The 57,406-nt window shown below is 57.3% G+C and carries 50 protein-coding genes, 1 tRNA gene, 1 pseudogene and 1 other annotated feature (2 of these 53 running past the window's edge); of the genes and pseudogenes, 27 read left to right on the top strand and 25 right to left on the bottom strand.

What is annotated here, in order from left to right; translation table 11 throughout:
- Positions 1-658, top strand: partial view of a tyrosine-type recombinase/integrase gene (locus F8562_RS29535; RefSeq protein ID WP_224256554.1) — the 3' portion only. It extends 482 nt beyond the left edge of the window; 658 of the gene's 1,140 nt are visible here — the last part of the coding sequence; its start codon lies off the left edge, out of view; its stop codon occupies positions 656-658.
- Between the two features lie 15 nt (positions 659-673).
- On the opposite strand, the gene F8562_RS20545 is transcribed toward F8562_RS29535, so the two are convergent.
- Positions 674-750: transfer RNA gene (locus F8562_RS20545), tRNA-Arg, on the bottom strand.
- A gap of 340 nt (positions 751-1,090) precedes the next feature.
- On the opposite strand from F8562_RS20545, the gene folD reads away from it, so the two are divergent.
- Both folD and ybcJ read left to right on the top strand, forming a co-directional pair.
- Entirely contained in the window at positions 1,091-1,957 is an 867-nt protein-coding gene (gene folD, locus F8562_RS20540) for a bifunctional methylenetetrahydrofolate dehydrogenase/methenyltetrahydrofolate cyclohydrolase FolD (protein ID WP_004099791.1), read from the top strand.
- A gap of 1 nt (position 1,958) precedes the next feature.
- Complete coding sequence (gene ybcJ, locus F8562_RS20535) at positions 1,959-2,171, top strand: ribosome-associated protein YbcJ (protein WP_004099787.1); 213 nt, start codon at positions 1,959-1,961, stop codon at positions 2,169-2,171.
- Between the two features lie 294 nt (positions 2,172-2,465).
- Here ybcJ and cysS read toward each other — a convergent pair whose 3' ends face one another.
- A complete protein-coding gene (gene cysS / locus F8562_RS20530) occupies positions 2,466-3,851 on the bottom strand; it encodes a cysteine--tRNA ligase (protein ID WP_004848430.1) in 1,386 nt (461 codons plus the stop codon).
- 173 nt (positions 3,852-4,024) lie between these two features.
- Between cysS and ppiB the strand changes: the two genes are divergently transcribed.
- The 5 genes from ppiB to mnmH all read left to right on the top strand — a co-directional run bounded on the left by ppiB (position 4,025) and on the right by mnmH (position 8,386).
- Positions 4,025-4,519: a peptidylprolyl isomerase B gene (gene ppiB, locus F8562_RS20525; protein WP_004099775.1), complete on the top strand. Its 495-nt coding sequence runs from the start codon at positions 4,025-4,027 to the stop codon at positions 4,517-4,519.
- Between the two features lie 3 nt (positions 4,520-4,522).
- Complete coding sequence (lpxH, locus tag F8562_RS20520) at positions 4,523-5,245, top strand: UDP-2,3-diacylglucosamine diphosphatase (protein ID WP_094909197.1); 723 nt, start codon at positions 4,523-4,525, stop codon at positions 5,243-5,245.
- 282 nt (positions 5,246-5,527) lie between these two features.
- On the top strand, positions 5,528-6,037 hold the full coding sequence (gene purE / locus F8562_RS20515) for a 5-(carboxyamino)imidazole ribonucleotide mutase (RefSeq protein WP_004130058.1): 510 nt from the start codon (positions 5,528-5,530) through the stop codon (positions 6,035-6,037).
- Positions 6,034-7,101, top strand: coding sequence for a 5-(carboxyamino)imidazole ribonucleotide synthase (gene purK, locus F8562_RS20510; protein WP_014228235.1), 1,068 nt, complete (start codon positions 6,034-6,036; stop codon positions 7,099-7,101). Before purE ends, purK begins: the two co-directional genes overlap by 4 nt.
- 205 nt (positions 7,102-7,306) lie before the next feature.
- Positions 7,307-8,386, top strand: a complete 1,080-nt coding sequence (mnmH, locus tag F8562_RS20505) for a tRNA 2-selenouridine(34) synthase MnmH (protein WP_014837622.1) — start codon at positions 7,307-7,309, stop codon at positions 8,384-8,386.
- 117 nt (positions 8,387-8,503) lie between these two features.
- Here mnmH and F8562_RS20500 read toward each other — a convergent pair.
- A pseudogene (locus F8562_RS20500) lies at positions 8,504-9,648 on the bottom strand (porin).
- A gap of 209 nt (positions 9,649-9,857) precedes the next feature.
- Between F8562_RS20500 and F8562_RS20495 the strand changes: the two are divergent.
- Positions 9,858-10,166 carry a monooxygenase gene (locus tag F8562_RS20495; RefSeq protein ID WP_014228233.1) on the top strand — a complete coding sequence of 103 codons (309 nt, stop codon included), beginning with the start codon at positions 9,858-9,860 and terminating at the stop codon, positions 10,164-10,166.
- A 123-nt stretch (positions 10,167-10,289) separates the two neighbouring features.
- On the opposite strand, the gene ybbP is transcribed toward F8562_RS20495, so the two are convergent.
- Positions 10,290-12,707: a putative ABC transporter permease subunit YbbP gene (gene ybbP, locus F8562_RS20490; protein ID WP_042944475.1), complete on the bottom strand. Its 2,418-nt coding sequence runs from the start codon at positions 12,705-12,707 to the stop codon at positions 10,290-10,292.
- Positions 12,704-13,390 carry a putative ABC transporter ATP-binding protein YbbA gene (ybbA, locus tag F8562_RS20485; protein ID WP_014228231.1) on the bottom strand — a complete coding sequence of 229 codons (687 nt, stop codon included), beginning with the start codon at positions 13,388-13,390 and terminating at the stop codon, positions 12,704-12,706. The genes ybbP and ybbA overlap by 4 nt, the downstream gene beginning before the upstream one ends.
- Between ybbA and tesA the strand changes: the two genes are divergently transcribed.
- The 3 genes from tesA (at position 13,361) to F8562_RS20470 (ending at position 15,699) form a co-directional block, all read left to right on the top strand.
- Positions 13,361-13,984, top strand: coding sequence for a multifunctional acyl-CoA thioesterase I/protease I/lysophospholipase L1 (tesA, locus tag F8562_RS20480; RefSeq protein ID WP_014228230.1), 624 nt, complete (start codon positions 13,361-13,363; stop codon positions 13,982-13,984). The two genes, ybbA and tesA, sit on opposite strands and share 30 nt — an antisense overlap.
- Positions 13,974-14,783, top strand: a complete 810-nt coding sequence (locus F8562_RS20475) for an SDR family oxidoreductase (RefSeq protein WP_162140787.1) — start codon at positions 13,974-13,976, stop codon at positions 14,781-14,783. The genes tesA and F8562_RS20475 overlap by 11 nt, the downstream gene beginning before the upstream one ends.
- A gap of 61 nt (positions 14,784-14,844) precedes the next feature.
- The gene (locus F8562_RS20470; protein ID WP_014837618.1) at positions 14,845-15,699 is read left to right on the top strand and encodes a co-chaperone YbbN; all 855 of its coding nucleotides are present in this window, start codon (positions 14,845-14,847) and stop codon (positions 15,697-15,699) included.
- A gap of 108 nt (positions 15,700-15,807) precedes the next feature.
- On the opposite strand, the gene fetB is transcribed toward F8562_RS20470, so the two are convergent.
- Together fetB and fetA are read right to left on the bottom strand one after the other, a co-directional pair.
- Positions 15,808-16,590, bottom strand: coding sequence for an iron efflux ABC transporter permease subunit FetB (gene fetB, locus F8562_RS20465; RefSeq protein WP_014228227.1), 783 nt, complete (start codon positions 16,588-16,590; stop codon positions 15,808-15,810).
- Positions 16,577-17,257, bottom strand: coding sequence for an iron efflux ABC transporter ATP-binding subunit FetA (gene fetA, locus F8562_RS20460; protein ID WP_004848402.1), 681 nt, complete (start codon positions 17,255-17,257; stop codon positions 16,577-16,579). The genes fetB and fetA overlap by 14 nt, the downstream gene beginning before the upstream one ends.
- Positions 17,258-17,393: 136 nt before the next feature.
- Between fetA and F8562_RS20455 the strand changes: the two genes are divergently transcribed.
- Genes F8562_RS20455 through F8562_RS20440 form a run of 4 tightly spaced genes read left to right on the top strand, consistent with a single transcriptional unit; the run spans position 17,394 to position 21,642 of the window.
- Complete coding sequence (locus F8562_RS20455; RefSeq protein WP_004129981.1) at positions 17,394-18,311, top strand: SPFH domain-containing protein; 918 nt, start codon at positions 17,394-17,396, stop codon at positions 18,309-18,311.
- Positions 18,308-18,766, top strand: coding sequence for an NfeD family protein (locus F8562_RS20450; RefSeq protein WP_014228226.1), 459 nt, complete (start codon positions 18,308-18,310; stop codon positions 18,764-18,766). The genes F8562_RS20455 and F8562_RS20450 overlap by 4 nt, the downstream gene beginning before the upstream one ends.
- A gap of 21 nt (positions 18,767-18,787) precedes the next feature.
- Positions 18,788-20,956, top strand: coding sequence for a hypothetical protein (locus tag F8562_RS20445; protein WP_014837617.1), 2,169 nt, complete (start codon positions 18,788-18,790; stop codon positions 20,954-20,956).
- Positions 20,926-21,642 carry a DUF3142 domain-containing protein gene (locus F8562_RS20440; RefSeq protein ID WP_014228224.1) on the top strand — a complete coding sequence of 239 codons (717 nt, stop codon included), beginning with the start codon at positions 20,926-20,928 and terminating at the stop codon, positions 21,640-21,642. Before F8562_RS20445 ends, F8562_RS20440 begins: the two co-directional genes overlap by 31 nt.
- Here F8562_RS20440 and cueR read toward each other — a convergent pair.
- A complete protein-coding gene (gene cueR / locus F8562_RS20435) occupies positions 21,639-22,049 on the bottom strand; it encodes a Cu(I)-responsive transcriptional regulator (protein WP_014228223.1) in 411 nt (136 codons plus the stop codon). The two genes, F8562_RS20440 and cueR, sit on opposite strands and share 4 nt — an antisense overlap.
- Before the next feature lie 106 nt (positions 22,050-22,155).
- Here cueR and copA point away from each other — a divergent pair, with 106 nt between their 5' ends.
- Entirely contained in the window at positions 22,156-24,657 is a 2,502-nt protein-coding gene (gene copA / locus F8562_RS20430) for a copper-exporting P-type ATPase CopA (protein ID WP_014837616.1), read from the top strand.
- Between the two features lie 74 nt (positions 24,658-24,731).
- Here copA and F8562_RS20425 read toward each other — a convergent pair whose 3' ends face one another.
- From F8562_RS20425 to F8562_RS20405, 5 genes are read right to left on the bottom strand one after another with little or no spacing between them, the layout of a single operon-like run.
- Entirely contained in the window at positions 24,732-25,982 is a 1,251-nt protein-coding gene (locus F8562_RS20425) for a phospholipase D-like domain-containing protein (protein WP_014837615.1), read from the bottom strand.
- A complete protein-coding gene (locus F8562_RS20420) occupies positions 25,975-26,622 on the bottom strand; it encodes a MotA/TolQ/ExbB proton channel family protein (RefSeq protein ID WP_004137930.1) in 648 nt (215 codons plus the stop codon). Before F8562_RS20420 ends, F8562_RS20425 begins: the two co-directional genes overlap by 8 nt.
- A gap of 19 nt (positions 26,623-26,641) precedes the next feature.
- Positions 26,642-28,882 (bottom strand): TonB-dependent receptor family protein, encoded by a 2,241-nt coding sequence (locus F8562_RS20415; protein WP_014837614.1) that lies wholly within the window; start codon positions 28,880-28,882, stop codon positions 26,642-26,644.
- Positions 28,883-28,916: 34 nt separating this feature from the next.
- Positions 28,917-29,660, bottom strand: coding sequence for an energy transducer TonB (locus tag F8562_RS20410; protein WP_014837613.1), 744 nt, complete (start codon positions 29,658-29,660; stop codon positions 28,917-28,919).
- A gap of 1 nt (position 29,661) precedes the next feature.
- Positions 29,662-30,069, bottom strand: coding sequence for an ExbD/TolR family protein (locus F8562_RS20405; RefSeq protein ID WP_004848379.1), 408 nt, complete (start codon positions 30,067-30,069; stop codon positions 29,662-29,664).
- 322 nt (positions 30,070-30,391) lie between these two features.
- Between F8562_RS20405 and F8562_RS20400 the strand changes: the two genes are divergently transcribed.
- Positions 30,392-31,186: a TraB/GumN family protein gene (locus F8562_RS20400; RefSeq protein ID WP_014228217.1), complete on the top strand. Its 795-nt coding sequence runs from the start codon at positions 30,392-30,394 to the stop codon at positions 31,184-31,186.
- 201 nt (positions 31,187-31,387) lie between these two features.
- Positions 31,388-31,867, top strand: coding sequence for a Cys-tRNA(Pro)/Cys-tRNA(Cys) deacylase YbaK (ybaK, locus tag F8562_RS20395; RefSeq protein ID WP_014837612.1), 480 nt, complete (start codon positions 31,388-31,390; stop codon positions 31,865-31,867).
- Between the two features lie 128 nt (positions 31,868-31,995).
- On the opposite strand, the gene ushA is transcribed toward ybaK, so the two are convergent.
- Positions 31,996-33,648, bottom strand: a complete 1,653-nt coding sequence (ushA, locus tag F8562_RS20390; protein WP_014228215.1) for a bifunctional UDP-sugar hydrolase/5'-nucleotidase UshA — start codon at positions 33,646-33,648, stop codon at positions 31,996-31,998.
- Positions 33,649-33,811: 163 nt separating this feature from the next.
- Between ushA and F8562_RS20385 the strand changes: the two genes are divergently transcribed.
- Positions 33,812-35,032, top strand: a complete 1,221-nt coding sequence (locus F8562_RS20385) for an MFS transporter (protein ID WP_004848370.1) — start codon at positions 33,812-33,814, stop codon at positions 35,030-35,032.
- 357 nt (positions 35,033-35,389) lie between these two features.
- A complete protein-coding gene (ybaL, locus tag F8562_RS20380) occupies positions 35,390-37,066 on the top strand; it encodes a YbaL family putative K(+) efflux transporter (protein WP_014228214.1) in 1,677 nt (558 codons plus the stop codon).
- A gap of 43 nt (positions 37,067-37,109) precedes the next feature.
- Here ybaL and F8562_RS20375 read toward each other — a convergent pair whose 3' ends face one another.
- The 9 genes from F8562_RS20375 to F8562_RS20335 form a co-directional block, all read right to left on the bottom strand.
- Complete coding sequence (locus tag F8562_RS20375) at positions 37,110-38,414, bottom strand: inosine/guanosine kinase (RefSeq protein ID WP_004137947.1); 1,305 nt, start codon at positions 38,412-38,414, stop codon at positions 37,110-37,112.
- Positions 38,415-38,477: 63 nt separating this feature from the next.
- Positions 38,478-39,440: a ferrochelatase gene (gene hemH / locus F8562_RS20370; protein WP_094909196.1), complete on the bottom strand. Its 963-nt coding sequence runs from the start codon at positions 39,438-39,440 to the stop codon at positions 38,478-38,480.
- Positions 39,441-39,567: 127 nt separating this feature from the next.
- Positions 39,568-40,212, bottom strand: coding sequence for an adenylate kinase (gene adk / locus F8562_RS20365; RefSeq protein WP_004848363.1), 645 nt, complete (start codon positions 40,210-40,212; stop codon positions 39,568-39,570).
- 188 nt (positions 40,213-40,400) lie between these two features.
- Positions 40,401-42,275: a molecular chaperone HtpG gene (htpG, locus tag F8562_RS20360; protein ID WP_009653565.1), complete on the bottom strand. Its 1,875-nt coding sequence runs from the start codon at positions 42,273-42,275 to the stop codon at positions 40,401-40,403.
- A gap of 111 nt (positions 42,276-42,386) precedes the next feature.
- Complete coding sequence (gene recR, locus F8562_RS20355) at positions 42,387-42,992, bottom strand: recombination mediator RecR (RefSeq protein ID WP_004129946.1); 606 nt, start codon at positions 42,990-42,992, stop codon at positions 42,387-42,389.
- Entirely contained in the window at positions 42,992-43,324 is a 333-nt protein-coding gene (locus F8562_RS20350; RefSeq protein ID WP_004099673.1) for a YbaB/EbfC family nucleoid-associated protein, read from the bottom strand. Before F8562_RS20350 ends, recR begins: the two co-directional genes overlap by 1 nt.
- A gap of 57 nt (positions 43,325-43,381) precedes the next feature.
- On the bottom strand, positions 43,382-45,289 hold the full coding sequence (gene dnaX / locus F8562_RS20345; RefSeq protein ID WP_042934011.1) for a DNA polymerase III subunit gamma/tau: 1,908 nt from the start codon (positions 45,287-45,289) through the stop codon (positions 43,382-43,384).
- Positions 43,985-44,049, bottom strand: a sequence feature (DnaX frameshifting element). Its footprint overlaps the gene before it by 65 nt.
- Positions 45,290-45,380: 91 nt before the next feature.
- Positions 45,381-45,932, bottom strand: coding sequence for an adenine phosphoribosyltransferase (gene apt / locus F8562_RS20340; protein WP_004099669.1), 552 nt, complete (start codon positions 45,930-45,932; stop codon positions 45,381-45,383).
- 150 nt (positions 45,933-46,082) lie between these two features.
- The gene (locus F8562_RS20335; protein ID WP_004848353.1) at positions 46,083-46,460 is read right to left on the bottom strand and encodes a DUF454 family protein; all 378 of its coding nucleotides are present in this window, start codon (positions 46,458-46,460) and stop codon (positions 46,083-46,085) included.
- Between the two features lie 69 nt (positions 46,461-46,529).
- On the opposite strand from F8562_RS20335, the gene priC reads away from it, so the two are divergent.
- The 3 genes from priC to F8562_RS20320 all read left to right on the top strand — a co-directional run bounded on the left by priC (position 46,530) and on the right by F8562_RS20320 (position 48,247).
- Positions 46,530-47,057 carry a primosomal replication protein N'' gene (priC, locus tag F8562_RS20330; RefSeq protein ID WP_004848351.1) on the top strand — a complete coding sequence of 176 codons (528 nt, stop codon included), beginning with the start codon at positions 46,530-46,532 and terminating at the stop codon, positions 47,055-47,057.
- A gap of 14 nt (positions 47,058-47,071) precedes the next feature.
- Positions 47,072-47,245 carry a pleiotropic regulatory protein RsmS gene (rsmS, locus tag F8562_RS20325; RefSeq protein ID WP_014228211.1) on the top strand — a complete coding sequence of 58 codons (174 nt, stop codon included), beginning with the start codon at positions 47,072-47,074 and terminating at the stop codon, positions 47,243-47,245.
- A 66-nt stretch (positions 47,246-47,311) separates the two neighbouring features.
- On the top strand, positions 47,312-48,247 hold the full coding sequence (locus F8562_RS20320; RefSeq protein ID WP_014837608.1) for an Rpn family recombination-promoting nuclease/putative transposase: 936 nt from the start codon (positions 47,312-47,314) through the stop codon (positions 48,245-48,247).
- A 35-nt stretch (positions 48,248-48,282) separates the two neighbouring features.
- On the opposite strand, the gene mscK is transcribed toward F8562_RS20320, so the two are convergent.
- Entirely contained in the window at positions 48,283-51,624 is a 3,342-nt protein-coding gene (gene mscK, locus F8562_RS20315; RefSeq protein WP_014228209.1) for a mechanosensitive channel MscK, read from the bottom strand.
- A 130-nt stretch (positions 51,625-51,754) separates the two neighbouring features.
- Positions 51,755-52,405, bottom strand: coding sequence for a multidrug efflux transporter transcriptional repressor AcrR (gene acrR / locus F8562_RS20310; protein ID WP_014228208.1), 651 nt, complete (start codon positions 52,403-52,405; stop codon positions 51,755-51,757).
- Positions 52,406-52,547: 142 nt separating this feature from the next.
- Here acrR and acrA point away from each other — a divergent pair, with 142 nt between their 5' ends.
- From acrA to tomB, 3 genes are all read left to right on the top strand, one after another.
- Entirely contained in the window at positions 52,548-53,741 is a 1,194-nt protein-coding gene (gene acrA / locus F8562_RS20305; RefSeq protein ID WP_004136054.1) for a multidrug efflux RND transporter periplasmic adaptor subunit AcrA, read from the top strand.
- Positions 53,742-53,763: 22 nt separating this feature from the next.
- Positions 53,764-56,910 (top strand): multidrug efflux RND transporter permease subunit AcrB, encoded by a 3,147-nt coding sequence (gene acrB, locus F8562_RS20300; RefSeq protein WP_014228207.1) that lies wholly within the window; start codon positions 53,764-53,766, stop codon positions 56,908-56,910.
- A 479-nt stretch (positions 56,911-57,389) separates the two neighbouring features.
- A protein-coding gene (gene tomB, locus F8562_RS20295) for an Hha toxicity modulator TomB (RefSeq protein WP_004129911.1) crosses the window boundary here: on the top strand, positions 57,390-57,406 show its beginning. The gene runs 358 nt beyond the window's last position; 17 of the gene's 375 nt are visible here — the first part of the coding sequence; its start codon is at positions 57,390-57,392; the stop codon falls past the right edge of the window.

Raw genomic sequence — 57,406 nt, 5'->3', positions numbered from 1 at the left:
GGCACCAGTTATCAAAACCCGCAAGCCGATCAGCAAGCGGATACGGTGGCTGACCAGAGAGGAAGCTGAGCGGTTGATCGAGTGCATGCCGGAGAGCATTAAGCCAGTGGTGATATTTGCACTGGCAACCGGCCTGCGCCGCTCAAACATCATCGGGCTTGAGTGGCAGCAGGTCGATATGCAGAGAAAGGTTGCATGGGTAAATCCGGAGAACGCAAAAGCGGGCAAGGCGATTGGCGTGGCTCTGAATGATACCGCATGCAGGGTATTAAGGGATCAGATAGGGAAGCATTCCCGGTGGGTGTTCGTTCATACCACGGCAAAACATCGCCCGGATGGAACGCTGACGCCCGCTGTGAGAAAAATGCGGGTGGATGACAATAACGCCTGGCGCGCCGGACTGAAAAAAGCGGGGATCGAGGATTTCCGTTTTCACGACCTCCGGCACACCTGGGCGAGCTGGCTGATCCAGTCCGGCGTCCCGCTTTCTGTTTTACAGGAAATGGGAGGATGGGAGAGCATCGAGATGGTGCGTCGTTATGCTCACCTGGCGCCGAACCACCTGACCGAACACGCACGGAAAATTGACGCCATTTTTGGCGCTAGCGACACAAATACGACACAAGGAGGAAATCAGGCTGGTTTAAAACTGGCGTAAGTGACTGTTTCTTAATGGCACGCCCTACAGGATTCGAACCTGTGACCTACGGCTTAGAAGGCCGTTGCTCTATCCAGCTGAGCTAAGGGCGCATTGAGAAGCGAGCTTCATGATGTGCAATCGCCGGAATTATACGGTCCACGCCTGATGAGTCAATGTATTTTGCCGCGAAACTGCGCTTGCCTGTGCAGGCTGGCGGCTTATGCCGCAAAAGCAGTATAAAGTTTATCCAACCTTATGTTTCTGCACGTTAACCTTTCTTCGACTCCCGGGCTCCTTTTTGCGCCATTCGCAGCGCGGTCAGGGCCGTTTTTCAGCCTCTGCAACGCCTAAGAAAGATAAAATCTTAAACGAAGACTGACAGCGGGGCTGGCTTCTGACAAAATATCGTCATCCCCCTTTCGTAAAGATACAGATGGAATCCTCTCTCTGATGGCAGCAAAAATTATTGACGGTAAAACGATTGCGCAGCAGGTACGCTCTGAGGTTGCGGAAAAAGTGAAGGCGCGCGTTGCGGCCGGATTTCGTGCTCCAGGGTTAGCCGTCGTGCTGGTCGGCAGCAACCCGGCATCGCAGATTTATGTCGGCAGCAAGCGCAAAGCGTGTGAAGAGGTAGGCTTCGTCTCCCGCTCGTACGATCTCCCGGAAACCACCAGCGAAGCGGAGCTGCTGGAACTTATCGACACCCTGAATGCGGATAGCGCCATCGACGGCATTCTGGTCCAGCTGCCGCTGCCCGCCGGCATTGATAATGTCAAAGTGCTGGAGCGCATTTCGCCGGACAAAGACGTTGACGGTTTCCACCCGTATAACGTGGGCCGTCTGTGCCAGCGCGCGCCGCGTCTGCGTCCGTGCACGCCGCGTGGGATCGTCACGCTGCTTGAGCGTTACAACATTGATACCTACGGCCTGAACGCGGTGGTCATTGGCGCCTCCAATATTGTCGGACGCCCGATGAGCATGGAGCTGCTGCTGGCAGGCTGCACCACCACCGTCACCCACCGTTTTACCAAAAACCTGCGTCATCACGTCGAAAACGCCGACCTGCTGATCGTGGCTGTCGGTAAACCGGGCTTTATTCCGGGCGAATGGATTAAAGAAGGCGCGATCGTGATCGATGTCGGCATTAACCGCCTGGAAAGCGGCAAAGTGGTCGGCGATGTGGTCTATGAAGATGCCGCCGCGCGCGCGTCGTACATCACGCCGGTTCCCGGCGGCGTCGGCCCGATGACCGTAGCCACCCTCATTCAGAACACGCTGCAGGCGTGCGAAGAGTATCACGATATTCAGGAGGCCTGAGATGGCGAATTTTTCTTTAGGCAAACACCCGCACGTTGAACTGTGCGACCTGCTGAAGCTTGAAGGCTGGAGCGAAAGCGGCGCGCAGGCTAAAATCGCTATCGCCGACGGTCTGGTCAAAGTCGACGGTGCGGTGGAAACCCGTAAACGCTGTAAAATCGTCGCCGGTCAGACGGTCAGCTTTGAAGGTCAGAGCGTTACCGTTACCGAGTAACACGTTCAGGCGCCGCAGCCGGCGCCTGTCCCCCCACCCCGACAGATGATCTCTCGTTTTTCTGCACTTCAGTCAGCGCCGCCATCTTCCGATATCACGTCCTGTGTAGCACAGCCGCTCCCCTGGCTGCCTCCGGCAACCTGCACTTCCGCCTGATACCTCTTCTCCCCGACGAACGCTACAGCCGCTGGCCGGGAACATACGCAGGCGAAATCAGGACCGCGCTTCGTTTCTTAGCCTGAGTCAGGGCAAAAAAATGCCGGGGATGGCCCCGGCTAAAAAGAGAGAATGAGACTACTTACGGCGCCAGGTGGTGCCCTGCGGGCCATCTTCCAGCACGATGCCCATCTCGTTGAGACGGTCACGCGCGGCATCCGCCGCCGCCCAGTCTTTCGCTTTACGCGCGTCCAGACGCTGCTGGATCAACGACTCGATTTCCGCCACTTCCCCGTCGTCCGCCTGCGCGCCGCTCTGCAGGAAGGCATCCGGCTCCTGTTCCAGCAGCCCCAGTACCGAAGAGAGCTTGCGCATATGCGCGGCCATCGCGTTGGCCGCGGCGGCATCTTCGGTTTTCAGGCGGTTAACCTCACGCGCCATATCGAACAGCACGGAATAGGCTTCCGGAGTATTAAAATCGTCATCCATCGCTTCGATAAAGCGCGCTTCAAACGCCTCGCCGCCGGCCGGCTCTGCGGTTTTGTCGGTTCCGCGCAGCGCGGTATACAGACGCTCCAGCGCGGAGCGCGCCTGCTTTAAGTTCTCTTCGCTGTAGTTCAGCTGGCTGCGATAGTGGCCGGACATCAGGAAGTAGCGAATGGTTTCCGCGTCGTAGAACTTCAGCACGTCGCGCACGGTAAAGAAGTTGCCCAGCGATTTTGACATCTTCTCGCGGTCAACCATCACCATCCCGGAGTGCATCCAGTAATTGACGTACTCGCCGTCGTGGGCGCAGGTGGACTGGGCGATTTCGTTTTCATGGTGCGGGAACATCAGATCCGAACCGCCGCCGTGAATATCAAAATGGTTGCCCAGCTGTTTGCAGTTCATCGCTGAACACTCAATGTGCCAGCCTGGACGGCCCGCGCCCCACGGCGACGGCCAGCTTGGCTCGCCCTCTTTCGACATCTTCCACAGCACAAAGTCCATCGGGTTATGCTTGACGTCAACGACATCAACCCGCGCGCCGGCCTGCAGCTGATCGAGATCCTGACGCGACAGCTGACCGTAGTTCGGGTCGGTCGGCACATCGAACATCACGTCGCCGTTGTCGGCGACATACGCGTGGCCTTTGGCGATCAGCTGCTCGGTAATCTCAATGATTTCCGCGATATGGTGGGTGGCCCGCGGCTCCATATCCGGGCGCAGGATATTCAGCGCGTCGAAGTCTTTGTGCATCTCGGCAATCATGCGATCCACCAGCGCAACAAAGCTTTCGCCGTTTTCATTAGCACGCTTAATGATTTTGTCGTCGATATCGGTGATATTGCGCACGTACTTTAGCTTGTAGCCCAGGAAACGCAGGTAGCGCGCGACCACATCGAATGAGACGAAGGTACGGCCATGGCCGATGTGACAGAGGTCATAAACGGTAATACCACACACGTACATGCCAACTTCCCCGGCATGGATAGGTTTAAATTCTTCTTTTTGGCGCGTCAGTGTATTAAAAATTTTTAACATCGAAGATTCCGTGTAGACGTGTGTGGATATAAGTCGCGTATTCTAACCTTAATTCAACCCCGAAGCAGCACACATTGCAAGGTGATCCAACCCCGCGGTTATGCTATAACAGCCCCCTATATCTCACCCGACTCCGGGTGCAGGCACCACAATCATCGGAACAGGATGCAAAAATGGTTACTTTCCACACCAATCATGGCGATATCGTAATCAAGACGTTTGACGACAAAGCGCCGGAAACAGTTAAAAACTTCCTGGACTACTGTCGTGAAGGTTTCTACGACAACACTATTTTCCACCGTGTAATCAACGGTTTTATGATTCAGGGCGGCGGTTTTGAGCCGGGCATGAATCAGAAAACCACCAAATCTCCTATTCAGAACGAAGCGAACAACGGTCTGAAAAACACCCGCGGTACGCTGGCGATGGCCCGTACTCAGGCGCCCCACTCCGCCACCGCGCAGTTCTTCATCAACGTCGCCGATAACGACTTCCTAAACTTCTCCGGCGAAAGCCTGCAGGGTTGGGGCTACTGCGTATTCGCAGAAGTCGTTGAAGGGATGGACGTGGTCGACAAAATCAAAGCGGTCGCCACCGGCCGCAGCGGCATGCACCAGGATGTGCCGAAAGAAGATGTTGTGATCAAAAGCGTCACCGTTAGCGAATAATTCGTGGCGACACTTTTTATTGCGGATTTGCATCTGCAAACGGAAGAACCGGCGATTACCGCCGGTTTTCTGCGCTTTTTACAGGGGGAAGCCCGCAGGGCGGACGCCCTGTATATCCTCGGCGATCTCTTTGAAGCCTGGATCGGCGATGACGATCCTAACCCGCTGCATCGGCAAATCGCCGCAGCGCTCAAAGCGCTGGCCGATTCCGGCGTCCCCTGCTACTTCCTTCACGGCAACCGCGACTTTCTCGTCGGCAAGCGCTTTGCCCGCGAAAGCGCGATGACCCTGCTGCCGGAAGAGAAGCTTCTCGACCTCTACGGGCGCAAGGTGCTGATTATGCACGGCGACACCCTCTGCACCGACGATGCAGGCTATCTGGCGTTTCGCGCGAAAGTTCACAATCCCTGGATCCAGCGCCTGTTTCTGGCCCTGCCGCTGTTTATCCGCCGCCGTATCGCCGCCAGAATGCGCGCCGACAGCAAAGCGGCCAACAGCAGCAAGTCGATGGAAATTATGGATGTGAATCCCCTGGCGGTCGTTGACGTCATGGAGAAACATCGCGTTCAGTGGCTGATTCACGGGCATACGCACCGCCCCGCCGTCCACCCGCTAGAAGCCAACGGCCAAACCGCGTACCGCGTGGTGCTCGGCGCCTGGCATAGCCAGGGCTCTATGGTCAAAGTGACGCCAGAAGACGTTGAGCTGATTCATTTTCCTTTCTAGCCCCCCGGCAAGGGCTGATTCTTTATTTTCCGCGATTTATCCGGGCCGCACGATGAGCGCGTTGTGCAAATCTACCTGCTGGTGATGGGCATTCTTATGCTGACCCGGGGACGGGGGCTGGTTTTACTTTTTGCCCGCTCATAACCGGCGCGTTTCATCGAATACCGACAACACAAAGGCGGCTGGCCATGCGCACGCAACCGTTTTCCTTGCCGGGAGTTCATGCTATTCTCTGTGGCCTCTAAAGCAGTGTGAAACACACCCACAGGAGTTTTAAGACGCATGTCTTCCCGCAATAATTCGGCGCGTATCGCCATCGTGATGGGGTCCAAAAGCGACTGGGCTACCATGCAGTTTACCGCAGAAATCCTTGATGCCCTGAACGTTCCGTACCATGTCGAAGTGGTCTCCGCCCACCGCACGCCCGATAAACTGTTCAGCTTCGCCGAAGGCGCGGAAGAAAACGGTTTTCAGGTGATTATTGCCGGTGCCGGCGGCGCGGCGCACCTGCCGGGCATGATTGCGGCGAAAACGCTGGTGCCGGTGTTAGGCGTGCCGGTTCAGAGCGCGGCGCTGAGCGGCGTAGACAGCCTCTACTCCATCGTCCAGATGCCGCGCGGCATCCCGGTGGGTACGCTGGCCATCGGCAAAGCCGGGGCCGCCAACGCTGCCCTGCTGGCGGCGCAGATCCTCGCCCAGCACGATGCGGAACTGCACCAGCGCCTCAGCGCCTGGCGTCAGGCGCAAACCGATGACGTGCTGGATAACCCGGATCCGCGGGGTGCGGCATGAAGCAGGTTTGCGTTCTCGGCAACGGCCAGCTAGGCCGGATGCTGCGCCAGGCCGGCGAGCCGCTGGGTATTGCGGTCTGGCCGGTCGGTCTGGAAGCCGACCCGGAAGCGGTGCCGGTACAGCAAAGCGTGATTACCGCAGAGATTGAACGCTGGCCGGAAACGGCGCTGACCCGCGAGCTGGCGCGTCATTCCGCCTTCGTTAACCGCGACGTTTTCCCGATAATCGCCGACCGCCTGACGCAAAAGCAGTTGTTCGATAAGCTGGCGCTCGCCACCGCGCCGTGGCAGCTTCTGGCGGATAAAAGCGAATGGCCTGCGGTATTCGCCCGCCTCGGGGAGCTGGCTATCGTTAAGCGCCGCGTCGGCGGCTACGATGGCCGCGGCCAGTGGCGTTTGCGGGAAAATGAAACCGCGCAGCTGCCGGAGGATAACTACGGCGAGTGTATCGTTGAGCAGGGCATTAACTTCTCCGGCGAGGTGTCGCTGGTCGGCGCTCGCGCCCGGGACGGCAGCACGGTCTTCTATCCTCTGACCCGCAACCTGCATCAGGACGGTATTTTACGCGCCAGCGTCGCTTTTCCGCAGGCCAATGCCCGCCAGCAGGCGCAGGCGGAGCAGATGCTGTCGGCGATCATGCATGAGCTGGGCTACGTTGGCGTGATGGCGATGGAGTGTTTCGTCACCGCTGATGGCCTGCTGATTAACGAACTGGCGCCTCGCGTGCACAACAGCGGCCACTGGACGCAAAACGGCGCCTCCATTAGCCAGTTCGAGCTGCATCTGCGGGCGATTACCGATCTGCCGCTGCCGCCGCCGGTGGTAAACAGCCCGTCGGTGATGATCAACCTGATCGGTACCGATCTGAACTATGACTGGCTGAAGCTGCCGCTGGTGCATCTGCACTGGTACGACAAAGAGGTACGTCCGGGTCGTAAAGTCGGCCACCTGAACCTGACCGACAGCGATACCGACCGCCTGAGCGCGACGCTGGAAGCGCTGAAGCCGCTGCTGCCGCCGGAATATGCCAGCGGTATCTTCTGGGCGCAGGCGCAGCTGGCGTAATCCTCTCTCCTTTATCCCGGCTTGCGGCGCGCTGCGCCTTAGCCGGGCTACCCAACTTGCCAGCCCCACGGATGCTTAAATCCAGCCATTCCTGACGCTATTCAGCGATACACCGTGAAAAATCAATTCAGCAGGGCGCTCACCGCGTACAATAGAGGAATTATCGCGTCGAGCGACGCGTCTGAATGGCTTAACGGTTTAAATGATGGAATTAGTACCACAGAATATTCGGCAGATTCTCGCCAGCGATACGCCGCTGATTGACGTACGCGCCCCGGTTGAATTCAGGCAAAGCGCCATGCCCGCGGCGATCAACCTGCCGCTGATGAACGATGACGAGCGCGCCGCCGTCGGCACCTGCTATAAGCGTCAGGGGCCGGTCGCCGCCCTCGCGCTGGGCCATCAACTGGTCAACGGCGAGATTCGCGCCCGCCGCCTCGCCGCCTGGAAAGAGGCCTGCGCGCGCTATCCCGAGGGCTACCTGTGCTGCGCTCGCGGCGGCCAGCGTTCGCATATCGTCCAGCAGTGGCTGAAGGAAGCGGGCGTGGATTACCCGCTGATCGTCGGCGGCTACAAAGCGCTGCGCCAGGCGGCGATACAGCTAACCGAAGAGCTGGTGCAGCGCCCTATCGTGCTGATCGGCGGCTGTACCGGTAACGGTAAAACCCAGCTGGTCGGCGCTCAACCGGACGGTATCGATCTCGAAGGGCTCGCCCATCACCGCGGCTCTTCATTTGGCCGAACCCTGCAGGAGCAGCATCAGCAGGCAACCTTTGAAAATCACCTGGCCGTGGCAATGCTCAAAAAGTCAGGGCAGCAGACGCGCTGGGTGCTGGAGGATGAGGGGCATATGATTGGCGCCAATCACCTGCCGGAGTGCATGCGCCTTCGCATGGCGCAGTCGCCGCTGGCGGTGGTGGAAGATCCGTTCGCTGTCCGTCTTGAACGGCTGCGGGAAGAGTATTTTGCGCGCATGCATCATGATTACCTGGCGGCCTACGGCGAAGAGCAAGGCTGGCAGGCGTATAGCGAATATCTGCATCATGGTCTGTTCGCAATCCGCCGCCGCCTCGGGTTACAGCGTTTTGCCCAGCTCACCGCCCGGCTTGATGAAGCCCTGCATGAGCAGCAGCGAACCGCCAGCACCGAAGCCCACTTCAGCTGGCTGGTTCCCCTGCTGAACGAGTATTACGATCCGATGTACCGCTACCAGCTCGGCAAAAAAGCGGAGAAGATTATTTTTCGCGGCAGTTGGCAGGACGTCGCCGCCTGGCTGGCGGAGTAATCACATTCTCTCCTGTCCCGGCTTGCGGCGTAAACGCCTTAGCCGGGCTACGGGTCCGCAGACGGCGATAAACCTGTAGCCCCGGTAAGCGCAGCGTCACCGGGGAAGTGTCAGCGCTTAGAAGTCGTAGCGCAGACGCACCAGGTTCATATCGCCCAGGTTGTCGGTGCTCGACGTGAAGACGTGTTCATAGTCAACGCGGAAACCATAATCCAGCTGGAAGCTCACGCCGACGCCGTTATCAATCCTCTGATAGTTGCGGCCGTTCACGTACTGCAGGCGGTCGCCCATAAAGTACGGCTGAATAGATTTCACCGCATACTGACCAATCGGGAATTTATAACCGGCAAAGTACTCAATACCCCAGGCATCGCCCGCGAAGTAGTTATGAACATCGGTTTTTTTGGTGGTCAGGAAGTTCTGATACCAGCCGCCGCCGAAGGAGAAGGTCCAGTTATCCGGCGTCCAGCTAACGCGGTACCGACGATATTCTGATCGTATGATTTGCTGTCTGAACTGGAGGGGTTACGCATATCGGCGCGGGTATAGTTCCACGCTGCGCCCCAGGTCAAATCCTTCATGATGTGGTAATCGGCGCCGATGGAGCCGCCGCCTTTACGCTTGTAGCGCAGGCCGTTGCCCGGCAGATATTCGCTGTCCTCAAACAGATAAGAGGCGTAAAGATCGACATCGCCAACGGTTTTCTTATATTTCAGCATATTGCGTGAGCGGTAGGAGCCATCGTAGTCGCCGTTGATGCCGTTACCCGGCGCCTGGCCTATCATGTCGTAATCCCAGATATCGGTTTTTACCCCGACCACGTCGTAATAAACGCTGTTCTGCTGACCGTAGGTTAACGTCCCCCAGGTATCGCTTTTCAGGCCGGTATAGAGCATACGGCGGCTGGTGTTATTCGCGCCTTCGGCGTAGTGGTTATCCCAGTCGAAAAGCGCCGGAATATTGACGCCCAGCTCGTAGTAGCTGATCCAGCTAATATCATCGAACAGATAGTAGTCGGCGGCGAAGCGGAAACGGGTACCGCCATCGAAACCGTTACGTTTATAAGAGCCTTTGTCTCCGTCGCCGGACATCATGTTGAACTGGGGACGGATGCTCCCGCCGACGGTGAAATTAAGCCGGCTTAACGGATCGCCCGCCTGCGGATCTTGTTTTAAAAGCGTAATTTCCGCCTGGGATGCAAAAGAGGTTAACGCCAGGGCTGCGCCGATCGTTATCGCCAGCGCTTTTATTTTATGTGCCATACTTTTTCCTTGATTAATAAGCAACCTTATATTTGCCAGTTGAATATTAACTGCGTTCGAGTATGGCGTGTTGTTGAGTTTTTAATGTTTCGTGCGATTAAAAATCAGTGACTTACCATTTTGTGCCGTTAAAAAAACTGTGGTTATCTTTTCATCGCCATGTCATTAAAATGGTCTATTACCGCGCAAACATCATCCATGGAGGAAGTATGTCGAAAAAACTACTGCAGCTGCACTTTGCCTTTAACGGTCCCTTCGGCAGCGAGATGTCCCGTCAGCTCGTGGAGCTGGCCGAGTCCATCAATCAGGAGCCGGGTTTTATCTGGAAGGTCTGGACGGAAAGCGAAAAAAATCAGGAGGCGGGCGGGATCTATCTTTTTGCGAATGAAGAAACCGCGCTCGCTTATCTCAACAAGCACACCGCGCGTCTGAAATCTCTCGGCGTAAACGAGGTTATCTGCAAAATTTTCGATGTTAATGAGCCGCTCACCGCGCTGAACCACGGTCATCTGCAATAGCAACGCGCATCCGTACCGGGTAACCCCCCGGGTTGCGGCTGACGCCTTACCCGGGCTACTTTCCCGCATACAGTGAAACCCCCGGGTGGCGGATAACGCCTTACCCGGGCTACATAGCTAACCCTATCCCTGACTAAACTGGCGGAACAGCGCCTTACCTTTCAGCAGACGCAGCCCCAGCCAGCCGCCGCACAGCGACAGCAGTATCGCCCCGCACAGCGGCAGCATCACCCACAGCCGCCAGTCCGGAGACCACGGGAAGTCAAAAATTTTGCTTTGCAGCAGCGCCAGCGCCACCTCAGCGCCAATCGCCGCCACGACGCCGGACACCACGCCCAGCAGCGCGAACTCCGCCCACAGCGTGGTGCGCAGCAGAGACTTCCCGGCCCCCAGCGTGCGCCAGACCACCAGCTCCTGATAACGCTGACGCATCCCGACCTGTACCTGCGCCAGCAGCAGCAAAACGCCGCAGGCGGTCACCAGAATCACCATCACCTCAAGCGCGCGGCTTACCTGGGTCAGCACCTGGCCAATCTGCTGCAAAATCGCGCCGATATCCAGCAGGCTGACGGTGGGGAATTCGCGGTTGAGCTGTGTGAGCATCCCGTTGCCGTTATCCCAGCGGAAGCTGGTCAGCCAGCTTTGCGGCTGGCCGTCGAGCGCCCCCTGCGGGAAGATAAAGAAGAAGTTCGGCCGCAGGCTCTCCCAGTCGACTTTACGCACGCTGGACACCTTCGCGCTAAAATCCTGAGTATCCCCGGTAAAGGTCACGCTATCGCCGAGCTTGACGCCCAGACGCTGCGCCAGCCCCTCTTCAATCGACACCTCGCCCGCCTTCGGCGGCCAGCTACCGGCAACCAGCGGATTATGATCCGGACGCTCGCGGCTCCAGGTGAGGTTAAGCTCCCGGTTCAGGGCTTCATCTTTATTGCCCTCCGTCACCTGACCGTTAATTTGCGTCAGGCGGGCGCGCACGATGGGGTAGAACTCGGTGGCGCGGGTCTGATGTTCGGCGAGGAAGGTTTTCACCGGTACCACCTGCTCCGGCGCAATGTTAATCAGGAAATAGTTAGGACTTTCCGGCGGCAGCTGCTGCTGCCAGCGGTCAAGCAGATCGCCGCGCAGCACCAGCAGCAGCGCCAGCAGCATAAACGACAGCGAAAAGGCCGCCAGCTGGCTCAGGGTCGACCACGGCTGGCGCAGCAGACGGTTCACCGCCAGGCGCAGCGGCAGCGCTTTTAACGTCAAACGCTTCAGTAGCCACAGAACGCCCCATCCCGCCAGGCCGCACAGCAGCGCCAGCACCACGGCGCCCGCCAGCACCGCCCATAGCAGGGGGCTGCCGCCCATCAGCAGCGCCAGCAGGGCTACCACCACCGCGCACACCACTGGAATATAGAACGTCAGCGGCCAGACGTTGGCGACGACATCCTGGCGCAGCACCCGCAGCGGCAGCGTCGCCAGCAGCAGTCTATAAGGACGCAGTCCGACCAGCAGGGAAATCACCACCATCGCGCCGATCGCCCACAGCCACGGCCAGCCGCTCGCCGCCGGCAGCGCCGCCGGGAGCACCGGCTTAAGCATCAGCAGCAGAATATGCTCCAGCCCGACGCCCATCGCCCCGCCGGCGACCACCGCCAGCGCCAGCAGCATCAGCCACTGGCCGACAATCAGCTTGCGCAGCTGCGCCCGCCCGGCGCCGAGGGTTTTAAGGATCGCCACCAGATCGTAACGACTGCGGCAGTAGTGGCTCATCGCCACCGCCACCGCGGCGACCGCCAGCAGCAGCGTTAACAGCGCCGACAGCAGCAAAAACTGCTGCGAGCGCTCCAGCGATTTACCCAGCGCGCTGTCATCCTGCTCCAGGCCGATCCAGCGATGTTCAGGCCCCAGCTTCGGCAGCAGCCACTTTTCGTAGTCCGCCAGCTGCTGCGGGGTTCCGGCATACTTATAGCGCCAGGAGACGCGGCTCCCGGGCTGCACCGCGCCGGTTTTCGCCACGTCTGCGGTATTCATCATCAGCCGCGGCGCCATCTGGAAGGGGTTAAATCCGGCATCCGGCTCCTGTATCACCTCGCCGGCAATGCGCAGCGTGGCGTCGCCCACGTCGATGGTGTCGCCGGTTTTCAGATTCAGCAGCGCCATTAATCGCGGCGCCAGCAGCACGGTGCCGGCGTGCGGCTTCAGCCCCGGCGGCTGGGTCTGCAGCTGACCATATAGCGGATAGGTGTCGTCAACCGCTTTGACGTCCGCCAGCTGCGGCGTATCGCCGGAAAACGTCATAGTGGCGAAGCTCAGCTGTTCGCCGACGGTTAAACCAAGGCGACGCGCTTCGTCAATCCATGCGCCCGGGACTTCGCGCGAGCTGCGCAGCGTGCGGTCGCCGGCCATAAATTCCCGGCTCTGCTGGCTGAGTCCTTTCTCCATGCGGTCGCTTATCGAGCCCAGCGCCAGCACGCAGGCCACCGCCAGGCTCAGCGCCAGCCAGACGATCAGCAGCGACGGCGAGCGCCATTCGCGCCAGAACCAGCGGGCGATCATGCTTCCTCCCGCAGCTGGCCATCCACCAGCCTCAGCCGTCGGTCGCAGCGCGCCGCCAGCAGCGGGTCGTGGGTGACGAGGATCAGCGTGGTGCCGTGCTCGCGGTTCAGCGAGAACAGCAGGTCGGCGATTTTATCCCCGGTGTGACGGTCGAGGTTGCCGGTGGGTTCATCGGCGAACAGCAGCTCCGGGCGGCCGTTAAACGCGCGCGCCAGCGCGACCCGCTGCTGCTCGCCGCCGGAGAGCTGTACCGGCAGGTGATGCAGGCGTTTGCCCAGCCCCAGCTGCTCCAGCAGCGCCCGGGCGCTGCCGCGGCTCTGGCTATCGCTTTCGCCGCGCAGCAGCGCCGGAAGCTCAACGTTTTCCAGCGCATTGAGGGTGGGTATCAGCATAAAAGATTGAAACACAAAGCCGACGTGCTTAGCGCGCAGCTTCGCCCGCGCCTCTTCGTCCATCTGGTGCAGCGGCTGTCCGAGCAGCGAAACCTCCCCGCTGCTGCCGTCGTCCAGCCCGGCGAGGATCGCCAGCAGCGTCGATTTACCGGACCCCGACTCGCCAATCAGGGCGATGGTCTGCCCCTGTTTGACAACCAGCTCAACTCCGGTAAGGATGGAAAGCTGATGCTCACCCTGACCGACGGATTTCTTAAGACGATGAACTTCAAGTATGTTTTCCGCTGGCATTTGCCTTTCCTGTTTCTGGTCCTGTTTACCTGCCGCGCGATGGCGGCCGACACGCTGTTGGTTCTCGGCGACAGTCTGAGCGCCGGTTATCGCATGGCGGGCAATACCGCCTGGCCTGCGCTGCTTAACGATAAGTGGCAGACCAAAACGCCGGTGGTTAACGCCAGCATCAGCGGCGATACCTCGCAGCAGGGGCTGGCAAGGCTGCCGGCTCTGCTTAAGCAGCATCAGCCGCGCTGGGTGCTGGTAGAGCTGGGCGGTAACGACGGGCTGCGCGGTTTCCCGCCGCAGCAGACGGAGCAGACGCTGCGTACCATTATTGAGCATATCAAAGCGGCGAACGCCCAGCCGCTGCTGATGCAAATTCGCCTGCCCGCCAACTATGGCCGCCGTTATAATGAAGCCTTTAGCGCAATTTATCCGGCACTGGCCAAAGAGTTTGATATTCCTCTGCTGCCCTTTTTTATGGAAGAGGTTTATCTGAAACCGCAGTGGATGCAGGACGATGGAATTCACCCTAATCGCGACGCCCAGCCGTTTATCGCCGACTGGATGGCGACGCGTTTGGCTCCCTTAGTTAATCATGACTCCTGATAACAGCGAGTCATTTGCAGGTAAAGTTATGCAAAAATCGGTTTTAGTTACAGGATGTTCCAGCGGAATTGGTCTTGAAAGCGCCCTTGATTTAAAGCGCCAGAGCTTTAACGTGCTGGCCGCCTGCCGCAAAGCGGAAGATGTCGCACGGATGCAGGAGCTGGGGCTGACCGGTGTGTTGCTGGATCTTGACGATCCGCAGAGCGTTGAACGCGCCGCCGCCGAGGTGATTGCCCTGACCGACAACCGCCTGTACGGCCTGTTTAACAACGCGGGCTACGGCGTCTACGGCCCGCTGCCGACCATCAGCCGCCAGCAGATGGAGCAGCAGTTTTCCGCCAACTTTTTCGGCGTCCATCAGCTAACGATGCTGCTGCTTCCGGCGATGGAGCCGCACGGCGAAGGGCGTATTGTGATGACCTCATCGGTGATGGGAATTATCTCCAGTCCCGGCCGCGGCGCCTATGCCGCCAGCAAATTCGCGCTGGAAGCCTGGTCAGACGCGCTGCGCATGGAGCTGCGCCACAGCGGAATTAAGGTCATCCTGATTGAGCCGGGCCCGATCCACACCCGCTTCACCAACAACGTCAACCAGACCCAGACCGATAAGCCGGTGGAAAACCCCGGCATCGCCGCCCGCTTTACTCTCGGGCCGGAAGCGGTGGTGGAAAAAGTGCGCCATGCTTTTGTCAGCGATAAACCGAAGCTGCGCTACCCGGTCACTCTGGTGGCGCATGCGGTCGCCCTGCTGAAACGCCTGCTGCCGACCCGCGCGATGGACAAAATTATCCAGGGCTAAGTTGAAGCGCCTGCCGTCGCCCCCATATATCTATACAAATATCGATTAAAGAGACTTGCTCATGTCCGCACAGAATATTGTCAATATTACCGAAGCTAACCTACACCAGACGCTACAGCAGTCCGCGACAACGCCGGTGCTGTTCTATTTCTGGTCCGCGCGCAGCCAACATTGCGAGCAGCTGACGCCGGTACTGGAGAGCCTCGCCACCCAGTACAACGGCCTGTTTACCCTCGCTAAAGTTGACTGCGATGCCGAACAAATGCTGGCTTCGCAGTTTGGCCTGCGCGCAATCCCTACGGTTTACCTGTTCCAGAACGGTCAGCCGGTCGACGGCTTCGAAGGCCCGCAGCCGGAAGAAGCGGTGCGCGCGCTGCTGGATAAGTTCCTGCCGCGCGAAGAGGAGCTCAAAGCGCAGCAGGCGCTGGCGCTGATGGAGGAAGAGAACTACGCCGAAGCGCTGCCGCTGCTGAAAGATGCCTGGCAGCTGTCGAACCAGGAGAGCCAGATTGGCCTGCTGCTGGCGGAAACGCTGATTGCCCTCCACCGTTCCGATGAAGCGGAAACGGTGCTGAAAACCGTGCCGCTGCAGGATCAGGATACCCGCTATCAGGGACTGGTGGCGCAGATCGAGCTGCTGAAAAAAGCCGCCGACACGCCGGAAATTCAGCAACTGCAGCAGCAGGTAGAGCAGAACCCGGAAGACGCGGCGCTGGCCTCCCAGCTGGCATTACAGCTGCATCAGGTTGGGCGTAACGAAGAGGCGCTGGCGCTGCTGTTCAGCCATCTGCAAAAAGATTTAGGCGCCGGAAACGGCGAGGTTCGCAAGCTGCTGCAGGAGATCCTCTCCGCCCTCGGCACCGGCGACGCGCTGGCCGCGAAGTACCGCCGCCAGCTCTACTCTCTGCTTTATTAATCGTAAAAAACCCGGCTCGCGCTGCGCTTAGCCGGGCTACAGGTTCCCCGCCGTCAGCGGGACGGTAGCCCGGACAGGCGCGTTCAGCGCCGCCTCCGGGGAAAAAACTTACGCGCGTTTTTTCAGCTGCGTCACCACCAGCTGATGGCGAGCATTAAAGAACTTCAGGTAGGTCAGATACCCGGCGATAATCGTTGACAGGCTGGCGGTCGACAGCAGCATAAACGTCACCATAATCTGGTACTTAATCGCTTTTACCGGATCAATCCCGGCGAAAATCAGCCCCGACATCATCCCCGGCAGGCTCACCAGCCCCACCGTTTTCGCCGAATCTACCGTCGGGATCAGCGCGGCGCGAATGCTATCGCGGATAAGCCTTGCGGAAGCCATCTTCGGCGTCGCGCCCAGGCTCAGCTTCTCCTGGATCTGCTGCTGCTCGCTGCTGAAACGCTGCCCCATGTTGTTGTAGCACAGCCCGACCGCCACCATCGCGTTACCGGCCACCATCCCGGCAATCGGAATCACCTGCATCGGCACAAACGCAATCGATCCGGAAAAAACCAGCACCGCCAGGGTTAATCCGGCGCCGGTGGTTATCGCGATAAACGAAGAAAGAAAGGCTTTATCGATATATTTGCTGCGCTTTTTCGCATTCCACGCCGCGTTAAAGCAGATAAACAGCACCATCAGCAGCGTCAGCACGGCGTGATTAACGTTAAAGATATATTTCAGCACGTAGCCGACGATAATCAGTTGCACAATCGCCCGGCAGATACTCCAGATAATATCTTTTTCCAGCGCCAGCTTTTCCCGGTAGCTGACCACGATCGCCACCAGCACCAGAACCATGGAAAGCGCCAGCGATTCGTTAGTAATATTATGCCCGTTCATTTTTTTTCTCCTCCTGCGCTTTTCCGCCGGCAGGCTTTAGGGTAATCACTTCATCCGCATGGGCAATTTCATTGCTATCGTGAGTGACCCACAGAACGGCAATATTTTTTTCGGTCGTGTAGCGATGGATAATCTCATTCACGTTTTTTTTATTGCTCTCGTCCAGCGCGCTGGTAATTTCATCGAGCAGCAGCACCTGCGGTAAAAACTGCAGATTGCGAATCAACGAAACGCGCTGCTTTTCCCCGCCCGAAAGTTCATTGATTGACTTTTCCAGCGTATTCTCCGCCAGCCCGAAGCGCAGCAGATCGGCGACCAGCGCGTTGGGATCCGGCTGTTGATGACGGATCTGCCACGGGAAGACCAGGTTGTCATACACTGAATCGCCGAACAGCGCCGGGGTTTGCGCGCAGTAGGAAACCTGCTGACGATAGGTTTCCGGCGTTAAGTCATTAATGTTTTTACCGGCGAAGAAAATGCTTCCCGCGGTGGGGCTCAGCAGCGAAGCGATTATTTTTAATAACGTGCTTTTTCCGCAGCCGGAAGGGCCGGTAATCAGCTTAAATTCCCCTGCCCTGAGCTGAAAACTCATCTCATTAAGGATGGTCACTCCATCGGCCTGAAAACCCACATTGTCCAGGCGCAAAATAGCGTTACTTTCGGTCATTATTATTCCCAGTTTTTCGACAACGCCTCTAGTTTACTCCACTTTTCTTTCACCCGGATGCGCGGAAAGATATACTCTGGTTAAACGCGCGCCACTCTCCCGGCGCATCAACAGGCAACAAGACAGGAGGTTTTTGATGCTGATTTTTATCCCCATTCTTATTTTCGTCGCGCTGGTTATCGTCGGAGCGGCGGTAAAAATCGTTCCTCAGGGCTACCAGTGGACGGTAGAGCGCTTTGGCCGCTATACGCAAACGCTGCAGCCGGGGATGAGCCTGGTGGTGCCCTTTATGGATCGTATCGGGCGCAAAATTAATATGATGGAGCAGGTGCTCGATATCCCTTCGCAGGAGGTGATTTCGCGCGATAACGCCAACGTCACCATTGATGCGGTGTGCTTTATTCAGGTCATCGACGCGCCGAAAGCCGCCTATGAAGTCAGCAACCTCGAGCTGGCGATTATCAACCTGACCATGACCAACATTCGTACCGTGCTGGGCTCCATGGAGCTGGACGAAATGCTCTCCCAGCGCGACAGCATCAACACCCGCCTGCTGCATATTGTCGATGAAGCGACCAACCCGTGGGGCATCAAAATCACCCGCGTTGAGATCCGCGACGTACGCCCGCCGGCGGAGCTTATCGCCTCCATGAACGCCCAGATGAAAGCCGAGCGCACCAAGCGCGCCTATATTCTTGAGGCCGAAGGGATACGTCAGGCGGAAATTTTAAAAGCCGAGGGCGAGAAGCAGTCGCAGATCCTCAAAGCCGAAGGCGAGCGTCAGTCGGCGTTTTTACAGGCAGAGGCGCGCGAACGTTCCGCGGAAGCGGAAGCGCGCGCTACGCAGATGGTCTCATCCGCTATCGCCTCCGGCGACATTCAGGCCATCAACTACTTTGTCGCGCAGAAATATACCGATGCGCTGCAGCAAATTGGCGCGGCCAACAACAGTAAAGTGGTGCTGATGCCGCTCGACGCCAGCAGCCTGATGGGCTCCATCGCCGGGATCGGCGAGCTGCTTAAAGAAGGCGCTGGCGCGCAGAAAAAATCATGATCGCGCTGATTCTCGCCCACCCGCATATTTTCTGGCTCAGCCTCGGCGGGCTGCTGCTGGCGGCGGAAATGCTCGGCGGCAACGGTTATCTGCTGTGGAGCGGCATTGCCGGCGTCGTAACCGGGCTGCTGGTCTGGATGCTGCCGTTGAGCTGGGAGTGGCAGGGTACGCTGTTTGCCGTCCTGACCCTGCTGGCGGCCTGGCTGTGGTCGCGCTGGCTGCGTAACCGCGTTAAGCGCCAGAAGCCGGCGGATGCTCAGCTTAATCAGCGCGGGCAGCAGCTGCTTGGCCGCCGCTTTACGCTGGAAACGGCGCTGGTTAACGGCCGCGGACACGTCCGCGTGGGCGACAGTTCATGGCCGGTCATTGCCGATGACGACCTCGCTGCGGGCAGCAAGGTTGAAGTGGTCGCCATCGAAGGCATAACCCTACATATAAGAGTCGTATCACAATAATCACGCCACAGGACATCCGTCATGGTCAGGAAGACAACGTTTACCCTTTCGCTCTGCGCCCTGCTCGCGGCAGCCGCTCAGGCATATGCTTCTGCTGATATCGAAGATTGCTCGTGGAGCGACCCGCTATGCCTGCTAAAAGGCGAACCTGTACTGACACCGGGAAATGACTCGCGGGACAACTTGCTGCGCCTGCTGAGCGAAGCGAAATCTTTCGCCCTGCCCGTTCAGGCCATTCCCGCTGATGTCAGCCGTACCCGCGATGTTTACTTCGCCTGGCATCCTGAGTGGGATAGCGCGCCGCCGCCTCCCGCGCCGCCGGCGCAACGCGAAGATGAAACCTTCATCCAACAAATGGCGGCGCTGAATATCGATCCGGCGCAGATCATGCCGGCCAATTCGGCTGAACGGCTGGGAACATCCGACTATGAACTGGAAAACCGCTTTGTCAGCAACACCCTTGCCGCCGTCAGCCAGTTCAACGCCGCCCTGCTCGCCGCGCCCTCTGTGACCCCGCAGCAGCGTCATGACCTGGCGCTGGCGCGGCTGAAACTGTTTTATGGCGCCAATATCACCGCAGTCGCTGATATCCTCAATAGCTTCCCGGCAGATGCGGACGCCGACTTATTCGCTTATTACCTTTCCGGCATCGCCCACTTCTATGGCGGCAATTACACCGCCGCGACCCACGATTTCACCCTGTTGCTGGAGAGTCAGCAGCCCTGGCTGACCGAGACCGCGCAATATATGCTGATGCGCACGGCGCTCAACAAAAGTAGCCAGAACAGCGTCGGGCAGTACGGCGATTTTGATATTGCGCGGATCAATCGTGATGATGCCGCACAGGCGCAAAAAGAAGCTCAAGCCTATTTGCAACGCTGGCCCGCAGGGCTTTATGCCGACTCCGCGCGCAATATGCTGCGCCGCATTAACTGGTATCTGCAGGCGTGGCCGCAGCTGGCCGGACTCTATGAGCAGGCCTTTCGGCAGGCTGCCGACGCCGGGGAACTGCGTAGACTGGTGAGCGAATATGATAATGTCTTCGGCATGCCGTTCTACGCGCAGCCCGTTCTGGCAGCATTCCCGGACGCGCCGCAGGTCAGCTATGTCGAACTTCTCCGCGCCCTGCGCCTGAATGCTGACAATAAGCCAACCTTAACCCAGGCACAGCTTGACGCCAGCAAAGCGGCGTTTGAGAAGAGCAGAAATCTGCCGCTGTGGCGCGACCTGCAGCTGCAGCTGTGGAGCGCGACGGACAACGATGCCGCCATCCTGCAGGCTGTCACGCCGGCGAAAACGCTGCCGGCGAATGATATTCTCGCCTTCAGCGAACAGGTCCTCTACGGCGAAGCGCTAATGGGACAAACACAGTGGCCCGCGGCGCGCTCTTTTTGGCAGCAGCTGCTACAACTTAGCCAAAATCCCGAGCAACAGCAGTATATCCAGGCAAAACTGGCGGCAACGCTGGTCTACAGCGGTAACGCGGCGGCTATCTTTGCCGCCGATAGCCCGGTGACCAATCTACGCTTTCGCTCCCGAGTGCTGAAAACCCAGGCCTCGCCTGAACTGCTACGCCAACAGGCGGCCAACGGTCCCAATAATGAAGAACGTACTATCGCTCTGCATACGCTGCTGGTGCGGGATCTCACGGAAAATCGTTTCGGCGACTGGCTGAAAGACAAAAAGCTCGCCACCGCCATTACCCAGCCGGTAATCAGCGAGGCCTTTAACGACGTCAACCTTAGCAGCTTCGACTGGGATGGCGAGGCGACCGAAGCCGGTTATGCCTGCCGCAGCCTGGATGACACCGTCACCGTGCTCAGTAAAAACGCCGACGATGCCCACGGGCTTAACTGCCTGGGCGAGTTCTTCCGCACCACGCAGACGCATGTTGATCTGTGGAAAGACCACGCCGGCAACGATATGCTCGAGGCCGCCATCAACCGCCAGCAGCCTCTGGGACAGTACGATCGCCAACGCTATTACCAGCAGATTATCACCTCGCCGAAAGCGGAGCCGGAAGATAAAAGCTATGCGCTCTATCGGGCGATTCTCTGTTACGCCCCCTCCGGTAGCAACGAATGCGGCGGCGAAGATGTCGAAAAACTGCAGCGTAAGGGCTGGTTCACGCAGTTGAAAACGCAGTATCCGGGAAGCCCGTGGGCGCAAAAACTCAAATATTACTGGTAATCGCGCTGCTGTCCGGGTCAGCGCAGGCGGCGGAGCGCGTGGATGCGCGCCAGCATTCCGCCTTCTGGCTGTGGTCCGGGGTGAAAGCCAGCAACGATCTGCAGAACGCGCAGACGGTATATCTGCATCAGGGCGAGGTGCTGACGCGCGCGGGCGAGGTCATATTCCAGCGCCTCGGCCTGCCGGTCAGCCGCCTGACGTTTCCCGCAATCTGGCTTACCGTCCGGTTTACCACACTTGATGTACCGCAGACGATTGTGCCGCGGATCGTACGCCTGATGCAGCGCTGGCGGGCGGCTGGCAATCAGGTGGTTGGTCTGCAGGTTGATTTTGACGCAGCCACATATCAGCTCGCCGACTACGCCCAGTTTTTGCAACAGCTACGCCAGCAGCTGCCGCCAGAGTTCGCGCTGGGGGTAACGGGCCTGCTGGACTGGGCTAAAACCGGCGATATTGCCACACTGAACGCGCTTGCGGTTGATGAACTGGTGGTACAAAGCTATCAAGGACGCCGCACGGTGGCGAATTATCAGGACTATCTCCCCGCGCTTAGCCGGCTGCGTATCCCGTTCAAACTCGGGCTGGTGCAAAACGGCAAACGCGATCGGCAGGCGGAAATGCAGCTGAATGACTCCCCCTACTACCGCGGCACGGTGGTCTTTATGCTCAACCCGGCGCGGCGTTAAGCCTGCGCCTTGCGGTGACAGCAGCCTGAGAGATTATCGATGATCGGGCAATCCGCGCTGTCATCGCCGGGGCAGGAGTCCGCCAGCGCCAGCAGCTGCGTACGCATGCCCTGCAGCTCGCTGATATGCCGCTCAATTTCCGCGACTTTCTCCAGCGTCCGCCGTTTCACGTCGGCGCTGTGCCGCGAGGGATCGTTGAACAGGAATATCAGCTCGCGACACTCTTCCAGATTAAACCCCACCTGGCGCGCCTGGCGCAGCAAGGTCAGTTCATCCAGATGCTGCTGGCTGTAGCTGCGGTAGCCGTTTTCGCTACGCAGCGGCGGCGTCACCAGCCCCTTCTCCTCGTAAAAACGGATCGCTTTGCTGGTTAAGCCGGTCTTTTTCGCCACATCGCTAATATTCATCTTTCCCCCTTGACCTTCCCCTTGCTGGAAGGTTTAACCTTGTTAATACTCGATGAAAGAGTGTGTTCGGTCAATCATTAACCGGAAATTTATTCAGGAGTTATGTATGTCTACCACTATCGACCTCACGCTTGATGGCCTCTCCTGCGGTCACTGCGTTAAACGGGTGAAAGAGAGTCTGGAGCAGCGTCCCGACGTTGAGCAGGCGGAAGTCACCGTTACCGAAGCCCACGTCACGGGCAGCGCCAGCGCGGAAGCGCTGATTGAGACCATTAAACAGGCCGGATACGGCGCGGAGCTCAGCCACCCAAAGGCTAAACCGCTGGCAGAATCATCAATCCCGCCGGAAGCGCTGACAGCGGCCACCTCTGAGCTTCCGGCAGCCCGTGACGAAGATGACAGCCAGCAGCTGTTAATCAACGGCATGAGCTGCGCCAGCTGCGTATCCCGGGTACAACACGCGCTCGCCGCGGTGCCGGGCGTCTCGCAGGCGCGGGTCAACCTGGCGGAACGCACTGCGCTGGTGATGGGCAGCGCGTCCGCCGCAGAATTAGTCCAGGCCGTAGAGAAAGCGGGCTACGGCGCGGAAGCTATCGAAGACGACCTCGAACGCCGCGAGCGCCAGCAGGAAACCGCCGTCGCCACAATGAAGCGCTTCCGCTGGCAGGCTATCGTCGCCCTGCTGGTCGGTATCCCGGTCATGGGCTGGGGAATGATCGGCGACAATATGATGGTCAGCGATGATAACCGCGCCCTGTGGCTGGCTATCGGTGTTGTCACCCTGGCGGTGATGGTCTTTGCCGGCGGCCATTTCTACCGCAGCGCGTGGAAAAGCCTGAAAAACGGCACCGCGACCATGGATACTCTGGTGGCGCTGGGTACCGGCGTCGCCTGGCTCTATTCAATGAGCGTCAACCTGTGGCCGCAGTGGTTTCCGATGGAAGCCCGCCACCTTTATTATGAAGCCAGCGCGATGATTATCGGTCTGATTAACCTCGGCCATATGCTGGAAGCCCGCGCGCGCCAGCGCTCTTCGAAAGCGCTGGAAAAACTGCTCGATTTAACCCCGCCGTCAGCGAGGGTGGTCACCGACGAAGGCGAAAAAGATCTGCCGCTGGCTGAGGTTCAGGCGGGAATGATCCTGCGTCTGACCACCGGCGATCGCGTACCGGTCGACGGCGTCATTAGCCAGGGCGAAGCCTGGTTCGATGAAGCGATGCTCACCGGCGAGCCGGTGCCGCAGCAAAAAGGCGACGGTGACGCCGTTCATGCCGGGACCGTAGTGCAGGACGGCAGCGTACTGTTTACCGCCAGCGCCGTCGGCAGTCAAACCACCCTGGCGCGCATTATCCGCATGGTGCGCCAGGCGCAGAGCAGTAAACCTGAAATCGGCCAGCTGGCGGACAAAATCTCCGCCGTGTTCGTCCCGGCGGTTGTGGCGATAGCCCTGTTCAGCGCCGCGATCTGGTACTTTTTTGGCCCGGCGCCGCAAATTGTCTATACCCTGGTGATCGCCACCACGGTGCTGATTATCGCCTGTCCGTGCGCCCTGGGGCTGGCAACGCCGATGTCGATTATCTCCGGCGTGGGCCGCGCGGCGGAGTACGGCGTACTGGTGCGCGACGCCGATGCGCTGCAGCGCGCCAGCACTCTCGATACGCTGGTCTTTGATAAAACCGGTACCCTGACCGAGGGTAAACCGCAGGTGGTGGCGATAAAAACCTTTACCGCCATGGATGAGTCCACCGCTCTACGTCTGGCGGCGTCTCTGGAGCAAGGTTCCAGCCACCCGCTGGCGCGCGCCATTCTCGACAAAGCCGCGGACCAACGCCTGCCTGCGGTAGAAAACTTCCGCACCCTGCGCGGGCTGGGGGTCAGCGGCGAAGCCGAAGGCCGCCGTCTGCTGCTCGGCAACCAGGCGCTGCTTAATGAGCACAAGATTGCAACGGCTGAAATAGAAGACGACATGACCGCCCAGGCGTCACAGGGTGCCACGCCGGTGCTGCTGGCGGTAGATGGTCAGGCGGCGGCGCTGTTCGCCATCCGCGATCCGCTGCGCGAAGATAGCGTGGCGGCATTAGCCAGGCTGCACCGCCAGGGTTATCGTCTGGTGATGCTGACCGGCGATAACCCAACCACCGCCAACGCTATCGCCAAAGAGGCGGGCATTGATGAGGTGATTGCCGGGGTGCTGCCGGACGGTAAAGCCGATGCGATTAAGCGCCTGCAAAGCGAAGGGCATCAGGTGGCGATGATCGGCGACGGTATCAACGATGCGCCCGCGCTGGCGCAGGCCGATGTGGGGATCGCCATGGGCGGCGGCAGCGATGTCGCCATTGAGACGGCGGCGATTACCCTGATGCGCCATAGCCTGAACGGCGTTGCCGATGCGCTGGACATCGCCAAAGCCACGCTGCGTAATATGAAGCAGAACCTGCTGGGGGCATTTGTTTATAACTCGCTGGGCATTCCGATTGCCGCCGGGATCCTGTGGCCGCTGACCGGAACGCTGCTCAACCCGGTGGTGGCGGGCGCGGCCATGGCGCTCTCTTCGATTACCGTCGTGAGCAACGCCAACCGCCTGCTGCGCTATAAGCCCAAAGCATAAGGCAGCCTCTGGCGAGGACGAAAACAGGCTTCCCCTCTCCCCCTTCGGGAGAGGGGAAGCCTCAGCCGATTTATCTATTCGAACTCGCGGCCAGGATGCGGAACCGGATAATCAAAATCGACCTTGATCGGCGCCGCATAGCGGCTATTCCACAGCTGGCTGTAAAGCGCGTCCACGCGCGCGGCCATCGACGCATTATTCAGCACCAGCTCAAGGTTGCGTGAGTTATCGAAATAGCCTCCGCTCCAGTTGCTGGTTCCGACCCACGCCGTCGTACCGTCGATGGTCATCAGCTTACTGTGTACCACCCTGGCAAAGGGGATAAACCCCCGGCTGGCGGGAGGTATGGTCACCACTTTTAGCTGAACGTTTGGCACCAGAGAGAGACTCTTCAGCCAGAATACCTCCGGCTTTTTCAGGTTCCAGTTCGCCACCATCAGCTCCACCTGTACGCCGCGGGCCGCCGCGCTGCGCAGAGCGTTATCAATGGGCGCATAAAAGGGCCGGCTCCCCTTTTCTCCCCACGCCAGCGGCGCATAGTCCATCACCTGCACCCGGATCCGCGATTTGGCGCTCGCCAGCAGCCGCGGCAGCGCCACCTGCGAATCAATCACCCCGCTCGGGTTATAATCGCGCGGGCTGGCAACCAGATAATTGCCCTGCGGGGCCGACGCTACCGCCTGCCGCGCCGGCTTCGGTACCGGCTTACTCTCCGCCAGCAGAGCTTGCACCTGCCAGTCCTGATCGAAAATAGCCTGAATCTGCTGCACCGTTTGCGGATCGCTGATGCGCAGACCGGTCTCCTGGATCTGTTCCAGCGCCCGCCAGTCAAAATTCTGGCTACCGACAAAAGCCTCTTTGCCATCCACCAGCAGATACTTGGCGTGAACAATACCGCCGGTCAGCCGATGGAACGGAATCACTCGCAATTCCAGGTTCGGGATCGCTTTCAGCGCCGTCAGCGTTTCCGGCGTTGAAAGGCCCACGCCCTTCTCCTCCATCAGAAAACGAATTTTTACTCCACGCTCCCCGGCGGCCCGCAGACGTGCCAGAACCCCATCCAGCAGAGAGCCTTTTTCATTCGCCACATAAAACTGCGCCAGATCGATATGGCTGCGTGCCGCATCGAACATCTGCTGCCAGACCTCGGCGGCATGACGTAAGTCGTTATCCTGTAAGGTGGTTTCCTGCGGCGCGTTATACACCAGCTCGTAGCCGGGTATAGAGAACGCCGCCCATAGCGGCTGGCTTAACAGCATCCAGCTCCCCGCCAGCGCGCTCATCAGGCGGCCTGCCGGCCACCCGCATTGACCATGTTCAGGCATAGCGCTGCGCCTCGTGGCCTTCCCAGCGTTTGCCGCCCTGCTCCGGACGGCTGACCGGGCTGCCGGCGCGGATCAGCAGCACCTTCAGCAGTTCGTTGATTCGCTCCATGCGGCTTTGCAAATAGTTATTGCCCACCAGGCACAGCAGCGCAATAGCAATGCCCAGGCCGGTGGCATACAGGGCGGTCCCCATACCCGCAGAAACCATGCTGGCATCGGAGACGCCGGAGGCGGAAAGGGCCTTAAAGGTATCCATAATACCGAGGATCGTCCCCAGCAGGCCCAGCAGCGGCGCGGCGGTGACAACGGTTTCAAGCATCCACAGCCCACGCGACATCTGCGGTTTGCTGAGCAGATACTGAGCGTCGATCAGATCGCTCATCGCCTCACGGTCTTCCGCCGTCTGCTTTTTCTCCAGCACCGGCAGAATGAGGGTCAGCGGGAGGCTGCTGCGGCCGGTCAGCGATTCCGGCAGATCCGACGCGCGGCGAACGTCCGGCGTCAGCGCCTTTTCAAAGCGCAAAGCCTGACGCTGGGCCCACGAAAAATAGAGGCCGCGTTCAACCAGTATCACCACGGCGATCGCCAGCGCGGCGTACATAACGTAGAAAATAATATCGTGAATCAGATTGGCATCCATCAGAGTGCCCTCCGGTTAATTAAAAGGTGGCTTCCAGCGAGACGCTAAAGGTGCGCTCTTCGCCAACGTTGTAGTACGGGGTACTGGCCTTCACGCCGTCGTAAGCCGCCGCGTTAAAAGTCGTCGAGCGGACGGAGGTCAGGTACTGTTTATCGAACAGGTTATCGATGCCAAAGCGCAGGGTGGCGCTTTTGACAATCTTTTTATCCACCGGCAGATGCACGCCCGCGGCGACATCAAAGACCGTGCGCCCGCCGATTTTTTCGTCGTTGGTCAAATCGCCGTAGAACGAACTGACGTATTTGCCGCCGAAGCTGCCGTAGTAGAGACCATCGTCATAGCCCAGCGACGCGTTAAGCATGTTTTTCGGTACGTTTGGCACCGTTTTGCCCGCCGTTGGCAGCGGATGTCCGCCGTTGCTCACAATGTCGTCTTTTTGTTCGGAATGGGTGTAGGTATAAGAGGTGTAGTAGTTGAAGTTGTACGGCAGCTTACCGCTCCACTCCAGCTCCAGACCTTTACTCTCCACGCTGCCGATGTTCATCATTTCGTAGTCACCATCCGCATTGGTGGTCGAAATCTGCCGGTCGGTATAGCGCATATAGAAGAGCGTCGCGCTCAGCAGCATATCTTCGCGCTGAAAACGCCAGCCCAGCTCGTGGTTCCAGCTCAGCTCAGGTTTGGTGCTGATCGAGTCGCCGACGTTGTAGAGCACGTAGTTAGGTGGCGTACGCATGTTGCGCGTCAGGTTATAGAACAGCTGATTTTCGCTATCCGGCTTATAGCTGATGCTAAAGTTCGGCAGGAATTCATGGTAGGTCGCCTGGCGTTTTTCCGCAGCGCTATACAGGCTGCCTTTATTATCGCCTTTACGTTCAACATACTGATAAGCCAGCCCGCCCACCAGCGTCCAGTCCGGCGTCACGAACCAGCTGTCCTGAAGCCATACTTTGTGCGCAGGAGTCACCGTGTACTGGTTACGCCCCTGTACCGTATTGCCGTTCGCATCTTTAACCTGATCGGAACCGCCCGGTTTGCCGGAAACGTTCGCCGGGTTGCCATCGTCCTGAATGCTAATAAACGGCTGGGTCTGCGACTGACGCGCGCGCTCGTACCAGTAGCCAATATCCAGGCTGTGTTCGTCGTTAATATCCCACTTCAATTTCGTGGTAACGCCCGGCCGCCAGGTCTGGGTCCACGAAGGCCGGTAGTAGGTATTGGAAGTCAGGTTGCTGAGATCGTACTGTCCGGCGGTATCAGACGTATTGGACAGCACCGAGGCCGTTTGTCCGGTAAAGCTGCCGCCGTTACCCCAGTAGTAATAGGGCTGAACGGTCAACGCGAGGTTATCGCGCAGCTGTAAGCGCTGGGCAAAAGAGAGGGTGAAGGTTTCAAACGGATTACGGTTCAGCTTGTAATATTTGCTCAGCTGACCTTTGCTGTTGTAGACCGGGGTGGTCGAGTAGTCCTGACGCGGGTCTTCTTCGAACTGCGCTTTACTCAGGGTGTTATAGTTGCTGTTATCCTGACGGTTATACTTCATGATCAGGTTGCTGCTGTTGCCGTTGCCATCCTCGTACAGCGAGTTCATTTCGAACTTATCGGAATAATTACGCCCCTCCCCGCGCCATTTTTTGGCTTCAGTATGTGAGTACGAGAGCCAGTTGCTAAAACCGTTGTACTCCCCGGTCTCCAGACGAGCGAAAGTTTTGCTGAGGTTATGGCTGCCGAGCGTTTGTTTGACGAAGCCGCCAAACTCCTTTGAGGGACGCTTTGTCACAAGGCCAATATTACCGCCGCTGGAACCAATATGCGGGCCGTCAGCCTCGGAAGAGCCCTGGGTGACAAAGATCTGCTCAAGGTTTTCCGCGTCGCCCAGCAGGTTGGGGTAGACCGCATAGTTGCCCGAGTCGTTAATCGGGATGCCGTCCATCGACAGGCCGATCTGATCCGAGTTCATCCCGCGCATGGTGTAGTCGATACCGCTCAGGCCGCTGGCGTCATTGCTGTTGACGTTCATTCCCGGCGTATATTTCAGCATGTCGATAGCGTTGCTGGCGCCAGGGGCTTTTTCCATCGCCTCTTTGGTCAGGGTGGAACGCGCTTTGCCGCTGTCTTCCTGCACCATCAGACCGCCGCCGAGCGATTGCCCCTTAACGTTAATCTCCCCCACGTCGCTGCTTTCCGCCGCCAGCGAGGACCCCGATAACAGGGTCGACACCACGGCTAACGCAATCCCAGAATAATTAAAGTTTTTCATTTCTTTTCCTGTAAAAACAAATGATTAATTAGGCTTATGGCGCCTGGTAATTAAACGTCGCGGTAAATTTTTTGCTGCTTTGTCCGGCAAAAGCCTCTTCAGGAAAGGGCTTCAGCTGGCTGATGCTTTGCAGGGAACTAAGCGCAGCGCGATTGAGCAGCATGTTCGGCGCCCTGCTGGCAATACCGGAAGCCAGCACCCTGCCGCTGCGGTCAACCTCCAGCCAGACCTCCACGTTGCCCTGCGGGCGCTCCAGCGAAGCCTGACGGCCGCTCGGGTAGCGCTTGCGCTGCTCCAGCTCCCGGCGCAGCGCCTGCAGATAGCCGTTTTCCACCGCCTGCGCGTTCGCCTTCGGCGCCGGGGGAGAAGGCGGCGGGGCCGGTTTACTCACCGGACTACGAACGGCGGCGGGCTGCGGAGCCGCGATCGCCTGCGGTTTCGGCGCTTTTTCCTTCACAACCGGTTTGGGTCTGGGTTTGGCTTTCGGTTTAACAACCGGTTTGGCCTGGATAATGGGTTCTGGCGCAGGAACGACGGGTTCAGCGGCCGCCTCCGGTTCCGGCTCAGATTGAATTTGCGGCGGTATTTCCGGCTGCGGTTCCGGGACAGGCTCCGGCTGCGGCGGTTCGGGTTCAGCCAGCGACAGTTCCATGACCGTATCGTCGTAATGCGGTTTGACCTGCAGCACTGCCTGCTGGCTGACAAACAGTAAACATCCGGCGACGACAATAGCGGGTAGCCAGCTAACAACGTGACGTGAGCGATAAAGCAGATACATATCACTGCTTCCGTGTGGCAATGGAAATGGAGAAGAAACCACCCTGACGCAGGGTATCCATCACGGCGATCAGGCGTTCCACCGCAACCTCTTTATCGCTGTTCACGATAATGGTGGTGGTTTGGTTTTCCTGCTGCTGTTGCTTCAGGGTATTGACCAGCGCATTCAGGGGCAGCGGCTGGCCATCAAGCTGCAGCTGGTCGCCGGCGCCGAGGGTGATAATGGCTTTTTTTTGCGGTTTAAGCTGTTGGGCGCTGCCGGCCGACGGCAGCTGCGTTTTCAAGCCCAGAGCCGGGATCACATTCAGGCTAATCAGGACAAAGAAAACCAGTAGAAACATCATCACATCGATCATCGGGATCAGCTCGATATGGGCTTTATTCTTTTTAGGCTCACTCCAGTTACGCATGTCACTCCCCCCAAAAATTGAAGGGGCCAATATAGAAGCGTTTTGTTTATTTTTTGTTACAGATTTTTTATTTTATTATCACAACAGAGGAATATTTGAGAAAAAAACACCATAGTCATTCACGTTATAAATAGTCATTCCATTGTTTTTTAAGTGATAATTAATTTCAAAACGCCATTACAGAAATGACGAAAAAGAGAACATCAAATTTTTTTGTTATTTTCGTGACATTGCAAATCGCCTCTTCCGTCGCGCACGTTGAGTCCCCTTGCGCCCCAGCCCCCCGCGCGCTAGCATGGCTTCCTCACACTACGGAGCACGTATGGGCCTGTTAAACCGAATAAAAATGCTGTGGCAAGCCGCCGTCGGCTCGTCTTATTCCTGGCCCGCGCTGGATATCACGCTTCCCGGCGAGCGCTATCTGCACCTGGTCGGCAGTATTCATATGGGCACCCGCGACATGTCGCCGCCGCCTGCCAGGTTATTAAAAAAGATCCGCCAGGCCGATGCGCTGATTGTGGAAGCGGATATTAGCGGCAGCGAAACGCCGTTCAGCAACCTCCCCTCCTGTCCGCCGCTGGCGGAACGCCTGAGCGCCTCCCTGCTTGCTGAACTGCAAGAGCGGGCAGGAGAAATGGGGCTGTCCATCGCGCTGTTCGACAGCCAGCCGCTGTGGCAGGTGGCGATGGTATTGCAGGCGACTCAGGCGCAAAAACTGGGGCTAAGGGCGGATTACGGCATTGATTATCAACTGCTGATGGCGGCGCGCGAGAGCAATATCCGCGTGATGGAGCTGGAGGGAGCCGACAGCCAGATAGCGCTGCTGCGGGATCTGCCCGACGGCGGCCTGGCGCTGCTGGAGGATACCCTCACCCACTGGCGCACTAATGCGCGTCTGCTGCAGGTGATGATCGGCTGGTGGCTGGAGCAGCCGCCGTCAACGGGCGCAACCTCGCTGCCGACAACGTTTAGCCAGTCGCTATATGATGTGCTGATGCATCAGCGCAATCTCGCCTGGCGCGAAACGCTGCTGGCGCTGCCGCCGGGGCGCTACGTGGTTGCCGTAGGGGCGCTTCATTTGTACGGGGAAGGGAATCTGCCGGACATGCTGACGTAAAAAAATGGCCAATATTGCTATTGGCCCGTCAAAGAGGAATTTCATCATTATTATTATTCCGGGGTTCGCGCCCCGGATCGTCTGATTGTCGCTCAAAGTGACCATCACTGCCAATACTATTGCGCAAGATGATACTATTTTTTAGACAGCCGTCGGGCGTATGCTTATGTCACATTAAATCGGTTGGTAAGAAGGATAACGATGACTCCCGCCGTAAAATTACTCGAAAAAAACAAAATTAGTTTTCACATTCACAGCTACGATCACGATCCGAACGAAACCAGTTTTGGCGATGAGGTAGTGCGTAAGCTGGGGCTCAACGCCGACCAGGTCTATAAAACGCTGCTGGTCGCCGTCAACGGCGATATGAAGCATCTGGCCGTCGCGGTGACGCCGGTAGCGGGTCAGCTGGATTTGAAAAAGGTGGCGAAGGCTTTAGGCGCTAAGAAAGTCGATATGGCAGACCCGATGGTCGCGCAGCGGGTCACCGGCTATCTGGTGGGCGGGATCAGCCCGCTTGGGCAGAAAAAACGCCTGCCGACGGTGATTGACGCGCCGGCCCAGTCGTTTGCCACCATCTATATTTCCGGCGGCAAACGCGGGCTGGATATTGAGCTGGCGGCCAGCGATCTGGCGAAGATCCTTGAGGCAAAATTCGCCGATATCGCGCGTCGCGATTAATTGACGGTTTTTCGTCAGGGAACACTCCCGGAGGCGGCGCTGACGCGCCTTGTCCGGGCTATAAAATCCAAAACCGCTCAGACCTGTCGCCCCGGTAAGAGCAGCGCCACCGGGGCGCTGCTCTGACGTTACTGCCAGCTTACCTCGCCTTTCGGTTCATAAGCTGCCGCGTCCAGCGGTGAGTTTTTCTGGATATACTCTTTCAGCACCTCGGCGTCGATAAAGCCGGTATTCACATAGCCGGGCCTGGTATCAATATGCGGGTAGCCGTCGCCGCCGGTGGCGTTAAAGCTCAGGGTCGCCATACGGTAGGTCTTCGCCGGATCGACCGGTTCGCCTTTGATGGTCAAATTATTAAGCTTACCGTCTTTGGCCACAAAACCGACGTTGGCAAACTGCGGATAGGCGCCAGAATCGGGCTTCATCTGCGCCACGGCGGTCAGATACTCCGTCACTTCCTTACCGCTCATATCGACATACACCAGCACGTTGCCGAAAGGCTGTACCTTCATCACGTCTTTATAGGTGATATCGCCCGCTTCAATCGAATCACGCACGCCGCCGCCGCTCATCACCGCGAAATCGGCATTGCTGCGCGCCATCTGCGCCGCCAGCAGCAGACGTCCCATATTGGTTTGCACAAAACGCACTTTGCTGCGATCGCCCTCCAGGTGCGCGTTTACGCTACCGATTTTGACCTGCAGCTGCGCTTTGCCCTTATTCTGGAACGGCGTCAGCAGGGAGAGCATCTGCGGATTTTCGGCGATTTGCGGCGTATAGAGCACGCGCTCGCTCTCGCCGTTGTCGTAAGTGACCTTTTTCTTCAGGTTGACCGGGATCAGCTGATAGTGCACCAGCTTCATTTCGCCATTGCGGAATTCGAAGTCGGCGCGGCCCACATATTTGCCCCACTCATGGGCCTGGACGATCCAGATACCGTTCTGCTTATCCGGCGCGCACGGGCTGCCCGGAACGTAATCCACCTGTTTTTTATTCTCAGAGGCCATGCATACCGGGTCCTGCGAGTGGCCGCCGACGATCATCGCCAGCGAACCTGCCGGCAGGCTGCGCGCCATCTCGACGTCGCCCGGCGCATTCGAGCCGTGGGCGCCGTTGTCATAATGGCCCATGTGGGTGGTGGCCAGAATGACGTCCGGTTTTTCATTCTGCTGCAGCTCCTGGATAACGAGTTTGGCCTCTTCCGCCGGTTTGCGGAACTCGATATCTGTAAAGAACTCAGGGTTACCAATTTTGGCCGTATCGTCGGTCGTCAGGCCGATAACCGCAATATTCAGCCCGCCGCGTTTGAACAGCGCCCACGGCTTAAACAGACGCTCGCCGGTGCTTTTCTGGTAAATATTGGCGGAGAGGAACGGGAACTTCGCCCATTTTTCCTGCTGACGCAGTACGCTAAGGGGATTATCAAACTCGTGATTGCCTACCGCCATCGCATCATAGCCAATCAGGTTCATCCCGCGAAAATCGGGTTCCGCGTCCTGTAAGTCGGATTCCGGCACGCCGGTGTTGATATCGCCGCCGGATAACAGCAGCACGCTGCCGCCCTCTGCCGCCACCTCTTTGCGAATGCCGTCCACCAGCGTTTTTTGTGCCGACAGCCCGTATTCGCCGTAGTCGCTGCGCCAGAAGTGGCCATGATGATCGTTAGTATGCAGGATGGTAATTTTATAGGTTTTATCCTGCTCATAAGCCTGCGCAGACAGGCTCCCCAGCGATAACGCCGTGAATAGCGCCAGCGCAACGCCTTGCTTCATAAAGTGCATATTTCTCTCCCTGACGAAATGACAAGTGCCGAAAGTATAGCGAGTTAGCCGATTAGACAAATATGTTTTCAGAATTGCGACTTCCTTCAAACCTTAGGGGCAGGTATGTTAGGCAGATAATAATTCCACCTGCATCCTCTATAAAAAATACTTAAGCGAACCTATGGCAATGAATCAGACCGCACAACCCTTATCCGGCCCTGCTGCTGCGCCGCAAAAAGCACGCACCTCGTTTCGCATTCTCGGCGCTATCAGCCTCTCACATTTGCTAAACGATATGATCCAATCGCTTATTCTGGCTATCTACCCGCTGCTGCAGGCCGAGTTTTCGCTGACCTTTGTGCAGATAGGGATGATTACCCTCACCTTTCAGCTGGCCTCATCGCTGCTGCAGCCGGTCGTGGGCTATCTGACCGACAAACACCCGATGCCGTGGTCGCTACCGATAGGCATGTGCTTTACCTTAAGCGGTCTGGTACTGCTGGCGATTTCCGGGAGCTTCGGGATGGTTCTGCTGGCTGCCGCGCTGGTCGGTACCGGCTCTTCGGTCTTTCACCCGGAGTCTTCACGCGTGGCGCGAATGGCCTCCGGCGGTCGCCATGGCCTGGCGCAGTCGATATTCCAGGTCGGCGGCAACTTTGGCAGTTCGTTAGGCCCGCTGCTTGCGGCCCTGATTATCGCGCCCTACGGCAAAGGTAACGTTGGCTGGTTTGTCCTGGCGGCGCTGCTGGCGATCGTCGTGCTGGCGCAGATCAGCCGCTGGTATGCCGCTCAGCACCGTATGAACAAAGGTAAACCCAAAGCGGTCATTGTCAATCCATTGCCGAAAAACAAAGTCATTCTGGCGGTTAGCATTCTTTTGCTGCTGATTTTCTCAAAATACTTCTATATGGCGAGCATCAGCAGCTATTACACCTTTTATCTGATGCAAAAGTTTGGATTATCGGTGCAAAACGCGCAGTTTCATCTGTTTGCTTTTCTTTTTGCCGTCGCGGCGGGAACGGTGATTGGCGGGCCTGTAGGCGATAAGATTGGGCGCAAATATGTTATTTGGGGCTCTATCCTTGGCGTAGCGCCGTTTACTCTTGTTTTACCCTACGCATCGCTGGAATGGACCGGCATTTTAACGGTGATAATTGGTTTTATCCTCGCGTCGGCTTTTTCCGCCATTCTGGTCTACGCTCAGGAGCTGTTGCCGGGGCGGATCGGTATGGTTTCTGGTTTGTTCTTCGGATTCGCTTTTGGCATGGGTGGCCTTGGCGCCGCGGTGCTGGGGCTGTTAGCTGACCATACCAGTATCGAGCTGGTCTATAAAATCTGCGCTTTCTTGCCACTGATTGGCATCCTGACGATATTTCTGCCTAACAACCACCAAAAGTCCTGATTCTTCGGCAGCCAAAGTGTAACTTTGGCTGCCTCAATCCCTTACTCCACCAGCATTACCCCGCATAAGCTGCTGCCATTTTGCGGTCCGTGCTTTTTTGCATGCCAATTCCATCTTTCTGCAAAATTCAACGATTATTCATAAACAAAACCGCTGAAATTGTCATAAACTATTATTCGGTTTTTTGGTTTTATACCCTAAATAATTCAAGTTGCAGGAAGGCGGCGATGCAGGGAATCCCCTGGAGCTTACTGAAGTAAGTGACTGGGGTGAGCGAGGAAAGCCAACGCCCATGCAAATTGAAGTATGACGGGTATATGCCGAAAATGGATCAGCTCACCACTGCAAGGAGACGGAATGCACCACGCAACACCGCTAATCACCACCATTGTCGGCGGCCTTGTGCTCGCCTTTATTCTCGGCATGATTGCCAATAAGCTACGTATTTCTCCTCTGGTGGGATATTTATTAGCGGGCGTGCTGGCCGGACCTTTTACCCCAGGTTTCGTTGCTGATACCAAGCTGGCGCCGGAGCTGGCCGAGCTTGGCGTGATCCTGCTGATGTTCGGCGTGGGTCTGCATTTCTCCTTAAAAGATTTGATGGCGGTCAAGGCTATCGCTATTCCGGGGGCAATCGCCCAGATCGCCGTGGCGACGCTGTTGGGTATGGCGCTCTCTGCCATGCTGGGCTGGTCGTTAATGACCGGGATCGTTTTTGGTCTGTGTCTTTCTACCGCCAGTACCGTGGTGCTGCTGCGCGCGCTGGAAGAACGACAGCTTATTGATAGCCAGCGGGGGCAAATCGCCATCGGCTGGCTGATTGTGGAAGATCTGGTGATGGTGCTGACGCTGGTGCTGCTGCCGGCAGTCGCCGGCATGACCGAGAAAGGCGACGTTGGCCTGGCTACCCTGGCCCTCGATATGGGCATTACCATCGGTAAAGTCGTTGCCTTTATCGCCATTATGATGCTGGTCGGCCGCCGCCTGGTGCCGTGGATTATGTCACGCAGCGCGGCAACCGGCTCGCGCGAGCTGTTTACGCTGTCGGTGCTGGCGTTAGCGCTCGGCATCGCCTTCGGCGCCGTTGAGCTGTTTGACGTCTCCTTCGCCCTCGGCGCCTTTTTCGCCGGTATGGTGCTCAATGAATCCGAGCTCAGCCATCGCGCGGCCCACGATACCCTGCCGCTGCGCGACGCCTTCGCCGTACTGTTCTTTGTTTCCGTGGGAATGCTGTTTGACCCGATGATCCTGATCGATCAGCCGCTGGCGGTGCTGGCGACGCTGGTCATCATTATTTTCGGTAAATCGGCCGCCGCCTTCTTCCTGGTACGAATGTTCGGCCACTCGCCGCGCACCGCGCTGACCATTGCCGCCAGCCTGGCGCAAATCGGTGAATTTGCCTTTATTCTCGCCGGGCTGGGAATGGCGCTGGATCTGCTGCCGCAGGCCGGGCAAAACCTGGTGCTTGCCGGCGCCATTATCTCCATCATGCTCAACCCGGTCCTGTTTACCCTGCTGGAAAAATATCTCGATAAAACGGAGACGCTGGACGAACAGACGCTGGAAGAAGTGCTTGAAGATGAGAAACAGATCCCCGTCGATATCTGTAACCACGCGCTGCTGGTCGGTTTCGGTCGCGTCGGGAGCCTGCTCGGTGAAAAACTGATGGCGCAGGGCGTGCCGCTGGTGGTTATCGAAACCTCGCGTACCCGCGTTGACGAACTGCGCGCACGCGGTATTCGCGCGGTATTAGGCAACGCCGCCAATGAAGAGATTATGAATCTGGCGCATCTTGACTGCGCCCGCTGGCTGCTGCTGACCATCCCTAACGGCTATGAAGCCGGGGAAATCGTGGCTTCCGCGCGCGAGAAGTGCCCGAATATCGAGATCATCGCGCGCGCCCACTACGACGATGAAGTGGAGTATATCGTTGAACGCGGCGCCAACCAGGTGGTGATGGGCGAGCGGGAAATCGCCCGCGCCATGCTGCAGCTGCTCGAAACGCCGCCAGCAGGCGAGCTTATTACCGGTTAATGCTTCCGGCCCCGACTTCTCGGGGCCGGCTTTACTTACCGGCTTAGCGATCCCAGTAAGCCTCTTCCAGGCTATCTTCACGCTCCGGCAGGCCGCGGGTCAGACGCGGCGAGTGCTGGTTCAGCACCTGATAGCTCACGCGGTTAGCGTATTTACACACCTGCGCCAGCGAGGAATAGGTCAGCCACTTGCACTTGTGCTTGCTGGAGTTCGGCACGTTGTTGCGATGATAGTTATTGGCGGTGATATCGTGCAGCAGCGCCGCCAGCGCGCCGTCGCCCGCGCCGTTGGTATTCATGATCTTCTCCGGCCCGCCCATATAGGGTGCGATATGCGAATAAATACGCAGCGGATTTTCGCAATCCTGATGGCGCATCGCGCGGCTGAATTCATACTGGTTAAACTCGGCAATCGCGCCCGGCAGCAGCGGATGCTGCGTTTTGCGCTTAGCCTCATCCTCGGTAAAACTGGCCATATACAGCCCGGCAGGCCCGGCGGTGCACAGTACCAGGTCAACCCACTCCAGCGCCTTGTCGGAAGCCAGCAGCGGATCGGATAATCCGGTCAGCGCTTCCGCCTCCTCTTCGTTCATCGCCAGAATAGAGACATGCTCCTTGAGGAACGCCTGCCACCACGCCGGATTATCGGCGATAACGTATTTGGTCCCCAGAGTCAGGACCACCGGTACATCGTGCTTTTTCGCATATGCGATGGCCTGCATCGTCGCGTCCGGCATCGGCTCGCCCGGCTTGCAGCGCACGAGATAGGAGGTCAGCACCAGCGCGGAGGCGCCGGCGATGACGCTCTCCGGAATGCTTTCCGGACGGAGCTTGTTCATATGCCCGGGGCTGATCGCAAAGGTGCGCTCGCCGGAGTCGCTAATCAGCGTAAAGCAGCGCCCAATCGCCCCATCCACCCCCTGCAGGTAGTTCAGATCGGTACGGCTGGAGGTGTTGCACAGGTAGCGGTAGGCGTAGCCGCCGATTTCAATATTGCTGCACATGACGCCAAGCAGAACCGAACGGTCATCCGCCAGCACCGAGTAGTTGTGCATGGTGTTACCGATGGTGCCGCCGGCAAACTGATGGGTAATCAGGTCGTTGCGGACCAGTTCCTGATACAGCGCTTCGGCGACATCGTCTTCAATCACCAGCGAATGCCCGGCGCTCAGGCCGTAGCGTACGATAAACGCCTCATCCACTTTCGCTTCGATATCGACCAGGGTTTGATCGATGCCGACCACCCAGGCGACGTTAGACTCATTGTCCGGCTGAATTTGCTGCAGCAGCGGATCGCGAGCGTTGACGGGAAAATAGTGTTTGGATTTGCGTTTACCGGGAAATTTCATAGTGGCGATTTATTGACAGTGAACAAGCGGGGAATAGTAGCATACTCCCCGCCGCACGCGCGATCAGCGATATTTCGCCGTCAGGTTGACCATCATTTCAATATGCGCGGTGTCCGCATTAAGCGCCGGAATGTACTCATATTGCTGGCCGCCGGCTTCGAGGAAGATTTCCCGGTTCTGCACCGCGATCTCCTCCAGCGTCTCCAGGCAATCGGCGGAAAAGCCGGGGCAGATAACCTGAATATGCTTCACCCCTTTCTCACCGAGCATTTTCAGCGTTTCGTCGGTGTAGGGCGTCAGCCAGGGCTCACGACCAAAGCGCGACTGGAACGTCATAATCACCCGGTCAGGCGGCAGCCCCAGGGCTGAAACCAGCTCACGGGTGGTATCGCGGCAGCGCTGAGGATAGGTATCCCCTTGCTGGGCGTACCGCTGAGGGATGCCATGATAGGAGAGCAGCAGTAAATCTGGCTCACCGTGCACCGCAAAGGATGCCCACACGCTGGCGGCCAGCGCGTGAATATAGTCCGCGTCATCGGCGTAGTCGCGAATAAAAGAGATGCCGGGGATGGCGCGCTTTTTGGCAAGGATACGCCCTAGTTCATCCCAGACCGCCGCCACGGTGGAGCAGGAGTACTGCGGATAGAGCGGTAGCACCACGATGTGATCCACGCCCTGCTCCAGCAGTTCATCAACCGCGCTCTCCAGCGACGGCGAACCGTAGCTCATCCCCAGCGCCACCGGCGTATCCGGAAGCCGCGCGGCCAGCGCCTGCCGCTGCTGCTGGCTATAGACCATCAGCGGCGAGCCATCTTCCATCCAGATGGACTGATAGAGCTTGGCGACCCTGGGGGCGCGCAGGGGCAGTATCACGCCGCGCAGCAGCGGCCACCACAGTAGACGGGAGGTATCCACCACGCGCCGATCGCTAAGAAACTGTCGTAGATAGCGCTTTACCGCGTCGGGCGTAGGCGCATCGGGAGTGCCTAAATTGGCTAATAAGATACCTGTTTTCGTCTGATGCATTACCGCCTCTTAACCATTTGAATCGCTGACAATTGTAGCTGAAATGGCGCTAAACGGAACCAATCATAGAAAAAGGTAAAATGAGAGGAGTTCTCACCCCGCCGCGGCGGGATGAGAACTAACGGAATTAACCGAGGATTTTTTCCAGTTCAACGCGAACGTCGGCCACCGCTTTGGTGCCATCGACTTTCGCGTACTGGGTATTGCCCGCTTCGGCTTCTTTCTGATAGTAGCCGATCAGCGGAGCCGTCATCTGATGATATTCAACCAGACGCTTACGCACGGTCTCTTCCTGGTCGTCTTTACGGGTGGTCAGCTCTTCGCCGGTCACGTCGTCTTTGCCTTCAACTTTCGGCGGATTAAATTTAATGTGGTAAACGCGGCCGGAAGCTGCGTGAACGCGACGCCCGATGATGCGGTCAACGATCAGTTCGTCAGGAACATCGAATTCCAGCACGTAATCCACGGTGATACCCGCTTCTTTCATGGCGTCAGCCTGCGGAATGGTGCGCGGGAAGCCGTCCAGCAGAAAACCGTTGCGGCAATCTTCCTGAGTAATACGCTCTTTGACCAGGGCGATAACCAGTTCGTCGGTGACCAGCTTACCGGCGTCCATAATATCTTTCGCCTGTTTGCCCAGCTCGGAGCCTGACTTCACCGCGGCACGCAGCATGTCGCCGGTGGAGATTTGCGGAATACCGTATTTCTCCATGATGAACTGAGCCTGAGTTCCTTTACCCGCGCCCGGAGCGCCAAGCAGAATAATACGCATTACGAAAATCCCCTCAAAAGTTGATTCAATTTTTCAAAAAACGCTAAACCATACCACCAGAACGCGGATGGCTCAAGGAAGGCGGGGCGGCTGAAACGGTTAATGGTGAGATATTTTACGTAGAGTGCGGTTTGATGCCCTCACCCCGGCCCTCTCCCAGCGGGAGAGGGGTAGAGTGAGGGTAAAGATTACGACGCCAGCAGCTGGTTCATGCGGCGGATAAACTGGTTCGGATCTTCCAGCGTACCGCGCTCGGCCAGCAGCGCCTGATCGAGCAGCAGCTCAACCCACTCGCCGAACTGTGCATCATCCTGGGTATCCGCCGCGCGTTTTACCAGCGGATGCAGCGGGTTCAGTTCAAAGATGTACTTCACTTCCGGCGCGGCCTGGCCCGCAGCGGCAAACAGTTTTGCCATCTGGGTGCTCATTTCATCCGCGTCGGTGGTGACGATGGCCGGCGTATCGGTCAGACGATGGGTCAGACGAACCTCTTTCACCCGGTCGCCGAGCAGCGTTTTGGCACGCTCAACGAACGGCTCCAGCGCCTTCTCGGCTTCTTTAGTGGTTTCATCCACTTCGTCCGTCAGCTTATCCAGCGACTCATCGGCTTTCGCCACCGACTGGAACGGCTTACCGTCGAACTCGGTCAGATAGCTCATCATCCACTCGTCGATGCGATCGGAAAGCAGCAGCACTTCAATGCCTTTCTTACGCAGCAGTTCCAGATGCGGGCTGCTTTTCGCGGCGGCGTAGCTGTCGGCGGTAATGTAGTAAATCTTCTCCTGCCCTTCTTTCATGCGGGAGACGTACTCTTCCAGCGACACGGTCTGCGCGGCGGAGTCGGTATGGGTGCTGGCGAAACGCAGCAGTTTGGCGATGGCCTGCTGGTTAGCCTGATCTTCCGCCGGCCCCTCTTTCAGCACGAGGCCAAACTGTTGCCAGAAGGTCTGATATTTTTCCGCGTCGTCTTTCGCCAGTTTTTCCAGCATCTGCAGGGCGCGTTTGCTCAGCGCGGTTCGCAGATTGCGGGTGACGCTGCTGTCCTGAAGGATTTCACGCGACACGTTCAGCGGCAGATCGTTAGAGTCGACCAGGCCGCGGACGAAACGCAGGTAGTTCGGCATAAACTGCTCGGCGTCATCCATGATGAAGACGCGCTGCACGTACAGCTTCAGGCCGTGTTTATGATCGCGATTCCACATATCCCACGGCGCCTGCGACGGGATATACAGCAGGCTGGTGTACTCCTGCTTACCTTCAACGCGGTTGTGGCTCCAGGTCAGCGGATCGCTGTAATCGTGGGCAATGTGCTTATAAAACTCGTTGTATTCGTCGTCTTTGATTTCCGACTTATTGCGCGTCCACAGCGCCTGGGCTTTGTTAATTTTCTCCCAGCTAATGACGGTTTCGCCGTCAACGTCTTCGCGCTTTTCAATTTCCACCGGCAGCGCGATGTGATCGGAGTATTTGCTGATGATCGAACGCACGCGCCAGTCGTTGAGGAAATCGTCCTCGCCTTCGCGCAGGTGCAGCGTGATCTCGGTACCGCGATCGGCTTTGTTAATGTCGGCAACGGTATATTCGCCTTCGCCAGCGGATTCCCAGAAGACGCCGTTTTCGGCGCTGTCGCCCGCCGCGCGGGTACGGACGGTAACTTTATCGGCAACAATAAACGCCGAATAGAAGCCCACGCCGAACTGGCCAATCAGCTGGCTGTCTTTCGCCTGGTCAGAGCCCATGGACTCAAGGAACGCTTTGGTGCCGGACTTGGCGATGGTGCCGAGATGGTCGATGACCTCATCGCGATTCATACCAATGCCGTTATCGGCGATGGTCAGGGTGCGGTTGTCTTTATCAAATGAAACACGCACGCGCAGTTCGCCGTCGCCTTCGTACAGATCCGGCTGGGACAGCGCGCGGAAGCGCAGCTTGTCGGCCGCATCGGAGGCGTTGGAAATCAGCTCACGCAGGAAAATTTCTTTATTGGAATAAAGAGAATGGATCATCAGGTGCAGAAGCTGCTTGACCTCTGACTGAAAACCACGAGTTTCTTGTCCTTTCATCTAAATCAACCTCAACAATGCCATTGTTAATGGTAAAAAAGCCGTTGAGGGTGAGATGGGGACAGAGGGAGAAGTTTTCAAGCGGAGGCCCCGAAAAGCGCCTCCGTTTGATTAAAAACGAATCTTATGCCGCCCGGCGAGCGAGTGGGATAGCGTCGTGCCGTCAACCATCTCCAGCTCGCCGCCGACCGGTACGCCATGGGCGATACGGCTCGCGTCTACGCCATACTGCGCGCAGAGCTCGGCGATATAATTGGCCGTCGCCTCCCCTTCTACCGTTGGGTTGGTCGCGAGGATCACTTCCTGCATCGATTCGTCACGCAGACGCTGTTCCAGACGATCGAGCCCAATGTCATCCGGCCCGATACCGTCAAGCGGCGACAGGTGGCCCATCAGCACAAAGTAGCGACCGGAAAACTGCCCGGTCTGCTCGATAGCGTAGATATCCGCTGGGCTCTCTACCACGCAGATCTGGCCGTTTTCCTTGCGCCGAGGGTTGCTGCAAATATTGCACACCTCCTGCTCGGTGAAGGTACGGCAATCGGCGCAGTGGCCGATTTCCGACATCGCGCGCGTTAGCGCCTGCGCCAGGCGCATTCCGCCGCTGCGGTCGCGCTGCAGCAGGGTAAACGCCATGCGCTGCGCCGACTTCGGGCCGACGCCCGGCAGGCAGCGCAGTGCTTCCATAAGCTGCGTTAACAGCGGACTGGTCTGCATCAGAACGGCATCTTAAAGCCTGGCGGCAGCTGCATACCGGCGGACACGGACGCCATTTTTTCTTTCTGCGTCTCTTCAATGCGGCGGGCGGCGTCGTTAAACGCGGCAGCCACCAGATCTTCCAGCATCTCTTTGTCGTCTTCCAGCAGGCTCGGGTCGATCTCAACGCGACGGCAGTTGTGCGCGCCGTTGATGGTGACTTTTACCAGGCCAGCGCCGGATTCACCGGTCACTTCCAGTCGGGCCACTTCTTCCTGCATCTGCTGCATTTTTTCTTGCATCTGCTGGGCCTGCTTCATCAGGTTACCCAGACCGCCTTTTCCACCAAACATAGGCTTCTCTCTCAGTAAGTCATCGTTAAGGATGCTGACCGCAAGTCAGACTTGCAATCAAATGGGGCGAATACTCTCTTCATCCAGGTCCGCATCGAAGAATCGACGCAGCGTCTGAATGTTATTATCCGCAATAATCGCTTCACGCGCCTGCGCGAGCTTTTCTTCATAAATTGCCTGCCGCCACTCAAGCGGCGTGCGCATCGCGGGATTATCATCTTCCACGATGGTCAATTCAACCGGCGTACCGTACAAAATACCGAGCGCTTCCGCCAGCTTTTGCTGCGCGCCCGCCGAATTCAGGTGACGCTGGCTCGGACGCAGATGCAGGCAGACGCGATTGCCCTCCTGCTCTTTCCAGGCGTTCAGGGCGACCTGCTCCACCAGTTTGGGTACCGCAAGCCGGCTGACTTCCGCCGCCCAGCTATCGCGCTCGACCGCTTCGACTGCCAGCTTTGCCGCCAGTTCCGGCGTTTTTTCATGCTCCAGCGCTTTTTTCAGCGCCTTCGGCGTCGCCACTTCTTCTTTTACGGCTTCAACAACCGTCGTCGATTTCCAGCGATAGGCTTCCTTTTTCGCCGGCGCTTTCTCCAGCGCAGCCGCCGCCGGACGCGCCTGTACGCGTTCGGTAATTGAACTCAGTCGTTCCAGCGCAGCGTTATTCACCGGCCGCGCGCGGGAAGCGGCTGCCGGTTCACTCTTTTTTGGGGTGGGCGCTCCCTGGCTACGCTGCAGCTGGCTGCGGGCCGCCAGCACCTGGCTGGTGGTCTGCGGCAAATTCGGCGGCGGCGACGGCGGCGCGGATGCCGGGGCAGCCTGCTGGGCCGGTGCGGCCTGAATAGCCTGCACCGGCGGCGCCTCCGGTTCCGGCAGCGGCATACGCGGATGGAAAGCCAGCGCACGCAGAAGCGTCATCTCGACGCCCATTCGTCTGTCCGGGGCGTACGGGAGCTCTTTGCGGCCAATCAGTAGCGTTTGATAGTACAGCTGAACATCGGTTGGCGGCACCGTCCGCGCCAGCTCGCGCATGCGCAGCTCAATCGCGGCCATATCCGCTCCCAGCGCCGACGGCGAGAGCTGAACCATCGCAATACGGTGCAGCAGGCTTTGCATCTCCACCAGCAAGGCCTCCCACTCCACGCCGCGGGCGGCAGCCTCATTGACGCCGGCCATGACCCGCTCGCCGTCGGCAGCCACCAGCGCCTCAATCAGCGAAAGCGCCTGATCGTCGTCAAGGGTGCCGAGCATGGTGCTGACGGATTCAGCCGTCAGGCGACCGTCGCCGCTGGCAATGGCCTGATCGGTCAGGCTTAACGCATCGCGCAGGCTACCGTCCGCCGCGCGCGACAGCAGCTGCAGCGCGCGCGGTTCAAAAGCGATCTGCTCGGCGCCGAGAATATGCTCCAGCTGATGGCGAATCTGTTCGACGTCCAGCGCCTTAAGATGGAACTGCAGGCAGCGGGAAAGAATGGTCACCGGCAGCTTCTGCGGATCGGTCGTCGCCAGCAGAAATTTAACGTGCGCCGGCGGCTCCTCCAGCGTTTTTAACAACGCGTTGAAGCTGTGGCGCGAAAGCATATGGACTTCATCGATCAGATAGACCTTGAAGCGACCGCGGGCCGGCGCGTACTGGACGTTATCCAGCAGATCGCGGGTATCTTCGACTTTGGTGCGCGAGGCGGCATCGATCTCAATCAGATCGACAAAGCGCCCCTGTTCTATTTCACGGCAGTTATCGCAGACGCCGCACGGCGTGGCGGTAATGCCGGTTTCGCAGTTTAATCCTTTTGCCAACAGGCGCGCGATAGAGGTTTTACCGACTCCGCGGGTACCGGAAAAAAGATATGCGTGGTGAATGCGCCCTAACGACAAGCCGTTCGCCAGTGCGGTCAGCACATGTTCCTGGCCGACGACGTCAGCAAAGGTTTGTGGGCGCCATTTACGGGCTAAGACCTGATAACTCATGGGCTGGCTCTGAAACGCTGGAAGGTGAAATCACGAGGGGTCATGCTATCACAGCCCCGCTCAATCAGCGAGGCTATGTGGCGGGATTTGCTTAGTGGCCCGGGAAAGGGACCAGGCTATAGCAGTTGATTCCCAGTTTTTCCAGGCGCTGCTCGCCGCCCAGATCGAACAGATTAATAATAAAGGCCGCATCGTGCACTTCACCGCCCAGGCGACGAATAAGCTTCACGGTGGCGTCAATGGTGCCGCCGGTTGCCAGCAGATCGTCAACCACCAGGACTTTATCGCCTTCTTTGATCGCATCGACATGGATTTCCAGCTGATCGGTGCCGTACTCAAGCTCGTAGCTTTCTGCGATAGTTTCACGCGGCAGCTTACGCGGCTTGCGTACCGGAACAAAGCCTACGCCCAGCGCCAGCGCAACCGGTGCGCCAAATAAGAAGCCACGCGCCTCGGTGCCCACCACTTTGGTAATCCCCGCGTCTTTATAACGCTCGGCCAGCAGCTCAATGCTGAGCGCGTAGGCCTTCGGGTCTTCCAGCAAGCTGGTGACATCACGGAAAAGGATGCCAGGTTTCGGATAGTCCTGGATGCTTTGGATGCTGTTCTTCAGATATTCAAGCTGCTGTGCTGTTGCGGTCATAAGTGTATGCCTGATTAAAACGGTGTTACTCACGGGCATGCCAAATGGGCCAAAGAAACTTTTGTTTAACCTTTGACCAGGCTTACCCGCGCTCGAAAACGCCAGAATTTACTGGCTGTCAGCGACAATTGCAACCATCATTATTGCGCATCAGTGCTTTTGTTGCTTTGCATCAACCACCGGAATGCGCCACATAAATATCAGCAGACAGGTCAGAATGATCAGCAGCAAGATGCGCACCCAGGTAAGATTAACCAGCCACAGCGAAATGGCAAAGGTCAGCAAAATCATCGCGACCGCCCGCGGCTTCGCGCCCGGCGGCATGGCGCGGTATTTCTGCCAGTGACGCAGGTAGCCGCCAAACCATGAGCGATACAAAAGCCAGTGGTGAAAGCGCGGCGACGAGCGCGCAAAGCACCAGGCGGCAAGCAGGATAAACGGCGTCGTCGGCAGTAGCGGTAAAAACACGCCCAGCGTTCCCAGCGCTACCGCCAGCCAGCCAATGATGATCAAAATAATACGTGGCATAATGCGAATCGTTATCACGAAGATAACGCTAATGTAGCACAGTTGCTTATCAGGGGATGGAGGAGTTATTTGAAAACCGCCCGGCTTTTACATTCACTGGAAAACCAGCTTGCGGAGCTGGCCGCTCAGGTGGCGCCCATGGCCAATCACGCGACCCTCAGCCCGCGCTTCGATCGTCAGCTGTTCCGTACCCGCAGCACGCAGATGCAGGCTTATCTCAATGAGGCCAGAGACGGCTTTACGGCGTTAAAACAGGCGGCCGAACGCCAGCAGCTTGCGCAGGTCGCCTGGCTGGCGGAACGTCTCGTTGCTCAAATCGCCGCGATTAACCGGGAAACGGCGACCTGGTCATTACGCGCCTGGGATAGCGCGTCGCCAACGCTTAGCCGCTGGCAGCGCCGACGTCTACAGCATCAGGAGTATGAACGGCGCCTGCTGGCCATGCGCAACGACCGACAAAGACGACTGGCGCAAGCCATAAGCCTTGATGACCAGCAGCGGCTGGCAAAGGAAGTTGAAGCCTATACCGGGCGCCTGGCCCGCTGTCGCGACGCGCTGGAAAAAATTGAAAACAGACTGGCCCGCTTAACGCGCTAACGGGAGGAAGAAGTATGTCGCTGGAAAATGCCCCTGACGAGGTCAAGCTGGCCGTCGATTTAATTATGCTGCTTGAGGAGAATAAAGTTCCTGCGCAAACCGTGCTAGCTGCGCTGGAAATTATCCGTCGAGACTATGAAAACAAAGTAAAAAGTGCGGAAGAGGCCTCGCAAAACGCACAGGAGTAGTCTGTTGGCGGATCTTTGGGGGTGGCAGAGTTGTCGCCTGCCCCTTACCACAACGGATAGATGCTCATGGAAAGATTCTCACGTACGCCGCACGATGCTATTTTTCGTCAAATGCTGGCCCAGAAAGAGGTCGCTCGCGATTTTTTACAGCTTTATCTTCCCGCGCAGTTTTTAAGTATCTGCGATCTCAATACGCTGCAGCTGGCTTCCGGCAGCTTTATCGAGGAAGACCTGCGATCCAGCTACTCCGACATTCTCTACTCCCTACAAACGCAGCACGGCGCGGGATATATCTACGCGCTGATTGAACATCAAAGCTCGCCGGATAAGCTGATGGCTTTTCGCCTGATGCGCTATACGCTGGCCGCCATGCAGCGCCACCTGGATGCCGGCCACAATACGCTGCCGCTGGTGGTCCCGATTCTGTTTTATCACGGCACCGTCAGCCCCTGGCCACATACGCTCAACTGGCTCCAGCTTTTTGACTATCCTGAGCTTGCCGGCGCGCTGTACGGCGGAGATTTTCCGCTGGTGGACCTGACCGTTATGCCAGATAATCATATCCTCCGCCACCAGCGTATGGCGATGCTGGAACTGTTGCAAAAGCATATCCGCCAGCGCGATCTGGCCGAACTGCAACCGATGCTGATTACGCTGCTGGCGCAAGGATATCTGACGGAAAACCAGATCAATATCCTCATCAGCTATATGCTGCAGGCGGGAACCTCGGAAAAACCCGGGCCCCTGATTCGCGAGCTGGCGAAGCAGTCGCCCAGGCACAAGGAGCTACTGATGACAATTGCCGAATGGCTGGAAGAGAAAGGCCGTAAAAAAGGTAGAAAAGAAGGCAGACAGGAAGGTTTGCAGGAAGGTTTGCAGGAGGGCCGTAGAGAAATCTCGCGCAGCATTGCCCTGAAAATGCTCGCCTGCGGGCTGGAGCCGAAGATGGTGATGGAACTGACAGGTCTGAGCCAGGAAGAACTCTCCTCGCTCAGCCATTAACATCTGCGGGGCGGATACCCACCGCCCCGTTATGCTTAGCTTATCGCCGGGGAGGCATCGTCGCCCTTATCCCGCTTCACCTCTGTCACCTCATCGCCCTTCTCATTGCGCAGATGCACCTCCAGCTGGTTAAAGGCGATGTCAATATTGTTCTCGCGGCACAAACGATCGATAGCGCGGTTAAGCTCATCCACCGCATAGCTGCGATCGCGAAGTTCACGCACGTACAGGCGCAGTTCATGATCGAGCGTGCTGGCGCCGAAGGTGGTAAAGAAGACCGAGGGCGCGGGCTCTTGCATCACTTTCGGATGCTCATGCGCGGCCTGGAGCAGCACTTCTTTAACCTTATCCAGGTCGGAACCATAGGCCACGCCAAGGCGGATGACCACGCGGGTGACGGTGTCGGAGAGCGACCAGTTGATCAAGCGTTCCGTCACGAAGGCCTTATTCGGGATAATGACCTCTTTACGGTCAAAATCGGTGATCGTCGTGGCGCGAATGCGGATTTTGCTGACGGTACCGGAGAAGGTACCAATGGTCACCGTATCGCCAATACGCACCGGGCGCTCAAAGAGAATAATCAGACCGGAAACAAAGTTACCGAAGATTTCCTGTAAGCCAAACCCTAAACCAACCGACAGGGCGGCCGCCAGCCACTGAAGTTTGTCCCACGAAACGCCCAACGAGCCAAATACCGTCATCGCGCCAATAACAATAATGGCGTAATTAAGGATGGTCGTAATTGCATACGACGCCCCCTGGCGCATATTGAGTCTCGATAGCACCAGCACTTCCAGCAGGCCCGGCAGGTTGCGGATTAACGCCCAGGCGACCATCGACGCGACAATCGCGAACAGCAGGCTGCCCATGGTGACGCTTTTCACGGCGCTGACGCCGGCTTCCGTACCGTTGTAATGCCACAGCGTAATACTGTCGAGATAGGCGAACACGGTGATCAGATCGGACCAAATCGCCCAGAACAGCACGGCAAACAGCGCAATCATCACCAGCATCGTAATACGCAGCGTTTGCTGGTTAACCTGCTCCAGGGCAATCGTCGGTTCTTCCTGAGGTTCGGCCCCTTCAGCGCCCTCTTTAACCAGATGCTGACGACGCGCCAGCGCACGGCGCCAGGCAATACGCCGGGCGGCCACGCTCAGGCCGCGCAGAACGGTCTGGTACAGCAGGTTCCACAGCATCACCAGGTAAACGGTTTCAATCCAGCGGCCGGCCAGACGCAGCGTCGTGTAGAAGTAGCCGGTTGCCGTCAGCACCATCAGGGCGATGGGCACAATCGATAGCACGGTGACGGTGATAAGGCGCAGGCTGTGGGACTCTTTATCACGCCAGCTCTCGCGGCACATCGGCAGAACAAGCACCGCAATCAGCAGCAGGTTGAGGAAAATAACAAACTGCCCGAGCACGTCATCCATCAGGTGCAGCGGCGACAGCTCCGACATCACCGACCAGAAATTGAGCGGCAGCAGCGCAAGGCTGACGCGGACAATCTGCCGCCGCCAGTGGCTGGTCAACTGCGACGGCATATTAAAGTGGCGCACCGCCACGCCGTCTTTTTCCAGCACCTTCCAGCACAGGCCAAACACCAGCCAGAACAACGCCAGCTTCTTACTATAGGCCCACAGCAAATCGCTGATATTCAGCTGCATGGTCAGCAGAATCAGGCCAATGGCCAGAATCACCAGCACCACAGGCAGCGCGCGGATCAGATCGATAAGAATCGCTTTCGGCGTGTGAAGCTGAGTGTCATTGCGCAGTTGCCCCACCTGTGAAGCCAGCTTCGCCTGATACGCTTTCAGCCAGTTAAGGCGCCAGCGAATCAGACCGGCAATCAGCAGCAACGGCAGGCCGGCAAGGAAAGCGATAAATACCGCAGGCCAGGCTTTTTCCCAGTTTACGGTGATTTTCATCGCCTTAAACTGCCCTTTCAGCGCTTCCGGGAAGGCTTTAACCCACTCCCAGTCCATCGGACGGTTACTGTTTACCCAAAAAATCTGCTGCGTCAGAATGGCTTTCAGGTTGGTCGACACGCTCATTAACTGCTGCTGATTGATCTGCAGGTTAATGGCCATCATCAGCTGGTTACCCAGCTGTTTGTTGAACTGATCGAGCAGCTCCCGGCGCATATCAACGATTTCGAGAAGCGCGCTATGCACTTCGGCATTGACATCGCTGCTGTGCCCTTCCTCCAGCTTCGCGACGTACGCATCGCTCTGGAACAACGCATCGCGCTGCTGGTTAACCTCAAACTGTTCGAGGCGCAGGTCGGCGATGCGGTTCGTCATATCGCTCAGCTCCTCCGCAGAGGGCAGCGTTTGCTGCTGCTGATAAAGGATACGCGACAGCAGCAGGCTGCCTTTCAGCACGGAAATCTGCTCTTTTATATCACGCTCGGATTGCAAAGCGCGATCGAGCCAGGTCTTCACTTTGATGTTGCGCTGAACCAGCTGATTACCATTTTCCGTCGCCGAAATCAGTCTTTCGCTAAGCTGGTGGTTAATCTCCAGCTCCTGCTTCACCAGCGGGTTTGCCTGAATACGCGCCGTTTCGTCCGGGGAAACCGCTTCCTGAGCCGTCTTTTCCGTCAGCGTCAGGCGCTTGCTATTCACCGCTTCCTGCAATAACTGAAGCTGGTGTTCAAGACGGTTGCTGTAGGCGGTGATGTAATCACGCTGCTTTTGCAGGGTATCCTGCAGGACCGTGTTACCTTCCAGGCTTTTGCGCTGCTGGTCTATCTGCGCATTCAGCAGAGCCTGCTGCGCCAGCAGCAAACTCTGCTGGGTAGGACGCAGCGTCTCCTCGCCCGTCGAGGTGCCATTCAGGCGGTTACGGATCTGCTGCAGCTGCTGCGAAGCGGAGTACATCGCATTCTGCACACGTTCCGGCTGGGTTTGTAGGGAGACTAACTGGCTGTTATAGGTTGCCAGATCGTTCTGCGCGTTTTGCAAATCGTCCAGCGTCTGAGAGACGCGCGATTCCAGCTGACGTAGCGATAACGTGCTCAGCGTTTTACGCGTCGCCTCATCATCGGGAACATCGCTTAGCGCGTTGAGGCTATCGATAGCCTGATTCATTTTCGCTGGCGCCTGAGCCACCTGCTGACGCAGCTGCGTCGTTTCCGACTTAATGCGTTCGATTTTATCGAGGGTTTCCAGGGTCTGGGTCAGGTCCTGCTGAACCAGCTTGTCCTGCGGGGTCAGCTCTTTTTGCTTATTCAGCGTCGTGAGCTGGCTTTGCACCTCGGAACGTTCAGGTAAGTCAGCCGCCAGCGCCGTGTTAACGCTAATACAGCCGATAAAAAACATCAGGGTAAGAACAAAAGCGGATATGGCGTTTCGCCAACGGATAGTATGCAGCATAGTGTTAACATGAGTGATTGCAAAAGCCGGAGAATACCGGGGATCGTCGCAGCGCGAAGAATAGCACTTCTGTTATCGCGCGAATAGCGGCGGACAGCAGGAAAAATACCCCTTTTGTCCGCGAGGATACTTAAGCTTCCGCGCCTTCAGAACTGCGCAGAGAGGGGCACAATTGATACATTTCAAGCAGCGTTTCGACATATGCCCGCGCTTCATGCTGCAGATCGAAAGCGTTGGGCGCCAGCAGCCAGTTCTCCATCAGGCCAGAAAGATAGCTGCGCATTAAAATCGCCGCCCGCCGGGTGAGTAAATTGGCGGGCAGCATCTTCGCCGCAATGCACTCGTTTAATGTCTGCTCGATACGATCGTAGCTCTCAAGGCATAAACTTCGCTGCGCTTCTTGCAGCGTGACCATCTCTCCGACGAACTCGCATTTATGGAAAATGATTTCCATCATCAAGCGCCTGCGTTTTTCTGTCACCGTTGCTTCAAGGATATACACTAAGATCTCTCTGACAACTGACAGTGGATCGTTGGGGAATTTTGCCCGATACTCAACTTCGAGATCGTTGATGTTGGCTTCTGAAAGCACCCATATTTCATTAAATAAATCTGATTTATTTTTGAAATGCCAATAGATAGCGCCCCTCGTCACACCGGCCTCTTTTGCAATTGCGGCCAGCGAGGTGGATGATACGCCTTGCTGCGAAAACAGACGCAGAGCAACATCCAGAATATGTTGCCGGGTCTCAAGCGCCTGTTGTTTGGTTTTTCGTGCCATAGGTCGATGAGTTTACAGAGGTTACGTTTACATACATTTGTGAATGTATGTACCATAGCATGACCATAATAGAAACACAGCAGTGGGTTTGTGGTCGATTGAGCCACTGAACAATTTGAAATTGGACACTCGAGGTTTACATATGAACAAAAACAGAGGGTTAACGCCTCTGGCGGTCGTTCTGATGCTCTCAGGCAGCTTAGCGCTAACAGGATGTGACGACAAACCGGCTCAGCAAGGAGCCCAACAAATGCCGGAAGTCGGTATTGTGACGCTCAAATCCGCTCCTCTACAAATTACAACCGAACTGCCAGGCCGTACCAGCGCCTATCGCGTTGCGGAAGTTCGTCCTCAGGTCAGTGGCATTATTCTTAAACGTAACTTCACCGAAGGGAGCGATATCCAGGCAGGGGTGTCTCTTTATCAAATCGATCCGGCGACCTATCAGGCCACTTATGAAAGCGCGAAAGGCGATTTAGCCAAAGCGCAGGCCGCGGCAAATATGGATCAGCTGACGGTTAAACGTTATCAGAAACTGTTAGGCACTAAGTACATCAGTCAACAGGATTACGATACTGCCGTCGCGACCGCGCAACAGAGCAACGCCGCCGTGGTTGCCGCCAAAGCAGCGGTTGAAACCGCGCGCATTAATCTGGCCTACACCAAAGTCACCTCGCCAATCTCAGGCCGCATTGGTAAATCCGCGGTCACGGAAGGTGCTCTGGTGCAAAACGGCCAAACCACCGCCCTGGCGACCGTGCAACAGCTGGATCCTATCTATGTTGACGTGACGCAATCGAGCAACGATTTCCTGCGTCTGAAACAAGAGCTGGCCAACGGAAAGCTGCAGCAGGAAAACGGCAAAGCGAAGGTTGAGCTGGTGACGAACGACGGTCTGAAATACCCGCAGAACGGTACGCTGGAGTTTTCTGACGTCACCGTTGATCAGACCACCGGTTCTATCACGCTGCGCGCCATTTTCCCGAACCCGGATCACACTCTGCTGCCGGGGATGTTCGTCCGCGCGCGTCTGGAAGAAGGCGTCAACCCGGATGCGCTGCTGGTTCCTCAGCAGGGCGTAACCCGCACCCCGCGCGGCGATGCCAGCGCGATGGTCGTCGGCGAAGGTGATAAAGTCGAAGTTCGCCAGATTACCGCCACTCAGGCTATTGGTGATAAATGGCTGGTCACCGAAGGGCTGAAAACGGGCGATCGCGTCATCATCACCGGTCTGCAAAAAGTCAGACCTGGCGTGCAGGTTAAAGCGCAGGAAGTCGTTTCTGACGATAAACAGCAAGCCGCAGGCAACGCTCAGTCAGAACAACCCAAGTCTTAACTTAAACAGGAGCCGTTAAGACATGCCTAATTTCTTTATCGATCGCCCCATATTTGCGTGGGTGATCGCCATTATCATCATGCTGGCTGGGGGGTTATCGATCCTCAAGTTGCCGATAGCGCAATATCCGACGATTGCGCCGCCGGCAATTTCCATTACAGCCATGTACCCCGGTGCCGATGCTGAAACCGTGCAGAACACCGTGACCCAGGTTATCGAGCAGAACATGAACGGTATCGATCACCTGATGTACATGTCTTCAAATGGCGACTCCACCGGTACAGCAACCATCACCCTCACCTTTGAATCCGGTACCGATCCGGATATCGCCCAGGTACAGGTACAGAACAAGCTGGCGCTGGCAACGCCGCTGCTGCCGCAAGAAGTTCAGCAGCAGGGTATTAGCGTTGAAAAGGCATCCAGCAGCTTCCTGATGGTTGTCGGCGTTATCAATACCAACGGCACCATGAATCAGGATGACATTTCTGACTATGTTGCCGCCAACATGAAGGATTCGATTAGCCGTACCAGCGGCGTCGGTGACGTGCAGCTGTTCGGTTCCCAGTACGCGATGCGTATCTGGATGGATCCGAACAAGCTTAATAACTTCCAGCTGACGCCGGTTGACGTGATCAGCGCCCTGAAAGCGCAGAACGCCCAGGTTGCAGCAGGACAGTTAGGCGGTACTCCACCGGTGAAAGGTCAGCAGCTGAACGCCTCCATCGTGGCGCAGACCCGTCTGACCAATACTGAAGAGTTCGGCAACATTCTGCTGAAGGTTAACCAGGATGGTTCCCAGGTGCGTCTGCGCGATGTCGCGAAGATTGAGCTGGGTGGCGAAAGCTACGACGTCGTTGCGAAGTTTAACGGTCAGCCCGCGTCCGGTCTGGGTATTAAGCTCGCGACCGGCGCGAACGCGCTGGATACCGCCAACGCCATTCGTGCCGAACTGAAGAAAATGGAACCTTTCTTCCCGTCAGGCCTGAAGATTGTTTACCCGTATGACACCACCCCCTTCGTGCAGATCTCCATTCACGAAGTGGTGAAAACGCTGGTTGAAGCCATCATTCTGGTGTTCCTGGTGATGTACCTGTTCCTGCAGAACTTCCGCGCAACGCTGATTCCGACTATCGCCGTGCCGGTTGTACTGCTGGGGACGTTCGCTATCCTCGCGCTGTTCGGCTTCTCGATAAACACCCTCACCATGTTTGGTATGGTGCTCGCCATAGGCCTGCTCGTGGATGACGCCATCGTGGTGGTAGAAAACGTCGAGCGTGTAATGGCCGAAGAAGGGCTACCGCCGAAGGAAGCCACGCGTAAATCAATGGGCCAGATTCAGGGCGCGCTGGTGGGTATCGCGATGGTGCTTTCCGCGGTATTTATCCCGATGGCCTTCTTCGGCGGTTCTACCGGTGCGATTTACCGTCAGTTCTCGATCACTATCGTTTCCGCGATGGCGCTGTCGGTACTGGTGGCACTGATTCTGACCCCGGCGCTCTGCGCCACGATGCTGAAACCCATCCAGAAAGGCAGCCATGGCGCCACCACCGGCTTCTTCGGTTGGTTTAACCGCATGTTCGATAAGAGCACGCATCACTACACCGATAGCGTAGGCAATATCCTGCGCAGTACCGGCCGTTATCTGGTGCTGTACCTGATCATCGTTGTCGGCATGGCCTGGCTGTTCGTTCGTCTGCCAAGTTCGTTCCTGCCGGACGAAGACCAGGGCGTCTTCCTGAGCATGGCGCAGCTGCCTGCTGGCGCAACTCAGGAGCGTACCCAGAAAGTTCTGGATGAGATGACCGACTACTATCTCACCAAAGAGAAAAACAACGTTGAATCGGTATTCGCCGTAAACGGCTTTGGTTTCGCGGGTCGTGGGCAAAACACCGGTATCGCGTTCGTTTCTCTGAAGGACTGGAGCCAGCGTCCGGGCGAAGAGAACAAAGTTGAGGCGATTACCGGTCGCGCAATGGGGTATTTCTCGCAGATTAAAGACGCAATGGTCTTTGCCTTTAACCTGCCGGCAATTGTTGAACTGGGTACCGCAACGGGCTTTGACTTCCAGCTGATCGACCAGGCGGGACTGGGCCATGAAAAACTGACCCAGGCACGTAACCAGCTCTTTGGTATGGTCGCGCAGCATCCTGACGTCTTAACCGGCGTGCGTCCAAACGGACTGGAAGATACTCCGCAGTTCAAAGTGGATATCGATCAGGAAAAAGCGCAGGCTCTCGGCGTGTCTATCAGCGACATTAACACGACGCTTGGCGCAGCATGGGGTGGTAGCTACGTCAACGACTTCATTGACCGCGGTCGCGTGAAGAAAGTGTATATCATGTCTGAAGCGAAATACCGTATGCTGCCGGAAGATATCGGCAACTGGTACGTACGCGGCAGCGATGGACAGATGGTGCCCTTCTCCGCCTTCTCGACTTCACGCTGGGAATACGGCTCGCCGCGTCTGGAGCGTTACAACGGTTTGCCATCAATGGAAATCCTCGGCCAGGCGACACCGGGCAAGAGTACCGGTGAAGCGATGAACCTGATGGAAGAGCTGGCGGGTAAACTGCCTGCGGGTATTGGCTATGACTGGACCGGTATGTCTTATCAGGAACGGTTGTCAGGCAACCAAGCACCAGCGCTGTACGCTATCTCGCTGATTGTCGTCTTCCTGTGCCTGGCGGCGCTGTATGAAAGCTGGTCGATTCCGTTCTCGGTCATGCTGGTTGTTCCGCTGGGGGTTGTGGGTGCGCTGCTGGCGGCTACCTTCCGTGGATTAACCAACGACGTCTACTTCCAGGTTGGTCTGCTGACCACCATCGGCCTGTCGGCGAAGAACGCGATACTTATCGTTGAATTCGCCAAGGACCTGATGGATAAAGAGGGCAAAGGCCTGATCGAAGCCACGCTGGAAGCCGTTCGTATGCGTCTGCGTCCGATTCTGATGACCTCGCTGGCGTTCATCCTTGGGGTCATGCCGCTGGTTATCAGCTCCGGCGCAGGCTCCGGCGCGCAGAACGCCGTCGGTACTGGCGTAATGGGTGGGATGGTGACCGCGACGGTGCTGGCGATTTTCTTCGTGCCGGTATTCTTCGTGGTGGTTCGCCGCCGCTTTAGTAAGAAAAATGAGGATATTGAGCACAGCCATCCGGTTGAGCATCATTAATCTCTCCTCTCAGGGCCGCATTTGCGGCCCTTTTCTTTTGTTCCTCGTTAAAACGCACGGATTGTTATTGTCTAATTTATAAGCTGAGATATAATATTTAATGATGAGTCGCGGTGCTTATCTCCATTTTTTTCCACAATTTTCTTTCCTGCGCCCCTAACTCAGAATATTCTTAATCACTGATTTTGTGTATGGTTGTCTCTCTATAACGGCTAAACGCGTCGGCTAACCTGATGAAATATAAGGTCAGTATTCGTTTTTTCCGATCGGGGTAACGGCACGATATAATAAAGTCCGAGTCATTGAAGATAAAAGGACGCTGATAATTGTAATTTTTCGTAATAGCACGATGAAATCTTTTTAAGAGTGGATTATAGTTAAACAGCAAGATTACAATGTATGTGTCAGGTCTGTTAGTCGTGTTCATCCCACAACGGTGTCGATAATCGTCGTTTAAACCACTCAAAAGGGGATGCGTTATGGACGAATACTCGCC

This window comes from Klebsiella sp. RCJ4, assembly GCF_009025755.1.
GTDB classification, from domain to species: domain Bacteria; phylum Pseudomonadota; class Gammaproteobacteria; order Enterobacterales; family Enterobacteriaceae; genus Klebsiella; species Klebsiella michiganensis.
This window is presented reverse-complemented; position numbering and strand designations above follow the sequence as displayed.

Excerpts from the sequence above, each read along its gene's own strand:
- folD (WP_004099791.1), top strand. The coding sequence starts at position 1,091 with ATGGCAGCAAAAATTATTGACGGTAAAACGATTGCGCAGCAGGTACGC.
- ybcJ (WP_004099787.1), top strand. The coding sequence starts at position 1,959 with ATGGCGAATTTTTCTTTAGGCAAACACCCGCACGTTGAACTGTGCGAC.
- cysS (WP_004848430.1), bottom strand. The coding sequence starts at position 3,851 with ATGTTAAAAATTTTTAATACACTGACGCGCCAAAAAGAAGAATTTAAA.
- ppiB (WP_004099775.1), top strand. The coding sequence starts at position 4,025 with ATGGTTACTTTCCACACCAATCATGGCGATATCGTAATCAAGACGTTT.
- purE (WP_004130058.1), top strand. The coding sequence starts at position 5,528 with ATGTCTTCCCGCAATAATTCGGCGCGTATCGCCATCGTGATGGGGTCC.
- purK (WP_014228235.1), top strand. The coding sequence starts at position 6,034 with ATGAAGCAGGTTTGCGTTCTCGGCAACGGCCAGCTAGGCCGGATGCTG.
- mnmH (WP_014837622.1), top strand. The coding sequence starts at position 7,307 with ATGGAATTAGTACCACAGAATATTCGGCAGATTCTCGCCAGCGATACG.
- F8562_RS20495 (WP_014228233.1), top strand. The coding sequence starts at position 9,858 with ATGTCGAAAAAACTACTGCAGCTGCACTTTGCCTTTAACGGTCCCTTC.
- ybbP (WP_042944475.1), bottom strand. The coding sequence starts at position 12,707 with ATGATCGCCCGCTGGTTCTGGCGCGAATGGCGCTCGCCGTCGCTGCTG.
- tesA (WP_014228230.1), top strand. The coding sequence starts at position 13,361 with ATGAACTTCAAGTATGTTTTCCGCTGGCATTTGCCTTTCCTGTTTCTG.
- ybbA (WP_014228231.1), bottom strand. The coding sequence starts at position 13,390 with ATGCCAGCGGAAAACATACTTGAAGTTCATCGTCTTAAGAAATCCGTC.
- F8562_RS20475 (WP_162140787.1), top strand. The coding sequence starts at position 13,974 with ATGACTCCTGATAACAGCGAGTCATTTGCAGGTAAAGTTATGCAAAAA.
- F8562_RS20470 (WP_014837618.1), top strand. The coding sequence starts at position 14,845 with ATGTCCGCACAGAATATTGTCAATATTACCGAAGCTAACCTACACCAG.
- fetB (WP_014228227.1), bottom strand. The coding sequence starts at position 16,590 with ATGAACGGGCATAATATTACTAACGAATCGCTGGCGCTTTCCATGGTT.
- fetA (WP_004848402.1), bottom strand. The coding sequence starts at position 17,257 with ATGACCGAAAGTAACGCTATTTTGCGCCTGGACAATGTGGGTTTTCAG.
- F8562_RS20455 (WP_004129981.1), top strand. The coding sequence starts at position 17,394 with ATGCTGATTTTTATCCCCATTCTTATTTTCGTCGCGCTGGTTATCGTC.
- F8562_RS20450 (WP_014228226.1), top strand. The coding sequence starts at position 18,308 with ATGATCGCGCTGATTCTCGCCCACCCGCATATTTTCTGGCTCAGCCTC.
- F8562_RS20445 (WP_014837617.1), top strand. The coding sequence starts at position 18,788 with ATGGTCAGGAAGACAACGTTTACCCTTTCGCTCTGCGCCCTGCTCGCG.
- cueR (WP_014228223.1), bottom strand. The coding sequence starts at position 22,049 with ATGAATATTAGCGATGTGGCGAAAAAGACCGGCTTAACCAGCAAAGCG.
- copA (WP_014837616.1), top strand. The coding sequence starts at position 22,156 with ATGTCTACCACTATCGACCTCACGCTTGATGGCCTCTCCTGCGGTCAC.
- F8562_RS20425 (WP_014837615.1), bottom strand. The coding sequence starts at position 25,982 with ATGCCTGAACATGGTCAATGCGGGTGGCCGGCAGGCCGCCTGATGAGC.
- F8562_RS20420 (WP_004137930.1), bottom strand. The coding sequence starts at position 26,622 with ATGGATGCCAATCTGATTCACGATATTATTTTCTACGTTATGTACGCC.
- F8562_RS20415 (WP_014837614.1), bottom strand. The coding sequence starts at position 28,882 with ATGAAAAACTTTAATTATTCTGGGATTGCGTTAGCCGTGGTGTCGACC.
- F8562_RS20410 (WP_014837613.1), bottom strand. The coding sequence starts at position 29,660 with ATGTATCTGCTTTATCGCTCACGTCACGTTGTTAGCTGGCTACCCGCT.
- F8562_RS20405 (WP_004848379.1), bottom strand. The coding sequence starts at position 30,069 with ATGCGTAACTGGAGTGAGCCTAAAAAGAATAAAGCCCATATCGAGCTG.
- F8562_RS20400 (WP_014228217.1), top strand. The coding sequence starts at position 30,392 with ATGGGCCTGTTAAACCGAATAAAAATGCTGTGGCAAGCCGCCGTCGGC.
- ybaK (WP_014837612.1), top strand. The coding sequence starts at position 31,388 with ATGACTCCCGCCGTAAAATTACTCGAAAAAAACAAAATTAGTTTTCAC.
- ushA (WP_014228215.1), bottom strand. The coding sequence starts at position 33,648 with ATGCACTTTATGAAGCAAGGCGTTGCGCTGGCGCTATTCACGGCGTTA.
- F8562_RS20385 (WP_004848370.1), top strand. The coding sequence starts at position 33,812 with ATGGCAATGAATCAGACCGCACAACCCTTATCCGGCCCTGCTGCTGCG.
- ybaL (WP_014228214.1), top strand. The coding sequence starts at position 35,390 with ATGCACCACGCAACACCGCTAATCACCACCATTGTCGGCGGCCTTGTG.
- F8562_RS20375 (WP_004137947.1), bottom strand. The coding sequence starts at position 38,414 with ATGAAATTTCCCGGTAAACGCAAATCCAAACACTATTTTCCCGTCAAC.
- hemH (WP_094909196.1), bottom strand. The coding sequence starts at position 39,440 with ATGCATCAGACGAAAACAGGTATCTTATTAGCCAATTTAGGCACTCCC.
- adk (WP_004848363.1), bottom strand. The coding sequence starts at position 40,212 with ATGCGTATTATTCTGCTTGGCGCTCCGGGCGCGGGTAAAGGAACTCAG.
- htpG (WP_009653565.1), bottom strand. The coding sequence starts at position 42,275 with ATGAAAGGACAAGAAACTCGTGGTTTTCAGTCAGAGGTCAAGCAGCTT.
- recR (WP_004129946.1), bottom strand. The coding sequence starts at position 42,992 with ATGCAGACCAGTCCGCTGTTAACGCAGCTTATGGAAGCACTGCGCTGC.
- F8562_RS20350 (WP_004099673.1), bottom strand. The coding sequence starts at position 43,324 with ATGTTTGGTGGAAAAGGCGGTCTGGGTAACCTGATGAAGCAGGCCCAG.
- dnaX (WP_042934011.1), bottom strand. The coding sequence starts at position 45,289 with ATGAGTTATCAGGTCTTAGCCCGTAAATGGCGCCCACAAACCTTTGCT.
- apt (WP_004099669.1), bottom strand. The coding sequence starts at position 45,932 with ATGACCGCAACAGCACAGCAGCTTGAATATCTGAAGAACAGCATCCAA.
- F8562_RS20335 (WP_004848353.1), bottom strand. The coding sequence starts at position 46,460 with ATGCCACGTATTATTTTGATCATCATTGGCTGGCTGGCGGTAGCGCTG.
- rsmS (WP_014228211.1), top strand. The coding sequence starts at position 47,072 with ATGTCGCTGGAAAATGCCCCTGACGAGGTCAAGCTGGCCGTCGATTTA.
- F8562_RS20320 (WP_014837608.1), top strand. The coding sequence starts at position 47,312 with ATGGAAAGATTCTCACGTACGCCGCACGATGCTATTTTTCGTCAAATG.
- mscK (WP_014228209.1), bottom strand. The coding sequence starts at position 51,624 with ATGCTGCATACTATCCGTTGGCGAAACGCCATATCCGCTTTTGTTCTT.
- acrR (WP_014228208.1), bottom strand. The coding sequence starts at position 52,405 with ATGGCACGAAAAACCAAACAACAGGCGCTTGAGACCCGGCAACATATT.
- acrA (WP_004136054.1), top strand. The coding sequence starts at position 52,548 with ATGAACAAAAACAGAGGGTTAACGCCTCTGGCGGTCGTTCTGATGCTC.
- acrB (WP_014228207.1), top strand. The coding sequence starts at position 53,764 with ATGCCTAATTTCTTTATCGATCGCCCCATATTTGCGTGGGTGATCGCC.